Here is a 57,671-nt window from a genome sequence, read left to right as displayed (position 1 = left end):
GGCGGAGGCCTTTGGTATCCGTATCGACAACTTCGACGGCGTGATCACGGATGTGGGCACAATCTCGGCCACGTCTGGCAGTGGTGACGCCTATGCCATCTATCTGGAAAGTGGCAGCGGTACGTTGAATGTCGACACCGAGGACCGGGTGACCGGCACCATGCGGGTGGCGGGGCACGATGTGAACCTCGACGCGCGCGGCGGCAGCAGCGTGTTCTTCTTTGAGGACGCAGACACCGATGTAGGCACCTTTACGACGACAGTTTCAGATGACGGTTCCGCTTGGTTTGTTGGGGACGAAGGTGGCTCCAACCCGGTCTATGCAACCGTTGACTCTGCGGATGTGTTTATACCGGGAGACGTCATCGCGACCTACGGCGCGGTGGTCGGCAGCGCCGGTCAGGCACTGGGTTACAGCGCACCGGCGCAGGTCTCGCGTGGGTTTGCTTTCCGGGACAGCTTCGTGAATGCGTTCCGCCCCTACGCGATGGTCGACGCGCAAGCGAAACAGTTCGATCAACCCGGCGGGTCCGATACCGATGTCGACATCCTGAACGGCAGCTTTGGTTTCTCGGGCCAATTGGACAACGGGACGGCTCTGGCCTTTGGTATCGGGGTGTTCACTGCCGACGGGGACAGTGACACGACCTCATTCGATACCAACGCCGTTTATCTGAGTCTCGCCGCTGGACGCCAGTTCGGCGCCTATACGGTTGAGGCGGATCTGGGTGTGGGCTTCCTGTCGAATGACAAGACCCGAGAGATCACTGGCAGCCCGGATGCCAAAGGGGACTATGACTCGACCCTGTATACGTTGAGCATTGGCGTCGAACGATCTTTCGATTTGCAAAGTGACTTCGAGCTATTGGGCTTTGGTAACGTTCGCTACACACGGCAGGACGATGATGGCTACACCGAAACCGACTCATTCGCGAATGCGACGATCGGCGACGCGACCACCGAGGTTATCGAAGCCCGGCTTGGGATCGAGGCCGAGAAATCCGTGGGCAGAGGCGGTGCGTTAATCGGCCAAGTCAGCGGTGTCTTGCGGCGTGATCTGGGTCAGTCATCAGCTGATGTGACTGTGTTCTCGACGACGAACTCTCTGGTGTTCCCAAGCACGGACTTTACCGGCGGAAGTGTTCTGATTGGCTATGAAAGTCGTTTTGACTCTGGCTTGAAGCTGGAAGTGAACGCGGAGCAGGAAATCGGTAGCGATGCCCAGGGCCCGTTTGTCAAAGCCGGCCTGCAATGGTCCTTCTGAGAGCAGCATAAACACCATAAAAAACCCATCAGGCGTTTTTCCAGCCTGTTGCCGTCGGCTCCACTCACTCATGGAATGCCCTTTTGAACTTTTGTTTCCAAAAGGCAATGGTGCGGGCCGACGGCAGCTATCCAATTCAACTGTTTGACACTTTTGGCAGGAAGTGAGGACCGGATTGCACCGCTCTAGTTTCACCGGACGCTGATTGCTCGATTTTATGCGGTATCGCAAAAGGATAACGACATAATCTGTATTCGTGACCGCATAATTTGCGAGTGAATTGATCTCACAGGAATAGCTGTTTCTCCCCGACTGGGGACATTCAAACGCAACGCAGCATCATGGGAAATAAACCTGCGTCAACGTCGGGTTATCGTTTTGGGAGGGCATGGCGGATCAGAGGATCAGTCACGGGCACACCAAACTTACCTGCCATTCGTGCGCTTCGCCCCGCCTGGAACAAGGGTCGCACAGTTGGTCAGAAGCAGCCACTGAAACCAATGCACGTCTGGGCGATCAGAGTTCGGCTTGAACTGGCCGTGACCATCGGGACCTGGCACTCTTCAACATGGCTATCGGTAGCAAGCTTCGCGGTTGTGATCTGGTGAAGATGAAAGTCATCGACGTCACGGCATCCGCGCTTCGATTGAGAGGTGGATGGAAGACGAATTCATGGTCGGGTCAGAAAACCTGTGGCCAGGTTGATTTCATGAGCGGCCGCACATTTCGACCCGCCAATATGCGCGGATCGTTAGAGATTGGGTCACATCAATCGGTCTTGAAGCTAGTGCCCATGGCACACACTCGATGCGCCGCATAAAGGTAACGCAAATCTACAAGAAGACAGGCAATTTGCGTGCAGTCCAACTCTTGTCCGGCCATACTAGGAAGGATAGCACGGTTCGTTATTTGGGTGTTGAACTCGAAGACGCGTTGGCCATCGCAGAAGCCATCGAAATCTAGTCGCTAGGGGCCGACTTTGTGGACGGTTCAAAGCAGACGGGCGTCACATCACGTTACTCTGCAGTGCAGCGTGCCTTAAAGTCGAGGATGGAGGCCAGTTCAGGATCGTAGTTTTTTGCCTCCACCGCAGAAAAATTGCGAACCCATAGCTGTTATTGAACAGGTGCCTCAATGAGCTCATTTTATTTAAGTGAAACTCAGCCGACTCGAAGAATTCACATTTTGAACCGACAAAACTTTTGTTTTCAGGCGGTCTAGTCCCTACTGGTGACGTAGCAATTAGCAGGTAGGAGGCGGACCGATGGATAATATCACTGACCGAAAAAACTTTGCTGTCGCGACAGCCAAAGAAGCAGGTGCGCTGGCGCTAGAATACTTTACCAACAGAGACACCTTGGTCATTGATCAAAAAGGCACGCAGGACTGGGTTAGCGAGGCGGATCGCAACGTCGAGACGTTTATTCGCGAAAGGATCACTAATTCATTTCCCGATGATGGGATATACGGCGAAGAACACGAAGCAAAGGCTGGCTCTAGCGGATTTGACTGGGTGATCGATCCGATTGATGGAACAACGAACTTCGTAAACGGTATTCCGGCATGGACGATTGTCTTAGCGGGCGTTTCCAACCGTCAGACACAACTCGGTGTGATTTACGAGCCCAACGTTGATGAAACTTACGTTGCCGTGCGAGGCGAAGGTGTCACTCTGAACGGGCAATCCATTCAGGTTGCCTCGGATGTGGAACTAGCAAGTGGAACCGTCTCAGTTGGTTATTCAAACCGGGTTGAAGCATCTAATGTCATTCCGGTGATTGCAGCTCTTGTCGAAGGCGGAGCTCTCTATCATCGCAACGCAAGCGGTGCTCTATCGCTGGCTTATGTCGCAGCGGGACGTCTTCTGGGATACATTGAAGAGCACATGAACGCCTGGGACTGCCTTGCAGGGCAGTTGATGATTGCAGAAGCCGGTGGTGAGATTGAGGATCAAGACGCGGAAAGCATGATCCGAGACGGTGGTCGCGTGATCGCAGGGACTCCGGATGTTTTTGGCACGTTGAAATTGATCTGCGATGGCGCCTGGAATAATTGACGTCCTTCAGGCAATCGGTCGTCACTCGCATTCAGGTTGACGAGTTTCAATATCCGCACACCAGTAGTGGCCCTGACCGGGTTGATCAAACCGCCGTTCGATTTTGTTGCCCGCAAAGTGACACCAAAGAAGTGTCCCGACCGCGCCATGGGTGACTATCACGAGATCTCTGCCCTCATGGCTTTCGACGAGTGACAGGACTGCTCGAACGATACGCATTTGCGCGGCCTGCTTCACTCAATCGCCACTCGGTGATCAGGGTAGTAGGTTCAACGACAACCTCGGGATGGGTGACGATTATCAACGTCCCCACATTACCCTTCCGGCAACAGAACAGGGCCGCGTTCAGCAAAGGACATTTTGACTTCGGTGCCGGTCTCCAGCGGCTCGTCCACGTCATCCTGCACGGCAAATACCTGCCCGAAGGCACCGGTGAGCGTGTATTCCATCCGCACACCGACATAGGTTGCCTTGGCGACTTTTGCGGCGATGCCCGTGTCAGATCCGATCAAGATCCTCGACGGTCGCACGGCCAGCGTTGCGGGCCCGGGTGTCAGATCACGTGAGGGGAGCATGTGATGATACCCCTCAATCTCGATAGTGGCCAGATCACCTTCAATTGCAATAATTGTGCAATCAATCAGGTTTGCTTCGCCAATGAAATCGGCCACGAAGCGGTCAATCGGCGCATCATAAAGTTTCCGAGGCGTACCGATCTGAGCGATGGCGGCGTTTCGCATGACGACAATCTCATCCGAAACGGCAAGGGCCTCTTCCTGATCGTGAGTTACATAGACGACCGTCAGGCCCAGATCCTGCTGAATGGCGCGGATATCTTCGCGCACCTGACGGCGCAGTTTGGCGTCGAGATTCGAAAGCGGTTCGTCAAAAAGCAAGACCTGAGGCTCCAGAACCAAAGCACGGGCGACGGCGACACGCTGTTGCTGTCCCCCCGAAAGCTCACTTGGCAAGCGATTGTCAAAACCCTTGAGGCCAACAAGATCTAACCCATGCAACGCACGCGAACGCGCCTCGCGCTTATCGAAACCGGAAAAGGTCAGCCCATACATGACGTTTTCCAGCACGCTCATATGTGGAAACAGGGCGTAGGACTGAAACACCATCGACACGTCACGGTCGGTAGCGGGCAGTTTCGTCACGTCCCGGTCACCGATCAGAATTCTGCCCGAGGTCGCCATTTCCAGACCTGCAATCATGCGCAGCGTCGTTGTCTTACCGCAGCCGGATGGACCCAAAAGCGTCACCAGCTTACCCGCTTCGACGTGCAGGTTGATATTGTCGACGGCGACAACATCCTTGCCGAACACTTTCGAAACCCCCTCGAAACGAACCGGCGCGGCCTTGCTTGCAATTGTCGTTTCGCTCATGTCGTTTTCTCTGCTCCGAGTTGCGTGCGCCGCCCGATCTGAACCCGGCCCACGAGGAATTGCAAAAGCCCGACAGCCGCCAGCATCACGAAGATCAGCGTTGTGGAATATGCGATCGCAAGACCATAGTCGTTATTCTCGACCCGACCGATGATATAGCTGGTGGCCATGTCATACTCGGCCGAAACGAGGAAAATCACCGCCGAAATGGCCGTCATTGCCCGAACAAAACTGTAGACCAACGCAGCCAGGATGGCTGGGCGCAAAAGCGGAAGAATGACCCGCCTGAATGTCTGCCACGAGTTCGCACCAAGCGTTAGCGAGGACTCGTCGAGAGATTTGTCCAACTGCGACATCGACGCGATACCCGCGCGAACCCCAACCGGCATATTGCGGAAGATAAAGCTGACGACAAGGATAACGCCCGTGCCAGTGATCTCGATCGGGGGCACGTTGAATGCCAGGATATAGCTAACGCCAATAACGGTGCCGGGAATGGCGAAGGAAAGCATCGTGCCGAATTCAAACGCATTCTTGCCCGCAAAGTTTTGCCGTGTCAGCAGATAGGCTGTGACCAGCCCCACTGCTGCAGTCAATGGCGCGGCAATGGCGGCGATGGTGATCGTGGTCCAGAAACTGTCCCAGGCGGCTCCGGTCCAGCGAATGCCCTCTTCCTCGAAGCGGACAGAGAAGGCCGTGACGTAGTGCTTGAACGTCAACGAGTTATCGACGCCCCACAGTTCGACGACACTCCCGTAGATGATCATCCCGTAGACCACGGCGGTGAAAATCGCCCAGGCAATTGCGACGCCCAGAACCGGTATGGCAAGGCCGCGTGGCATCAACGGATGCACGCCCGCATCGCCTTTACCTGAAACGGTGGTATAGCTTTTTTTTCCCAACCACGCGCGCTGCGCATAAAACGCGGAAAGTGTGAAGAACAAGAGCACCATGGCCAGGACGGCGGCGCGGCCCTGATCGTATTGCGCGCCAACGATGGCGAAGAAAATCTCGGTCGACAGCACATCGAAATTCCCGCCCAAGACAAGTGGGTTGCCAAAGTCGGCCATGGACTCGATGAACCCCAGCAGAAAGGCATTGGCCAGGCCGGGGCGCATCAAAGGCAGTGATACGGTTTTGAAGGTTTGCCAACGGTTGGCCCGCAGGGTTTGGGCGGCCTCTTCCATCGAAGGGGACACCCCTTCGACCACCCCGATCAAAACCAGAAAGGCGATTGGCGTAAATGCTAGTGTCTGAGCAATCAGCACCCCGGGCATGCCGTATAGCCACCGCGTCGGCTGAACTCCAAAGATCTCGGCCACAAATCTGGTGACCGAGCCGGATAGCCCGAACAACAGGATCAGCGCGAGGCCGATCACGAAAGGCGGAGTGATAATCGGCAGGACCGTCAGCGCGCGCATCCCGCGTTTAAAGCGGAAACCTGACCGCGTGACGACAAGTGCGAAACAAAGGCCAAGCGCAGTCGTGATGAAGCCCACAAGAACTGCAAGAAACAGTGAGTTCCACGCGGCACCGCATTTTGCACCGGCAAAACAGCCCAGGCCCCAAAGTCGGTCATCAAAGAATTTCGAAGCAAAAACCGAAACTGAATAGGCACCATCCTCGGTAACGAAGGCGGCAAACAGCATCTTCGCAATCGGGAAAAAGACGAAAACCGTGACAATGGTGATTACGCCGCCAATCGCGCTGACGACGAAAACGTCGCCGTTAATGGCACCGCGCGCCGCAATGCCTTGGGTCAACAGAAACAGAAATGCGGTGGCGCAGATCATTGCGCCGTACCCCATGCCGAACTGGCGGATCTTTGGCTCTCCGAACAGCGCTTTCATCCAGTCGAAATTGAACCCGCGAATGCCAATTGAGAACCCTTGCGCAATTAGCCAGCCAAAACCCAGGGCCCCGGCCAATATCAGGATGCGTGCGTATTGTGGATCGGACTTCGGTTTACCGAGTATCAATAATGGCAAGGCAAGCGGGACCAATAGCGGCGCAAGCCAAAGCTTTTCGCCTTGCCCAATCAGGAAAGCGGCGGGTGCATAGTCTTCGTCGAACGGATATCCATCCATCAGCCATACGAATGACCATATGCCGTCCTCTAACATGAACCATGGCAACAGGCAGAAACCGACCCACCCGGCGATGATCCAAAAGATCAATACCGGATGGGTCGTTTTTGTTGTGGTGTCAGTCACTTACTGAGGCAGAACAGAGACCTCTTCGTCCCATTTCTGCAAAAGACGCTTACGTTCGTCTGACGAGCCGTACTTTTTGAAGTCATAGTCAATCAGCTTGATCTGGCTCATGTCAGGCGCGCTATCAGAGGTTTCCGCGTTTTTGTTGGACGGAACCTGAAAGGCGTTAACCTCAAGCGCGAGATTCTGGGCCTCGGGGCTGAGCGCCCAGTCATAGAACTTTTTGGCTTCCTCTTCGTTCCGAGCGCCTTCGATGATCGACATCGAGCCAATCTCATAGCCTGTACCCTCGCATGGGGCCACGACTTTTACAGGAAAACCGGACACCGCCTGTTTGACCGCATCATGCATGAAGACGATGCCAATGGTGTTCTCACCCCGCCCGGCGGCTTTGATAGGGGCTGAACCCGACTTGGTATATTGGTTGATATTGGAGTGCAGGCCCTTCATGAACTCAAAGCCTTCGTCCTCGCCAAAAATCTGGACCATCGAGGCCAGCGTCGTATAAGCGGTGCCCGAGGAATTCGGGTTCGCCATCTGTACGTGCCCTTTGTATTCCGGTTTGAGCAGATCTTTCCAACATGCGGGTTCCGGCAGGCCGTTTGCGGCCAAAAGGTCGGAATTGTAGCCATAGCCCAGTGCGCCGGAATAAATTCCGATGGTCTTGTTACCTGCACTTTCGGCCTGTGAAATAGCCCAGTCATGCAACTGGTCACGCATTGGTGACATGTACTCCATCGTCAGACCTTCTTCGGCAGCTTGCAAATGAGGATCACCGGTACCGCCCCACCATACATCACCTTTGGGGTTCGAACTTTCGGCGCGAATTTGCGCGAACGTTTCACCCGACGACTTGCGGGTCATGTTAACGTCGATCCCAGTAGCATCCTCGAAACTGCGGGCCATGAGTTGACACCAATCTTCCTGTGCCGAGCAATAAAATGTCAGCTTGTCAGCTTGGGCTGCACTAAGCGACGCCGCAAATGCGACCAGCGAACCTGCCAGTGTAATCTTCAGATTTTTCAAAGTCTTTCCTCCCCTGTGTCCCGAGCCGAGAATTTTGGCGGCAAACCGGTACTTCTATCATTAGAGGCAATCGCCAAATGGCTGCTTGGTCTTTTTTATGTCCGCCAGAACATATTCCGGCCTGTCCTCCCATGACTGAAGCGATCTCACCACCGTACTGCCGGTTCTGCAAGAAAAATCAACGAGCACAGGTTTCTGCCCCCACCAGAATTGAAAACCTGAAGTGATATACCGAGCCAAGTTAGATCAGAAAAACTAGTCTTGGTTCCGTACTGGTTGGAAAGCCATTTGCTGGACTGGTTACTCATGCCATCGCTGAGCGAGAACAACTCTATAGGTAGTTCTGTATTTTGCATGCATGTCAGGTTTCCGAACCACGGCAGCGAACTTCCGCTTTCCGCACCGTGTTTTCAAAACCACTTTGCCGGGAACCGTAGTAGTAGCTGATCAAGTTCATTGTTCTGCTCCGGTTCGAGGTCGGATTTAGTTCCGGCATCGAAGGTGTCCTGCCCCAACGCTTCTCGTGCACGCCTTTGATTGAAAACAGGTTCGTTCGGCGTTTTAGAATGGTCGCGATCAGCCCGTGGTTAATTCCTGAGCTTTCCGGTTGTGTTCACCTGTGGATCGACAGGGTTCCGAAGTGGTTCGGAAACACTGACTGCAGTACATAGAAGCAGACCTTCAAAGCCTCGTCTGGGTTGAAGATATCTGAGTGCAAATGGAAGTCAGTCCAGAGCCCTTCCAGCAAAGCGATCAACGCGTCTGTTGCAAGTTTGACGTCGACGTCTTCGTACTCACCTTCGCTCTTAATTTGCTACAACAAGTCCAGTATCACCGCTCGGAAACCTTTGTCTCGCGAGTCGATGAAAGGAAATATGAGTGGATTCGAGAGCGCTTCGGCCCGAAACGAAATCCAGATCGCAACGTCCCGCGCATTAAGAACCAACGGGTCAAAATCCGCCTTTATGATTGAGATCAGCTTGTCCACAGGGCTTGACGCGGTTTTTGCCGAACGTGAACCCTTACACGCTTCGCCCCGATCAGACGATCGATGACTTCCTGGACGAAAAAATTGCTGATCTGGAAAACATGATCCTGCAGACCGGAGCAGACAAGGTCGCTGCTTTCATAGCTGAACCGATCTTGTGCTTTGGTGGCGTCATTGTGCCTCCGCATGGGTATCATCAGCGCTGTCTGGAAATCTGCCGGAAATACGATGTCCTGTATATTTCGGACGAGGTCGTAACCGGATTTGGACGGCTTGGACATTGGTTTGCATCGGAAGATGTCTTTGGAATTCAACCTGATATCATAACTTGCGCCAAGGGCATGACGTCCGGGTATGTATCTATGGGGGCCTGTATCATCTCTGATCGGCTGATTGCAGATGTGAGCCGAGACAACGGGCAGAACGCCACTTTTTCAAACGGTTTCACGTATTCGGGCCATCCAGTGAGCGCAGCAGCAGGTTTGAAAACCATCGAAATCAAGGAACGCGACGGCGTTCTGGAACATGTCCGCGCGATCACGCCGCTGTTCAAAGAGCGCCTTCAGGCTCTGGCCGACTTTCCGCTGGTCGGCGATGCCCGTGGCATGGGTCTGGTTGGCTGCGTTGAATGCGTCGCGGATGCCGAAGCTGACAATTTATTGGATCTGGATAAGTCCGTTGGTGCGATGATTGATCACCATTGCCAAGAAAACGGGCTGATCTTGCGGCCAATCATCAACATGTGTGTGTTCTCCCCTCCGCTGATCATCACGGAGGGCGAATTAAACGAGATGTTCGACATCCTTGAAAAAGGAATCCGGCTGGCAACCGACGACCTGACGCGCCAAGGGGTTTTCAAGACTTAGGCACGACTGCGTAGCGGCTTCGCAAAGATAAGTGTTGCGAAGCCTGCCCTACGATCATCAGCGCTTATCCGGCGCGCATTGCCTCGGGCGGCAATTTGATCGGGAACTTGGACCGAACCTCTTCGTCCACCTTACTGCCAAAGTAGTTTGGGTAGTGATTGGACAGAATGTCATTCACAACAGATCGGCTCCGTTCGAACATGTCCTGACGACCGGCTTTCTCCCAGGTATCTGTCAGCTCTCGGTCCATCAGTGTCGGGTAGACAAACTCAGTTTCCATGTATTGCAAGGTTTGAGTGTTACCAAGGAAATGTCCGGGGTCGATTGCGCAGTCATGGATGACGTCGACCGAAAGCGTGTCATCGCTAACCTCGATCCCGCGAAGCGTTCGCGAGATCATGCCCGCAGCTTCGTTATCGATGACCATTGACTCAAAGCTACACCCCATCAAACTGCCAAGCATCCCACCAAACTCGCAGAGCCTGTTGGCCCCGGCATGAGCCGCCAACGCGAAGGTCAGCGCCTTCTCCAACCCATATTGCGCGTCGGGGATTTTGGAATCGGTCATGCCGCAACCGACGCTGGTCGGCAGGTTATAGAAATTGCCCATCTGAATAGCGGCGGCTGAAATCAACGCCTGTTCGCCGCTGCCACCCGTAAACGATCCAGTGCGCAGATCGGTAATAAACGGCCACGCGGCAAAGACCACCGGGGTACCCGGATTGATCAAATTGGCGATGGCCACACATGACAACGTCTCTGCCACCGCCTGCGCCAGCGTACCAGCCAATGGCGCAGGAGACGTAGCCCCAGCTTGTGGTGGGACGGCCAGGTCGCAGACAAGCCCCATTTTCGCTGTATCGATCAGGATTTCCAGATTTTCCCGCCCAAATCTGAGCGGTGAAACGATGGGGCACCCGCCAAAAATCACCGAGGGCTTTTCAAGGAACTTGCCCTCCCCGCCCGACGCCAGATCGAACAGATGGATTGCGTCTTTAATATGCTCGCGCGTACGGAACGTCAGGCAGGAAGGTTTCTCGCTGCCCGCCAGAATGGCGTAGAGCATACTCATGTCATGCTCATAATCCTGAGGAACATCCGTTGCCAAAACCGTATCACCAGTCATGTGGATGTTGTCGAGCCGGTCTACCAAACGGGTAAAGTCGTAAATATCTTTAAGCGTTGATGGTCGGTAACTGCGCGTTTCCGCATCAAACGTGGTCACAGCGGTGCCGGAGTTTGCGTAATACACCTTGTCCTTGGTGCAGTGCATGTCGTCCTTCCCGGCCCGCGATCCGCGTGCATGGACATAGAATTCGCTAGCCGCCTTGGCCAATAGGTCTTCCATCAAGGACCGAGGAAAGCACAGCCTGCCATGCTCGTTCACCGTTGCCCCCTTTGGCACCACGAGATCGAGAATTTCTTTCGTGGGGTCCCCGACCCCTGTGCGTTCCAGAATGCTGAGTGCGGCCTCGTGAATGCGCGACATGTCCGCGCCTGACAAGGGCTTGTATCGTCCACCGGGAATGCCCGGCCAGATCGCCTGCGAAGGGGCGTTACTGGCTCGTACTGCTGCGCGCGCCTCACGTCCGCCCCCGCGCCGCCTTGATCTGCGCTGCGTTAGTTCTGTCATGTTCTTTCTCCGAATTTTGCGCGTCTCAGATCATGCTGAAGTAGTTGCGATAGAAGCCTGGAATGCTCCATTCCATCTCGGACAGTGGTCCGGGGACGAAGTGGTGCGAGTTCACACCTTCCTGATTGTGCCGTATGATCCGTTCGTCATCGAGCGACGTGACATGCCACAGCCATGTCAGGGCATCCTTGTCATAGTCGCGCCCCTCTTCCGCATCTCCACGCACGTACCAGACGATCTGGATATCCGTGTCTTGCATGGCGCGCGGCACGAACCGGTACCCGACCACGTGATCTGCATAGACAAGGAAGTAGTTCAGCGTACCGATCCCTAGATCAGTGGCGCCGCCATCGTGGCCCTTCAGTTCACCCAAAGGCGGAGCCAGGGGCGCACCGTCCTTGCTGCCCGTCATGTAGCCGGGGAACAGTGGGTAGCGCCGCCAATACACATCTGCGCCCGGCGCAACAGCGTTTTCTCCGGTCAGGTCCAGCTCCTCAGCAGGTATTCCAGCCTCTTCCATCCGCTCATGAAGTGCCCCGCTGAACTCCAGAACCTGAGCGGGGTCTTTCAGGGAATGGCTGCGCGAATACTCCTGATGGGACGGGGCACAGTGATAGCATTCCAGATAGTTCTCCAAGGCCAGTTTCCAGTTCGCAGGAACCGGATACGAGGCTTCATGAGCGACCTTCAGGTTCTCAAAATCGAACGGCTTTGAAAGTGGAGCCAGCCTCTCTAAAGCAGCATCCAGCGGCGGAGCGTCTTCCGTTACGCAAACAAAAATTAAGCCCTGGAAAACTTTCACCTGCACCGGGAACAATCCGTACTGGCCTGGATCAAAATCCGCCCCCATTGACCGCCCGTTTCTGAGCTTGCCGTTCAGGTCAAATGTCCACGCGTGATAGGGGCAGATGAAATTGCGCGCCTTGCCTTTCTTTTCAACGCAAACCCGCGATCCCCGGTGGCGGCATACGTTCAGATGCGCGCGCACCTCGCCCTCGCGATCCCGAACGATAATCACGGACTCGGGCCCGTAGTCGAAGAGGAAGTAGTCACCGGGTTCAGCGATTTGGCTGACATGGCCGACCCAGATCCAGTTACGATTCCAGAACGTACTGATATCGTTCTCGTATACTGCCTGAGACGTATAGAAGTGACGCGGCAAGGCGAACCCTTCCCGTTGCGCTTCCATCAAGTCGCGCATTACTTGCAAGTCATCTTTTGGCATAGCGCACCTCATACAGATTCAAGGGAAACGATTTCTCGGCGGAAAAATTCGCGGTCGATATCGCCCGCGTCGCGTTCGAAATTTCGGGCAGCCATGTGGCCCGAATAAACAGCGTCCGCGATCAAGCCTGGGTTTGCGGCATCTCCGATCAATTCCAACGTATTCAGCGGACTCGCAGCCAAACCGCATAGCCCATCGTAAAGGGTGGTTTCTCGCATTCGCTGCGTCACGAGCACGACAGAACTGCATTCAACGGAATGCTCTCGTCCCGTGTAGACGCACTGCAATGTCGCCCGACCGGGCGCGATATTGACCAGTGTCTGGGACAGGTTCAGTTGAACGCCTTTTTCCAACAGACTGCGTTGCACTTTGGCCTGTTCCAACGTCAATTCGGTAAACGGCGATACTATTGAGGCCGGCGTCACAAAGACGACCTCTCGTCCGGACTGAGCCAAATGATCCGCCAAAACTCCTCCGAGATAAGCTTGGTCATCATCGTAGACCATGATCGGGCCATCCCCAGGCATTGTGCCCGACATAATGTCGTCCGGTGTCAACACTTGAGAGCTTGGATCTATCGAAACGCCCTGAAACGCAGATTTTCCGCGACCATCTCGCCGCCATGTCGTGCCGGTGGCCAGAAAGACATTTGGTATGCCCAACTCGACCACCTCGCTTGTTGACAAACAGCTGTCGGTGAACAGCTGGACATTCCCTCGTTGCTGAAGGTCATAAATTCTGTGATCTGTCACACGCTTCCAGGCGGATAGACCGGTCAGGCTGGATTCTTGCAACACACGTCCACCAAGCTCTTGCTTGGCTTCGGCCAACGTCACCTCATAGCCGCGACGCGCCAATTGCATGGCGCATTCAAGTCCGGCTGGTCCGCTGCCGACAACAAGCGCAGCTTCCTCTTTCTCCCGGCGCCCAATGATCTCAGGGTGCCATTTTCTCCGCCACTCTTCGCCCATCGTCGGGTTTTGGGTACAGCGGATTGGAACGCCCAACGTATCGGATGAAACACAGATATTGCAGCCGATGCATTCGCGGATTTCTTCGATGCGACCTTCATTGATTTTATTGGGAAGAAATGGATCAGCAATGGATGGTCGCGCCGCGCCAATAAAATCAAGAATGCCTTTCTTGACCAGTGACACCATCAAGTCCGGAGAGGTAAGGCGCCCGACGCCCACCACTGGCTTGGAGGTCACCTGTTTGACGAATTCGATATAGGAGGTTTGAAAGCCGTCCCGGGGTTCAAAGCGGGTCGTTGCAGAGTCGTTGCTCCAATCCGCGACGTTTACATCCCAAAGGTCTGGCAGTTCGGCCAGCAATTCGACAACGGCTCGGCCTTCTTCCTGCGCCTGCATCCCATCCGATCCGAGCATTTCATCGACCGCGAACCGCAGGGCAATGGCGCAATCGTCCCCAACCTCTTCCCGGGTTTCTTCCAGAAGCTCACGGGTAAGCCTCACCCGGTTTTCCAACGAGCCGCCGTATTCATCGGTCCGGTCATTGAATTGTGGCAACAGAAAGTGGTGCGGCAGGGTCATATGATGCCCGGCATAGACATACACGATGTCAAAGCCCGCTTCGCGTGAACGGCGCGCCGCTGCGCGGTGCCACTTGCGGAATTCGCGAATGTCCGCCTTATCCATCGCCCTGGCCTGCTTTGGGTACGCAGTTTGCAGGGCGAGTTCTGACGGGGCCAACAAAGGCGCCCGGCTCAGGTGGTTTTGCGCATGGTGGCCGTTGTGCGCCAATTCAATTGCCGCCAGTGACCCCTTGCTGTGCACAGCTTCTGTCATCAGACGCAGCGCCGGGATATCCCGTTCGTCCCATAGCCGGTTCTCGGCATAAGGGGACAGGTCAGACGTCGGATGAATTTCCGTCTCTTGATTGGACACAACGGCCCAACCGCCTTCGGCCTTCATTGCCCGCATCGCAGCTTCGGCCTGCGGTCGCAGGTGCCCCATACCGTTGCAATGGGGCACCTGATAGAAGCGGTTTCGGGCCGTCACTGGCCCTATCTGAACCGGTTCAAAGAGAACAGAATATCCGTCAGCGCCTGACATTGCTGCGCTTCCTCCAAAAAAATCGGAAATAGTTTCGAGGGAATGGAGGGGTTTCTAAGGTCCCGCCAATCCCGGTTGTGTTGTTAGATGGTCCTAAAAGCCGGCCTTGATGCGCTCGAACTCCTTCAACATCTTGGCTTCCAGCTCGGGATTAACCGCGTCAAAGAACAGGCTGCCTTCAAAGAAGCTATCCACGTCTGAGAACCCGTAGGTTTCGATCAGTGCCGGGTCTGCCTGCGCAAACGCGTCCTCGTTGGCATGGGCGTACCCCCAGCTTTCGATGATGTACTTGCCGCTGGCAGCCGAACTCAGGGCGTTGAGCATGTCATAGACCTGTTCATCCGACTGCTTGGCAGATTTCAGATGCACATAGCCGCAAACCCAGGTGGCGATGCCCTTGTCCACATCCCGCATCATGACCGCCGGAGTTTCGTTCCAGATCAGGTTCAGTTCCGATTGGTTCCAGCCCCAGCCCAGTGTCACCTCTCCACTGGCAATAGCCTGATCCAGCTGGCCAGCGTCAGACCAGTAAAAGCGCACATTCGGATGAATCGCGCGCAGGTAGTCCGCCGCTTTTTGGAATTCCTCGTCGCTCATATCGGTATAGCTGGAGGCGCCAGTTGCTAGTGCGGCCATGGCAAACGCACTGGACGCTGCGTCCGGAACCGCAACTTTGCCCTGATAGGCCGGATCTGCTAGCAGCTGCAGCGAAACATCATCCGCCGAAACCATATCGGTGCGGTAAATCAGGCCGGTGTTGCCCCATTCGAACGGCACCATATAGGTCTGCCCGTCGATCGTGATGCCATCGACCTCTTTGATCTTGGGCATCAGTTTATCCCAGTTCTCCAGCTTGCTGGTATCGATCGGCTTAAGCATGTCCGCGGCGACCCATTTTCTCAGGGCATCGGTGCAGGGATGAGCCAGATCGGCCTCAAACCCGGATTGAAGCTTGGTGAACGCCTCTTCCACGCTGCCGAAATAGGTGTAGCTGGGCGGGCCGCCGTACTTTTCGACATAGTCGCCGAAGAAACCCTGATCCTCATATCCGGACCAGTCAAAAACGGTCAGATCAGCTGCATTCGCGAGAGCTTGGCTGGCGGTAAAGGTGGCAACTACTGCTGCCGTAAGTGATGCTGTTTTTTTCATTTGTCTCCTCCCAAAGATTCACGTTTACCCAAATCGATCACCGAGGCGCTTTGAACGCCAAGCCAGACGGTATCGCTGCGGTTGTGATCGACTGTGTGAAAGTAGTTTGGCACTGCAACGGCGATGCTGTCTTTCAGACCATCGACGCGCACATAATAGTGGACGCTCTCACCATAGAAGGCGACGTCCGAAACTTCGCCCTGAACAAGGGCATCGTATCCATCCGGCTTTTCCGCACTGATTTCCAATTGCTCAGGCCGGACGCCGACAAGAAGTTCCTTGTCATGCACCTGAACGTTGGGGTTCACCCCGATTTTCATCTGCCCAAAGCCCTGAACGTTGACTTCCAGCGCTTCAGGGTTCTCTGCCGTTACCTCGGCATCGAGAAAGTTCATTCCACCGATGAAAGACGCCACTTCCCGATTACACGGTTGGGAATACAGGACCTCTGGTTTATCCACCTGCTTGAGCTGCCCCGCGAACATGACGCCGATGCGGTCGGACATGGTCATCGCCTCGTACTGGTCGTGCGTGACCATGACGAAAGTAATTCCAAGCTTCTGCTGAAGACGGCGCATTTCCAGTTGCATCGCTTCGCGCAGATTTTTGTCCAATGCGGATAAAGGCTCATCGAGCAACAACACTTTAGGCCGCATGACGAGTGCTCGGGCGAGCGCCACACGTTGCCGCTGACCGCCCGACAACTCATTGGCCTTACGGTCCTGCAAGCCGCCAAGCTCAACCATCTCAAGCGCCTCAGCAACCCGTTCTTTGATTTCCTTCCGCGAGAGCTTTGTCTTGCGCAATCCGAAGCCAACATTGTCACCGACATTCAGGTGCGGAAAGATCGCATAGCTTTGGAACACCATATTGGTGGGACGCTTGTTGGCCGGCACCCCACCCATCGTTAAGCCATCAATCCTGATCTCGCCTTCTTCGTGATCCTGAAAACCTGCAATGATGCGCAAAGCCGTTGTTTTTCCGCAGCCAGAGGGGCCAAGCAGTGAAAAGAACTCACCCTCTTTCAAGGTGAGGTTCAGGTCTGAGACAGCCACAAAAGATCCGAAGCGTTTTTCGACGCCCAGTATTTCGATGATGTTCTGTTCGCTCATCTTGTTCGCTTCCTTTGGCTTCAATCTGACGATTGGATGGAACGGCGGCGGAAATACTCGGCAATCAACAGCAGCAGGACCGAAGACAGCAAAAGCAGCGACCCAAGCGCCAGCGTGTTGGGCAATTTTGCCGGGAAGCGGATCTGGCTCCAGATATAGACCGGCAATGTCGGGCTGTTCCCGGATAGGAAAAAGGCCAGAACAAACTCGTCAAAAGACACGGTAAAGGTAACCAAAAGACTGGCGATGATGCCCGGTGCGACGATTGGCAATGTAACGCGCCGAAACGTTCCCACAACGCTTTCACCAAGGTCGAACGCGGCTTCCTCCAAGGACTGGTCGAAATCGTCAAAGGCAGATTTCATGATCGACACGGAAAAGGGCAGCGCCACGAACACATGCCCGAGGATCACAGTGGTCAGCGATGGTTTCAAGCCGATGCTGATGAACAGAACCAGCATCGAACTGGCAACGATGATACCGGGAATGACCAGCGGAAGCATGACCAGTCCCTCTGATAACTCGCGCCCTGCAAAACGATACCGAACATAGGCACGTGCTGCGAAAAGACCCAGCGATGTTGCCATCAGGGCGGTCACGCTGCCGACGATCAGCGAATTCACCATTGCCTGTAGCAACGTGTCCTGCTGCCCCAACTGCGCGTACCACTTCAACGTGAACCCTTTTAGTGGGAAGGCCACGATAGTTCCGTCGTTGAACGAAAACAGCGGCAATAGCAAAACCGGCAAGTAGAGAAACACCAGATAGGCGATCGCATAAACCAGCAACCATGAGATACGAAACGCCTTGGTCATCTGATCCTCCTTCCCAGCGCGGTGATGACCACTACGAAAAGGATTGCAACGCAGCCGACCGATAGCATGGCAAGCAGAGACAGGGTTGCACCCAACGGCCAGTTATTGGCGGCGCCGAACTGCACTTGGATCAAGTTCGCAACCATTTTACCCTGCGATCCGCCGACCAGAGCTGGGGTCACGTAATCTCCCACCGTAGGGATGAATATGATCAGGCAGGCAGCAATGATCCCCGGCACCGTCAGGGGCAGAGTCACCCGCACAAACCGTTCTATCTTACTGCAGCCAAGGTCGGTTGCGGCCTCCAGCAGGCTACGGTCAATCTTTTGGAGCGACACATAAATCGGCAGGATCGCAAATGGCGCCCATGCATGGGCTAGTGTGAGAACTACGGCGAATTCGTTGTAGAGCAGGAATGTCAGCGGCTCTTCTATCAGTCCCAGTGAAATCAGCGCCGAGTTCAACACCCCGTTGAAGCCAAGAATTAGTTTCCAGCTGAACACACGCAGAAGGTAGCTGCTCCAAAAGGGAATGGTGATCAACAACAGCCAGAGGGTTTTCTTCTGTGTCCGAAACGCGATGAAGTAGGCAATCGGATAGGCCAGACAGACCGTTGCCAATGTCACCGCACCCGCAATTGCGACTGAACGGATCATCAGGTGCCGAACCAAGGGGTCGGTAAATGCCTCTTGGTAGTTCGCCCATGTCAGGGTCCGGTCAATCTCGACATATGTCTGGGTCCAAAAACTGTAGGCGACAAGAATGCAAAGAGGCACGGCTACAAGCAGGCCGACGTAGAGCGTCGCAGGCGCGCTCAGCGCCAGGCCCCTGCCCGTTTCACTTCGTAGTACTCCGGCCATGCTTCCCTGCTGAACTTCGTATTTGGCTGCAAAACGATGTCGATCACAAAATGGACAATCGTCCATTTAAATCTGGAATTTTTGGGCTAGTTGTGTCAACTGATAATTTCGCAACCGGTGCTGGCAAATTTCACACTGGCCGTTAGAAGGCACCGCAAGAGACTGAAAACAAACAAAGCCGCCTGATCAAATGACTGGAAGACGACAAGAAATACGCGAACGAAATCGCCTTTCCCTGATTGAGGCAGTACTCGACTCGGTCGCAGAGAAAGGGATTTCCGAGACCTCAGTCAGCGAAATCATTCAACGCGCCGAGCTGTCCCGTGGCATGATTCACCTTCATTTTGGCGGCAAGGACAACTTGGTTGACGAAGCCGTCCGCTACTCGTCCGAACAATACTACGACGGCATCTATGCTTTGCTGGAAAAGACCGGACAAACGGGTCAAGAACATATTGAGATGATTGTTAGGGGCGACTTGAGTGAAGCCATTCTCAACAAGAAGAATGTTTCAATTTGGTACGCATTTCGCGGCGAGGCCCGAAACAGAGCGGCAATCGCTGCGTTTTCAGATACCCGCGATGCAAAGCTTCGTAATCTGGTTTTCAACGCATTCGCTCGAATTGCAAAAGAAGCCGGAACCGAACACCCCAACCAGGTTGCACGAGACGCTACGCACGGCACACTCGCAATGCTGGAAGGCATGTGGACCGATTATCTGCTCCACCCGGATTCATTTGATCGCGACGAGGCTATGAGAATTGTTTTTCGATTTCTGCGTGCAATGTTCCCGAAGCATTTCGACCTGAACGGCGCCTTGCTATTTGTGTAGAGTTTGCGACAGGTTTCCTATCTGGCCACTTTAGGTTCCAGACTCATTAATATACAACCAGAACAAGACGATAGCTGCGAGTACGATGGCCGAAAGGAAGACCTTGGGCGTCTGTCGTATCGGGTAGCGACACGACGCCAGTCCTTCATGCGCCCAAACATAACCGCGATCCTGTTACGGCGTTTGTAGCGGCGCTTGTCGTACCCGACAGGCCTGTCGCGTGATTTTCGGCCAGGGATGCAGGGCTTTGTGCCTTTCTCTATCAGAGCTTCGCGGAACCAGTCCGCGTCATAACCGCGATCACCAGTTGCCAATTGGCCGATGGCAGGCTGCTCGCCAGAGCCCTGGCTCCAGAGTAGTCGCTTACCTGGCCCGCAGAGATCAAGAGCCAAATAGGACGACCGACACTATCGGTGGCGGTGTGAAGTTTTGTGTTCATGCCGCCTTTCGTCCTTCCGATCAGTCCGCCACGCCCCCTTTTTTCGACCGCAGGCTGGAAGCCGTGCGGTGCGCATTGAGATAAGTTGTGTCATTCATGATGGTCGTATGATCAGTCGTCTGGGCAGCCAATCCTTCCATAATCCGAGTGAACACACCCATATCGCTCCACCGTTACCAACGGTTGCACCGTGTCTTTGGCGGCCCATATTCTCTCGGCGCATCAGACCACCACAACCCATTGCGGTTCATGAAAATAATCCCGCAAGCGAAATCACAGAAACCAAAATAATGGGACCTGAACCAAATTGCCGAGCGGAATTTTAGGGCATAACATATTGTTTTATCTTTATTTTTCAAAAGCCGATACATTTTTAGCGAATATGGAACGTCACAGACATTTGTCTCAATCGTCAACCAAAACCTCAACAAAACAGAGAGTCCCGTCACTCCATTCTGCCCCAAACGTCAAGCATTCTTGACCCAGAATGAAGAGCGGCCATTCATCGATGCTGCGGTCATGGCCTCAATGAGCCCTTACCCGTCATTTGACACACTTCCGCCTTTCGTGTGTGCAGCACGACGCTAACTGCGGAAAGCGGACGTTGGCTGGTGTAAAGCGATCAGATGGGCAGTAGGGTTCGTTCGTCCAGTCAATGCACGTCGTGAAAATGACCACTGCTAGCCCAATTCAGGCATTCGACACTTTGCAAGGGACGGCCACTGGAGATTCCTTGTTAGACTGTCAAAGGAAAGAACTATTTCTGTAGTGTTTCGTTTCGAATAGTTGAGTTTCTTTCGATCAGTTTTGCCTCTAGCATTTCAGCCTCCGGCCTCTCCTGAGTAGAAATCCACCGCGCCAACGCGATGGCTGCCCTTTCACCCATGCGGGAAACCGGAAGGTGAACTGTTGTTATTGATGGTACAGCAACGGCAGAGCTTGGTAGATCGTCCAAGCCCATTAGTGAGATTTCTTCCGGGACGCTTATCCCTTTCGACTGCAGGCCGAACAAGACCCCTAACGCCACGACGTCGGAAAGACACAGAATGGCGTCAGTCTTGGCCGAATTGCCGACGATGCGCACAGCCGCTTCCGCCCCACCGCGAAGACTGATGTCAGTCTCTACTGTCGTAAATTGACCCTCCCAGTGCACCGAGCGCAGCCCGGAAAGCCTGGCCAGCGTCCGGTCATTATTGTGAACCGGTCCGTGTACGACGGTGATCTGCCGATGCCCAAGTTCAATGAGGTGCTGCAAAGCCAATTGCGCGGCGGCTTTGTTGTCGTACCCGATCGTCGGCAAAGGATTGGTGCCATCAAAGTAGGATGTGATGATGGTAGGGATCATCGTACGTTCTATAAGACTGTGGAACTCATCGGAATGTGTCGCGCCAGTAACGATCAGACCTTCTGCTCCAATATCGACAAGCCCCTTCGCTTTGATGGCTTCAACGGCCGGTTCGGACTCAGTTGTGGAGACGATCAATGAAAGCCCATCTTCTGAGAGCTTTCGTTCCAACGCGGCAAGAAACCGAGCGAAAATGGCGTTGTCCAATGTCGGAACCAACGCGCCTACGAAACGCGTTCGGCCCGAGTTAATAGCCCTGGCAGCCGCACTGGGGACGAATCGAAGATCCGCAATTGCTTTCTGAACTTTCTCCAGAGTGTCCCTTTTCACTATACCGGGTTCGTTCAGGACACGGGACACCGTCGCGACTGACACGCCCGCAGCTTTTGCAACATCTCTGAGATTTGCGCGTTTTTTCAACGCCGGGTCTTTTTGTGTCACCTGATTTTGCATCCATTCTGCCGGCTTTCAACGAAAGTGTTGACATATGTAACTAGTTTCATCAACCTCTGTAACTAGTTTCATAACTGAGAATCTAACAACGACATGCAAGGTTCGGCCGTCTTACACGAGTTCTCGAATTCCGGGTTCGTTAGCCCGGGACGCAGATTTCCAGGATTTCCGAAGGCATCCGGTGTTCGAAAATATGTCTTGGGATCGCGCGAAGCGATCCGCGTGGAGATGGACACAGGTGACCTGCTATCTTTGGAAGCAACGTCGCAGTCTCATCCGCTGGACGTTGTTGCACTTTGCAACGGAAAGCCGACGCTCGCTCATCTGGGCTTAGAGGCAAACGGAACAGTTGATCGCAACGAGTTCAACAGCGAACCAATCACGGGTTGGATTGGTGCAAATGGCGGAAATCCGGCACAAGAAATTCCGCGCTCCAGGGTGATCACCTCTACAGAGCCGCTGGTCTTGCGCACTGACGAGCGGGTTACAGTTTGGCTGATCCGGCCAACTCCTGTTTTTGGATTGATTGAAGGAACCGGCGCTGGCTGTGTTGCAGTTTCTCATAAGATCGCAGCTTCAAGCGGACCTTTGCTGCCGCCGCTTTTGGGCGACACGCGGGACGAGTTCACTGTGCCGCGCGGGACGGGGATCGCATACGAGCTGAAAGCCGGTGAATTCGTTCAAATCATCGACGTGGAAGGGCAGCAGTGCTCTGACTTCATGGCGCTTCGTTCCGACGGGTTGGACCGCGGTGCCGAGTGGTCGATCGACTCGACTGCGACGCGGTCGATGGTGCGACGGGCCTATCCTGGGCCTGGGTTGCTGGACAAGTTCTACGATCGTGAGATGCGGCCACTTCTCAATGTGGTGCAGGATACCTGTGGTCGGCATGACACGTTCGGACTGGCCTGCACTGCCCGAGGTTATGAAGAGCGCGGCTTTCCCGGGCACGTGAACTGTTCCGACAACATGTCGAAGGCGCTGGCGCCTTACGGTGTCGCGCGTCGGGCGGCTTGGCCAGCGATCAATTTCTTCTGGAACACGTGGATCGATCCGGCGACGCATCACATCCTGACCGAAGAATCCTATTCCCGCCCCGGTGACTATGTTGCCATGCGCGCGATGGAGGATCTGGTCTGCGTTTCGACCGCCTGTCCGGACGACATTGACCCAATCAATGGCTGGAACCCGACGGATGTGCATGTTCGCATCTACCGCCCGGAAACGCCGATCCGGCGAGCGGTTGCCTATCGTGAAAAGGAAGATGCCCCGATGTCGATCAGTCAGGAATCCGCATTTCATGACCGGCTTTCCCCTTTGACCCAACAATTCGCGCCTGCACGTGATCTGTGGGCGCCGGTCAGCTTTCCCGCGCACGGCACGTTGGGTGAATACTGGGCATGTCGCGAAGCGGTGACGGTGCAGGACATGAGCGGGCTGCGTAAATTCGATATTGTTGGCCCGGATGCCGAGAAACTGCTGCAGCAGGCAACAACACGAAACGTCGCAAAACTGCCGGTCTGGCGCGGATCTTACACGTTGATGTGCGACGAAAGCGGGTCGGTCATTGATGACGGCACGCTTTTTCGGCTTGCGCCCGAGATTTTCCGCTGGTGCTGCGGTTCCGAGGAAAGCGGTCGCACGCTGCAAGCCTTGGCTACGGATCTGGACCTGCAGGTTCGAGTGCACGCAATGCAGAACGCTATGCCGAACCTCGCCATTCAGGGGCCGAAATCGCGGGACCTTCTACGCAAGATCGCCTTCACTCAACCACATGTTCCTTCGCTCGAGGACCTGAAGTGGTTTGGGGTGACGATTGCGCGGTTGAATGATCGGGATGGCGCGCCGTTCATGCTCTCGCGCTCGGGTTATACCGGAGAACTGGGTTACGAAATCTTCTGCTCGAAATCCGATGCGATTGCGATCTGGGACGCAGTTATGGAGGCGGGTGAAGAATTTGGGCTCACTCCTATGGGCTCGGCGGCGCTGGATATCATCCGGATCGAAGCCGGGTTGGCCGCGGCAAATGCCGAGTTTGCACCAGGTGTTGACGCGTTCGAGGCAGGGCTAGGCTTTGCGGTGGATCTCAACAAAACCAGTTTTACGGGCAAAGCCGCGCTTGAAAGAAACGCGCGAGAGCCGCGTCGCGCGCTCAAAGGGTTGTTGATCGGCTGTGATGATGTGCCTGCCCACGGCGCCCCTGTTTTTGCAGGCGAACGGCAGGTGGGCGTGGTCACTTCGGCCACCCGCTCACCGATGTTGGAACACGCGATCGCCATGGCGCGGTTGTCGGTCGAACACGCAGAGAACGGGACCCAACTGGAGGTTGGTCAACTCGACGGGCGAATGAAGCGCCTGGGGGCAACGGTATCGGACATTCCATTCATAGACCCGCAACGCACGCGGGCGCGCGCCTGATGGCGCAACCATCACAATGTAACGGGAGAATTTGGTATGAAGAAACTGACAACACTGACGGCAACATTGGCCCTCGCCTTAGGTTCTACTTCGGCGTTGGCACAAGACAAAGTCATGGTGGGCGAACCCAGCTGGCCGGGCGCCAAAATCATGAGCCGGGTCATCGGTCAGGTCATCGAAACACGCCTGGGCGGTGAAGTCGGGTATGCCCCGGGTGCCAACGCCGTGATTTTTGCCGCAATGGACGGCGGGCGCGGCGACATAGACGTGCACCCTGATGTCTGGTTGCCGAACCAATCCTCGTTCACCGACGAATATGTCGATCAGAAAGGCACCGTGGCGCTGTCTTCCGGCAACTATGAGGGCCGCGCAGGAATCTGTGTTCCGAACTACATGGTCGAAGATCACAACATCAAATCGATCTACGATTTGGCTACGCCAATGGCTCAGGAGTTGTTTGACTCGGATGGTGACGGAATGGGCGAAGTTTGGGTCGGCGCGTCGGGTTGGGCCTCAACCAACACCTTCAAGGTTCGCGTGCGCGACTACGGCATCGAAACTTTCCTGACGCCCACCACCGAGGATGAGACCGTCTTCTATTCGCGTCTCAAAGATCAGATCGACCAGAAAAAGGGTGCTGCTTTCTACTGCTACGCACCGCATTACGTGCACGCGCTCTATGACGTGACGATCCTGGAAGAGCCCGAGCATGATGCGGCGACATACAAGATGGTACAGCCAGACCAGGATGCGGATTGGTTTAACAAATCGCATGTCAGCACAGGCGAGCCTGTAAAAACTGTAACTGTTGCCCATTCCAAGTCTTTGGAGCAGCGCAACCCGGCCGCGGCTTCTTTCCTGAGCAACATCAACATGGATGCTGATCAACTCAGCGGCCTGACCTACGAAGTCGTGGTCAAGGGACGCGACACGGATGAGGTTGTCGCCGAGTGGATTGCCGCAAACGGCGATATGGTCGACGGCTGGCTTGGCCTGAAAACCAACTGACACCAATTGGCCCCCGGCCGGTTTCCGGGGGCACAATCTGCAAGCTAGACCAAAGTGGGGCCAGTATGACGGCAGATATTGCAATCGATGCACGTGGCGTTTGGAAGGTGTTCGGAGCACGAGCGCAGGACGCGCTGAAAGCCATTCACAGTGAAGGACTGAGCAAGGCCGACGTGCTGGAACAGTTCAACTGCGTTGTCGGAGTCGCTGATGCCAGCTTCGAGATTGAGCGCGGTGAGCTGTTTTGCGTCATGGGCCTGTCCGGGTCCGGTAAATCAACCCTTGTGCGCCACGTAAACCGTCTGCTGGAACCCACCGATGGCCATATCTACCTGGACGGCGATGATGTGATGGGTCTGAATGACGAAGGCCTTCGTGATCTGCGCAACCGCCGCGTTGCGATGGTGTTCCAGAACTTTGGCCTGATGCCCCACCGGACTGTGCGCGATAACGTTGCCATGCCCTTGGAAATTCGCGGCACCGGGAAGGCGCGTCGTTGGGAAGAGGCGGACCGCGTTCTTGAGTTGGTGGAGCTCAACGGCTGGGAAGACAAATACGCCCATGAGTTGTCCGGTGGCATGCAGCAGCGTGTCGGCCTTGCGCGGGCCATCGCTGCAGACCCGGAGATCCTGCTGATGGACGAGCCCTTCTCGGCCCTCGATCCGCTGATCCGCAAGCAATTGCAGGATCAGTTCATGGATCTCAGCCACAAGCTCAACAAGACTACGATGTTTATCACGCACGATCTCGATGAGGCGATCCGTATCGGTCACCGCATCGCGATCATGAAGGATGGCCGCATTGTTCAGATTGGTACACCCGAGGAAATCATACTGAACCCGGCCGATGATTACGTTGCCGATTTCGTCGCCGGGATCTCCAAGCTCAACATGATCTTCGCCCACTCGGTGATGAAGCCGGTTGACGAATTCGAGGCACGTCACGGCGAGGTTCCAGACGACGCCAAAGAGGCGCATCCGGATATGGACTTGTCCGATCTGATGAATCTCTGCGTCGAAGGGCACGGCGTGGTGGCGGTTACGCAAGATGGCAAAACCGTAGGGGTGATCAACCGTGCGGGGCTCATCCGCGCTATCCAAGACAGTCAGGCGTAAGGGGACGACGATGAAACACGTTGACGCACAGCAGGTCAAACCCGAAACCGCCGACCGTCTGGAAGGTTTGATCGGCGATTTTGTCGGCCAAAGCCAAGCCTATTATCAGAAAACCTTTGCCTACATGATGCAGGCGCCAGGTTATCGGTTCACCCTAAACAAGGCTGCGGCCATTCTCGGCCCGATCTGGTTCGGGGCACGTGGCCTCTGGTCGTGGTTCTTGGGCTTTCTGGTGCTTGAGACGCTCGCCTACATTCAAATCGGCTTGGGTTTGTTCGGCGATCTCGGGCGGGAGTTTCGTGAGCGGGCTGATCAGATCGAGCAAACATTGGCGCTGCGTAGACAGCAGATCGAGGCGGCGGAACAATCCGGCGCTGCTTCCTTAGACTCCCTTAAACGCGCAGCAGAGTCACTGGAGGGTGCCTTGGCTGGAGCGCAGGAAGCTGCCCAGAGCGCAGACTCCACCGGCATCGCGTACCTGGCGGTCGGGATCGTCTTGCTACTGGCGGTCAAGTTCCTTGCGGCATCGTTGGCCAACTGGACGCTGGAAGGTCAGTTTGCGCGTTGGCGTTCGGACTCCAGTGTGGCGCATGGATGGTCTGGGACCCGAATGGTCGTTGCCTCTGCTCTGACCCTAATAGTTGTCGTATTGTCGGCCATCAAGTTTGCTCAGCCAGATGCATTGGCTGTTCTGAAGACTTTCCCGACTAACCGGGATTGGAGGCTAAATGTCGGGGACGGCGTGCAGGCTGTCTTTGAATGGACCAAAACAGCCGGGCGCGGCTTTTTCGACGGGCTAACCTATGGAATGCGTACGCTGCTGGACTGGATCGAAGTCGTTCTGGTCGACACCCCCTGGCCGGTAGTGGCGCTGGTGATCATCATGCTGGCGTTCCTTTCCGCAGGACCACGCGTTGCGATCTTTACCGGTGCAGCACTGGCTTATCTCGGACTGCTGGACTTCTGGGAAAAGGCAATGACTACCATAGCGCTGCTCGGAGCGGCCGCGTTGATCTCGATTACGCTGGGAATACCACTTGGTATCTATTGTGCACGTCGTCCGCGCGCGTTTGCAATCGTGCGACCAATTCTAGACTTCATGCAATCGATGCCTTCCTTTGTCTACCTTATCCCGGTTGTTGCCTTCATTGGGTCTGGCAAACCGGCTGGGGTTGTGGCGACCATGATTTTTGGCAGCCCACCGGTAATCCGCTTTACCGTCCTTGGACTGCAACAAGTGCCTGAAACAGTGCGTGAGGCTGCACTCGCCTTTGGTGCCACGCCGCGTTACCTGCTGTGGCGGGTTGATCTGCCTTTGGCGCACAAAACGATCATGGCTGGAGTTAACCAGACCATTCTTATGTCGCTGGCAATGGTTGTTGTAGCGTCACTGATCGGCGCGAAAGGTCTGGGCGAGGATGTGTTGGAAGCGCTGCAATATGCTGCGGCAGGCCAAGGCATACTGGCAGGTCTGGCAATCCTGTTCTGCGCACTCATCCTTGACCGTATTGTGGCGGGAAAGAAATGAGTTCTGACCCGTGGATTGAACCAGACAGTCAGAGAAAAGCAACATGTCATCAACACGCTAAAGTCCTTGATGCAATACGGGAAATGGCATGTGGCCCTATCCTTTCGGGCATGCCTTTCCTCAAGGAGATGCTGAACCACGACGACCAACCTGCGCGCCGATTCTTCCCAATAGAATTTCCGCGCCTGAACCCGGTTGTGCAACGCAATGGGCTCAAAAAGGGGACGGTCGCTACTGCACGCAAAATTGCGGTCATCCTGACGCGGCATTGGCGAGATGGAACCAAGTTTGACCGGACAAAGGAGACTTTGCCTACATGATTTGAAACTCAGAGTTCCGCAAACTTCGGATTCTGGTCCCATCGGGACAAAGGCAGGATGACCTCGTGATGCAAAGTCGTGGCACCTTGCCGGGCGACTTCGCAGCAGACTTTTGGAAGGCATCCCATCACCGACGCAATCATGGCGCGGCGCGTTCGATCCTGGAGAGAACCATGAGCCTGATACGACCTGAGTCCGATATTGAAATCGAAGTCGCAGATAGAGAACTTTGCTAAATGCCCTGCGAATTGTTCGGAACGGACGCTCGGCGGAATATTCTTTTTGGGGTTTCACGCATATAACTGCCGCACGCATAGCGACTGCCGATTACCATTTTGGCAGCGTTGACCAACAGGTTTATTTAAACAAACATCGAAGTGGACAGGAAACCCGCCGGGCAAGGATGGTCAACTGACACGCTCCTTCTATATCGCGTTAGCGGTGACAATTCTGAACACGATGCCGATTTGGCTGGCTGAACTGGCCGCCAAAAGCGGGAGTTCCGAAGTTGTGGTCGGCCTGCTGGCCAGCGTTGTCCTGCTGACCGCCGCGATTGGATGTGTGATTGGTACTGTCGCCGGGCATGTTTTGCCGCGGGTCGCCGGGGCAGTTGCGTGCATCGGAATTGCCGCTGCTGCGATAGAGCAGACCATTTCGACAGCGATACTGTTTGTCGGTGCAGCTATCGTCGGTTCGTCGCTGGGCATGGTTTTGGCTGTGCCTCTGTCGCGCAGTTCCGGCGTAGACAGTGTATTGCGAATGATCAGCAATGGAATGGCGATCGGCTGTGTCGCTTCATTCGCTCTGTTGGCCGGTATCCATGCAACCGGGATATCATTGCTGCTTCCGTTGGCCCTTCTTGCGGCGATACAGGCCATCCTGCTTCTGCTGCATCTGCCCCCTCCAGGCAAACGCAATGTTCGGCACTTCAACTGGAAACAGGATCTTAGTCTGATGCCGTTCTTTATCTGCATGGGCGCCTACTGGGCTTTTCTGGAAGTGTTTTCGATAGAGCAAGACCTTGGCAGCCTCAGCGCCTGGCTGGCGGCGAGCCTGTGGCTTTCTGCGCTGGGGTCGTTTATTGCCGGTATCATCCTAGACCGACTGAGGCTTCACGCCCAGATAGTTGGCCTGTTACTGGCCGCCTTTGCAGGTGGGCTGACCTATCTTTCAAGTTCCGAACTGCTGATGGGCGCGACGATCCTTGTCAACGCATTCGGCCTGTTTCTGTTTTTCCCGCTTTATCTGGACCGAACTGACGCCCCGGCATCGGGCATGGCACGTTACCTATTGGGGTTTGCGATGGGTGGCGGAATGGGGAGTCTGGCGATTGCCATGGGCGGCTATCCGGCCTTGGCCAGCGCGGTTGTCATTTCGGGCTTGATCGCTTTACCTGCCCTGATGCGCGTGCGACCTAAGTCGGATATTCCGGGATTCTAAGCCCCGCCTTGCGCCATCCTCGAACAGCCATCTCTCCGTGTTCCGGGGTGATGCCGGTCATCGCAAGCTCTTCATAGACGACGTCTTCGAAGATCGGAAACATTTCCCGCATGACTGCAGCTGCTGCTTGGGCTTTTTCTGTGTTGCCCAATTCGCCATGAAGCCATGCCAGATGTGCCTGATACCAGAAGAAATCCGGCATCGGCACTTTCTCGATCTCAATCAGTGCAGCCTCGGTAAACCCCTGCGATGCATAGAGCCAGCACCGCGCATAGTGATACCAGCCCGGATGGACGGGGCTCAGATCAATCGCCCGGTCCAGTAGTTCGACCGCACGATCATATTCGCCCAGAAACAGGTGACAGGAGCCGATCTCGGCCAGAACGTCGCAATGGCCGGAATTCAGCTGGAGCGCCCGATCCGCAGCAGCCCTGAACCTCGCAATATCCATCTGGTAGAAAATGGTCAGCGCCAGGGTCATTTGCGCAAAGGCGTTCAAACCGTCACACTCGACCGCCCTTCCAGCTGCCTCGGTTGCGAGCGCCAAGGCATCGACATCTGGTCGCTGGTTGATGTGATAGCGGTACTCTTCCAACAACAGCATGGCATAAGCAGCCCACCCATCTGAAGAATGGGTGTCTTTTTCCAGCGCGACCTTTAGCCTGTCCCGGATATCGGCATGTATCGAATGATCATAGGACCTGTAATACTCGTAAAACTGCGCGACGAGAAAATAGGTCTCCCAGAAATGCGTGCGCCCGACAGGCAGTGATCTGGCGACCTGTTTTGCCATCAATCCGTGGCGGCTGCCAAGACGGCCAGCAATGAGCGCGGCGATGTCTTCCTGAATCTCAAACAAATTCTCGGGCCCGCCGCCGCGATCGAATTGTTCGGTCGCAACCAGCCTGCCGCCGCTGGCTTCGGTTACTTGCACAGTCACGCGCAACTGGTTTTGCGACCTTCTGATGCTGCCTTCGACCACGTGGGTGATGGCATATCGTTCCGACATTTCCGCGTTCGAAACCTTTTCTGCAGCCAGCTGTGCTGTTGTGCGGTGCGACAGCAGCGTAAGTTCGCGAAACCGGGACAGGTTCGTGATCGCGTCTTCTGTCAGACCTTCGGCCAAAAAAGCGTCGTTGGTGTTTGTGCCCAAACTTTTGAATGGAAGAACCGCGAGGACAATACCATCAGACGGCGGCGCATTTCGCGTGTGGGCAACGGGCATTTCGATTTCCGCGACAAAGCGGAACCCTGCGCCGTGTACAGTTCGGATTGTGTGCTGATCCCGCCCTGTGTCGCCAACCGCCTGCCGAGCTTCTTTCATCGCGGTCGACAAGGTCGCGTCAGTGATGAACCGGCCCTGCCACACCTGCTCGACCAGTTCATCTTTCAAAACCACCCGATCCCGGTTTGAAATGAGATATTCAAGAATTTGCAGGGTTTGCGGCGTCAGGCTTCCAGCGACACCGCCACGCGATATCTGAAAAAGATCGGTATCAATCGTGCAATCATTGAACTCGTACTTCATTTCCCAAAAACCGGTCGCGTTTCGAACAATTCCCGTTTGCCTCAAGCCTAACCCTCATACTTTCTCAGGAAAAGCTCAGATGCGGCTCGAGGTTCAAAACCGAGGCGCTGCTATTCCCGTTTCATCCTAAGCGGCCCGCAAAGGGGCCCAGAAACAGGAGGATGGCAATGAAATATCGAAACGCTCTGCCCCAGTTGAACGGCACCCAGATGCTGGCCGATGGCGGGCTGGAAACTACCCTGGTCTTTCACGACGGGATCGATCTGCCGCTCTTTGCAGCGTTCAAAGCACTGGACAGCCAGGTCGGCATTGACGCTATCGACCGGTACATGCGCGGGTTTGCACAACTGGCGGTAAATAACCGTCGCGGCTTTGTCATGGATACACCGACATGGCGCGCCAGCCCCCGGTGGGCTGCCGAACTGGGCGTGGACCACGATCAGCTCAAGGAGGTTCATCGCGAGGTCATCGCCACGCTTGTAAAGATGCGTGAAGAACATGAGAAACCGGAATCCCCCTTTGTGATCAATGGGGTGATCGGGCCGCACAGCGACGGCTACGCCCCGACCGAGATCCTGGGCGATTCCGAAGCTGAAACCTACCATCGGACGCAAGTGGAATGGTTCGCCGAGATGGGCGCAGACATGGTTTCGGCCATAACGATGACATACGCTGACGAAGCCATTGGCATCGTACGCGCCGCACAGGCGGCCGGCATTCCCGTGGTGATCTCATTCACCGTCGAAACCGATGGCCGCCTGCCTTCGGGTCAGGGGCTGCGCGCTGCCATTGAACAGGTCGACGCCGCCACTCAGAGCGCCGCGGCCTATTTCATGATCAATTGCGCGCATCCTGACCATTTCCGCTCGGTTCTTGAGCAGGGCGGCGACTGGACAAACCGTATCATGGGTTTGCGGGCCAATGCGTCGCGCCTTTCACATGCCGAGCTTGATGCTGCGGATGAACTGGATGACGGAAATCCGCGGGAATTCGGTGAGCTCCATCAGGAACTCGCAAAGATTCTGCCCAATCTGACCGTTATCGGCGGGTGCTGCGGCACCGACCACCGTCATGTCGAGCATGTTTGCAAAGCAGCCCGGCAACCTACGACCGAAACCGTCTGACCGGCGTTTCGGATCACACAAATCCCGGGCCGCTGTGGCCAGTTGTCCCTCGCTGAATTGCGATGATCTGGCAGAAGTCGACAGCACAGTGGTCCGGGCGAAATTGGCGCAAACGTACCAAATTCAGGAGACCAAAATGACAATAGATCGTAGTTCTATTTCCCAACCGCAGGGCGTGTTGTTTCGACCTGAGGGAAGAGCAAGCTCGCCGGTTAAGAAACTGTACAGTCTGTTTTCCCGCCTGGGCAGTGCCGTAATCCGCGAACACCGCATTCGCCGCGATATTCGACATGTCTCGCAGTTTGACAAACGCCTGTTGAAAGACATCGGCCTTGAGCCGGATCAGCACATCGACGTCCTGCGTTACGGGCGTGACGCATTTTGGAGGGTATAAGGCTGTACGCGCCAAGAAAGGTGCCAAAGAACCTCTGGCCTAGGATCTTCGGGGCGTGCTCAACAAGTCCAGAGCACGCCCCAAATTCAAAATGATGACAAACTCGGTGACACAGTTGTGTCAGTCTGAAGTGGGGCGTGGCTAAACATCCGGAGTATTCTGCGAATAGAAACCCGCTTTGTGCCCGGATTTCAATTGAGTTGGATTCTCGTCACTTCCAGCGGTAATCTGGTGGCGATAGGAGGTCGTCTTGGAACGCCGACTTGCCGCCATTCTAGTTGCCGATGTGGTCGGCTACACGCGCCTTATGGGGCAGGATGAAGCCAGCACTCTCGAGTGTTTGAACGCTGTTCGCAGCGAAGTTATCGAACCACTTATTTCCCAATACCATGGTCGAATTTTCAAGCTTGTCGGTGATGGGATGTTGGTGGAGTTCGCCAGCATCGTCGACGCCATCGACTGTGCGATCCAATGGCAAAAGGTCCTAATTCAGGAAAGGAGACCAGGTGAAGAACACAGACGTCTTAGTTTTCGCATCGGGCTTAACCTTGGCGACGTCATTGTGGACGGTGAAGACCTTTTGGGAGACGGCGTTAACATAGCCGCTCGACTTGAAGCCCAGGCTGATCCAGACGGTATCTGCCTGTCCGAAGACGCCTATCGTCAGGCCAACGGAAAAATCAATGCCGAGTTCAAGGACTTAGGCAAACTCGAACTCAAAAATGTAGATCAACCCATTCGCGCTTATAGCATAGCGTTGAGCGGTGCCGATCCACCAGGGGATGTTTCGCCAACGCCGATTGCGGCTACGAAGAAACCCTCCATCGCCGTTCTGCCCTTCCACAACCTGAGCGGTGAAACTGATCAGGAGTATTTCGCCGACGGTGTGTCGGAAGACATCATTTCCGCACTGTCCCGTAACCGATGGCTGATGGTCATCGCCCGCAACTCAAGTTTCGCTTACAAAGATGAAGCGACAGACCTGAAGAAAATCGGCGGACAACTCGGGGTACGCTATGTGCTCGATGGAAGTGTTCGCAAAGGAGGAAACCGGGTCCGGATTGCTGCTCAATTGATCGATGCGGCATCTGGAAAGCAAATCTGGGCCGAGCGCTATGACCGCGTCCTTGAGGATATTTTTGCAGTCCAGGATGAAGTAACCGCCGCCATTGTAGGGGCCATTGCGCCAGAATTGGACAAAGCAGAACAGCAACGGGCGACATCCAAGAAGTCCGGTAACCTGAACGCATGGGATGTCTATCAACGCGGCATGTGGCATCTTTACAAGCGGACCAAAGAAGACCTGATGGAGGCGCGTTCGCGGTTTGAGGCAGCTCTTTCACAAGATCCCAACCTGTCGCCGGCATTTTCCGGTTTGGTGGATGCTTACTACTATGAAGTGGTGCTTGGTCTGGCGGATTCCCCCGCAGAGAATTGCGAACGTGCACTGCAAGCGGCCCGGATGGCGGTAGAACTGGATCCCGATGACGCCGCCGCGCACTGCGCTATGGGAAAGGCCCGGATCGTTGGTCGCGAACACGAAAATGCTATTCCGGACCTCAAGCTGGCCATTGAACTCAATCCCAGTCTTGCTTGGGCTCATTACGGTCTCGGCGCTGCCGCAGTGTTTTTGGGAAATGCCGATCAGGCTATTCCACATTTGGAAGATGCCATTCGCCTCAGCCCCCGCGACCAGCATATGGGATCATATATGGTGAGGTTGGCAGAGGCCCACTTGCTGAAACGCGACTACAGGCTGGCGATTGAATGGGGAAGGAGAGCGCTTCAACAACAAGGATTTCAGTGGTCCCGCTACTCTGTCGTTCTCGCCGGCCTGGGCTACTCAGGCAAAACTGAGGAAGCTGCGCGATTAATCACCGAGTGTTCAGCCCACCGACCTGACTTTTCCGTTTCAATGGTCCGGCGGTGCCATCTCTACACACACGCCCCAGCGCTCGAACACTATCTGCAAGGTTTGCGAAAGGCCGGGTTGCCGGAATGACCTATTTTGCTCAGCAACCGACTATGAAAGCCCATTTTTGAGCAATAGCTTTGTTGCGCTATCCGTGAGTTCGCGACCGTAAACAATTTGCAGCCGCGGCGAATGTCTGAAATGCGGGCGGCAAGCGCAGCATACGAGGACTGTGTTGGATGTTGGCTATGGGCCGCCTATACTTGATTACAAATCCCGTTCCACTCAATGAATGGTTCGGCATTCCGGTCAATCGCTCTGCAATCGGGTCGTGATTTCGGACAGTCGTGACCAGGACTGCAAGGTTACCGGCAAGGTAAGCGCCGCTTCAGCAAACTCCCACGAATAGCTGACAATCGAAAAGATCATTCCAGGTGTCGCATCCAGGTTTTGCGTCGCGAACCACAGGTTGAACAGGATCAAACCTATCAGCAGAGCGAAGATCACGCCGTACAGTATGGCTTCGGTATCCGAGAGCTTTACTTCGGACCGACGCAGTTTTTCCAAGTGGACAAGAACCGGACGTTCGCGGCGTTGCTCCAGAACGTTGACCTGATGCTCCATTTGCTCATTCAGCGCACGGTTCCATTGCCAAAATGTCGAATGAAACAGAGCGTAGACGGACATCATTCCGACAAGAACCCCGCAGGCTGACAGAGCCAGAGCCGGCGAGAAGTAAAACAACAAGATTGCTGACACGACGAATTGCACGATCCCTGAGATTGCCGAAGGCAGGATCTCCTCCAGGAAGTCGGCCAGTTCACGCCCCATTCCGATCCGGGCGTTCAGCGATGAAATTGGCAGGTTCGAAAACCGCGCAGCAATCGCCTTGCCCAGTTCGACACGGATCGTTCCGTACACACGCGTGTCGTAAATCCGCCGGATCACGCCGATCAACGTAAGGGCGACCATGAGAGTGCCTAAATGCACAAAGGGCTGAAACTTTCCGCTCAGCAATCCATCGATAGCGAAGCCTATGAAAAGCGGGACCAACACAGTTAGCGCCGTTTCCGCCAGGATCAGAAACCAGGTAAGCCCTACGCGCCAACGAAACACACTCAGAAGCGTGCCGATTGTCAGTATTCGATCTGTCAGCATGGCGCACTACTGATCATAGTGAATGCGAACACGGACATCGCCGGGCCAGACCGAGGCGGCCTTGAAATCAGGCTCGTCCTCGGGGTTTGGGGCACCTGTTGATCCCAGACCCTCCAACAGTTTCGTCGCGGTCATGTTCAAATTTTCGTCCTTGTTTCCATCATGAAACAACAGCACAGCATATGGGCCTGCATTCAGGTTAGCGAACGCATGACTGACACTGCCTTTGCGGGACGGAATCTGGGCGTAGCCAATCGCGCTCCAGACGTCCAAACTGTCAAAGGCGCGCGCGTCATCAAACACAAGGATCACGATGTTTCCTTTGGCGTTGCGGATGCCATCCACGGTTACATTCAGACCATCAGCAGCGGCAGGCGTCGCCAGCAGCGCCATCACGGCGAATGCAGAGGGCAGAAGGTTCTTTGTCATGGCTTTGTCCTTTCTTCAGAAGGCTGCGGAAGGGGTGGCCTGAAAACTGCAAGGACATCTTCGGTGATGGCGATCAGCACCGGCACCAGCAGCAGCATCAGGGCGGTGCCGAAGAGTTCCCCAAAAGTCAGAGAGATTGCCGCAGGGATCAGATACTGCGCTTGCTCAGAGGTTTCGGTCAGCAAGGGCAACAGTCCAATCACCGTGGTTGCGGTGGTCAGAAAGATCGCCTTGAAACGCCCTATGCCTGCGCTCTTCAGCGCCAGGTTCACGGATTGACCTTCCTCGCGCGCCTGATTGTATCGGGTGATCATGACCAGACTGTCGTTCACGATCACGCCGGTCAGCGCCAGCATGCCGAAGAATGAAAACAGCGACAGAGAGACACCCATAATCAGATGCCCGACGGCAGCCGCGATAAAGCCAAAAGGCACAATGGCCAGAATGACAAAAGGCTGCCAATAGCTTTTCAATGGCACGGCCATCAGCACATAGATCAAAACAGCCGCCAGCAGCAGCGCACGTTTAAGGCCATCGCTGATATCGGCCATCTCTTCCAGTTCACCGGCAGGCAGGACTGTTACGCTGGGATATTTGGCGCGGAGTTTCGGGACCAGTTGCTCGAACACCGCCTGACCAACCTCCTCGGGGGCGACACGATCACGATCGATGGACGCGGCCACGATGTTCATACGCTTTCCGTCACGGCGGTCGATGGTACCAGAGGTGTAGGCGCCTTCGATTTCGGCAACTGTTTCAAGCGGCACCCAGGCGCCGGATGCGCTGCGCAACTGGGTCTGCATCAGATCAGCCAGAGTATCGCGGTTTTCCCGCGCGTTCTGTACGACCACGCGGACTTCGGACCCATCGCGCCTGACCTTGGTCACCTCTGCCCCGCCAAACCCATAGCCAATCTGTCTGGCCAAGGCTTCGGCGTTGAAACCAAGGTGTCGTGCGTCCGGGCGCAGGCGGATTTTCAGTTCAGGCTGACCGCCCGCCAACCCATCCCGAACATTCGCCACGCCTTCGATATTCGACAGAAAGTCCTTCATCTCAGCGCTGGCTTGCTCCAGCAGGTCTTCGTCTTTTGACGCCAACCGGATGCGAAACCCTCCGGCAAGTGCTTCCGATCCGGTGAACTCCAGCTCGGTTGCGCCTTCGACCGAACCAACCCGGTCACGCCATTCGCGGACGACGGTCAGGATCGGAACATCAGGGCGCTCGATCACTGGGATCATTTCAGCGTATATTTGCGCATTTCCTGCGCTGTTGATGATGGTGAACACCGTCTGAATGGGCGGCGTGGCCATACCGGCGTCTTCGGCAAGTTCGGCGTTCAGGTCATTCAGGACCGCTTCAGTCCGATCCACGTTTGCGCGGGTCAGCGCAAAGGGCGCGCGGGCGTCCATTTCCAGATTCATCGTGATGATCTGACCGGGCACTTCCGGGAAGAATACTGTTCTGACCTTGCCCTTGTACATCAGGCCAAGCCCCAGCGTTGCAGCGGCAATGAACAGGATCAGCACGGCGTAACGCTGTCGCACCGCCGCAACGAGCAGAGGCTGGTAAATGCGATCCCGAACCCAGTTTAATCCGCCTTGCGCAGCATCCTGTACCCGGCCCCACAGGCGGGTCAGCAGATAGCGGCGCTCTTGCCCCATCGAGACCTGCGCCAAGTGGGCTGGCAGGATGAATTTGCTTTCGATGAGCGAGAAGATCAGCGTCAGGATCACGATGCCTGCAAACCCGGCCAGCACTTTGCCCAGCGGGTTGTCGATCAACAGCATCGGGAAAAAGGCCGCGATTGTGGTCAGCACGCCAAAGACGGTCGCAACCGCGACCCGATGCACGCCTCGTTCAGTATCCCTGATCGGGTCGTTGCCCTTCCGACGTTCCTCAAAAACGCTTTCACCGACCACAACGGCGTCATCGACCAGGATACCCAAGGCGATGATTAGGCCAAAAGTCGTGACATCATTCAGCGAGTAATCCACCCATTTCGAGCCAGAGACCGCAATCGCCCCCATGACCGAAACGGGAATGCCCATGGCGACCCAGAAGGCCAACCGCACGTTCAGGAACACCGACAGCATCAAGGTCACAAGGATCAAACCCTGCACACCGTTGGACCGCAACAGCGCCAGACGGTCCGAGATATAGCCAGCACTATCGCCCCAGACTTCGACCTGAACCTGCGACGGTAGCTGGCGGCCGAACTCATCCAGCGTGCGGCGCACAACGTCACTGATTTCCAGCAGGTTCTCTTTCTGCCCGACCAGAACCTCCATCCCCACGGTTGGTTTGCCGTTCAGCCGGAACAGGTACTCGCCGTCCTGAAACCCGTCTTCGATTTTGGCAATATCGCCCAAAGGCACAAAGGACCCGTCGTCACGTTCAATGATTGGCAGGGCCGCGTATTCCGGCGCGTATTTTGCCCTGTTATCCGCTCGCAGATAGATCGTGCCGCCCTCGGTCCGCAGACGACCTGCCTGAAAGGCCAGCGAGTTACCTTCGATGGCGCGCGTTACATCCGATACGGTCAGGCCATAATGGCGCAACAATGCCGGGTCGATTTCGATGCGTAATTCCCGGGGGATCAAGCCCCAGATTTGCAGCCGGGACAATTCCGGTTGCGCCAGCAGCTCTTCCTTCAGGCGTTGCGCCAAGCTCTGCAATGTGGCCGGGTCTGTGTCGCCAAACAGGTTCAGATACAGCGCCGGAAAATCGAAACCCGACGCTTCGATCACGGGTCGACGCGCGGTATCGGGCAAATCGGTCAACCCGTCGATCCGAATACGGACACGATCCAAAACGGCTTGCAGTTTCTGGCCACCTGCGCGGCGGACGGTCACTACACTTAGATCATTTTGGGATTGCGAGGTCACACTTCGCACGCCCTCCAACCCTTCGAGCGCCTGCTCAACTTTCTGGGTCACCAATTCATCGACCTGTTCGGCCGTGGCGTCCGGAAACTCGATCGCGATTGTGACGCTTTCCGCCGGAATGCGCGGGAATCCTTCGATCCTGATATTCAGCAGCGTTTGCACCCCGAGGAACAGGATCAGAGCCATCATCAGGTTGGCCGCGACCGGATTGCGAATAAACCAGGATGTCAGCGTGTGCATGGTTTAGCCCCCATCCGATTGCGGCGTTACCCGCTGACCCGGCAGAAACGAGGCCAGAGGTGTTCTGGCCACGCGCCATGGGCCAGTTCCTTCGGGGGCCAATATTGTGACCGCGCCTTCGCTGCGAAACAGGATATTCGCGCTGAGCCTCTGCAGGTGGTCCTCATCGTCCACAAACCAAAAATACCCCGCACGAGTCAGGGCGCTTTCCGGTAGGGTCACGGTGTCTGGAATCCGGCGTCCAGGAATGTGAACCTGCAGGAAGTCTCCGGCGAGTATGCGTTCATCGGGATTTGTGACGTCCAAGAAAACGCGCACTTGTCGCGTGTTTTGATCCAGAAACCCGCCTCCACGCCGAACTTGAGCTTGCCCCAAAGATCCGCCCGAGCGCTGTGTCAGATCAGTTGTGGCACCAGAGATCGGATGGTCCAAAAGTGCCCAATCCGACTGGCTGAACTCGGCGACCAGTTCGAATTGCCGGTTGTCCGAGAGGTGTATCAGGACATCGCCCGGGCTAACCGTCTGACCGAGGCTGGCAAAGCGATGGGTGACATAGCCCGAAAACGGGGCGACAACTTCTGCGTCCTTCAGCTCATTTCGCGCCGCATTCAGGCGTGCCTGAGCCGCCGCAACGGTTTTTTCGGCAATGCGCAATTGTGGCAGGTTCACGGCCAGTTCGTTTGGCGGTTCTGTTTCATCCCGGTCAAACTGGCGTTGCGCAACGGTTACGTTGTTCTGGGCGCGCAATAACGCCAGTTCCGCTTGCTCAAGCTCCATCTCGGCCGCAGCAACGGCACTTTGATAAGGTGCATTTTCGATTGAAAACAGCCGGTCGCCCTGTTCCACCTGCGCACCAGCCAAAGCGGCAGAATGCACTGCGGTGATGCGCCCGGACACGGCAGATCGCAGCTCAGCATCCCACCTAGGCCGTACTTCGGCAAAGGCCGAAACCCGGGCCTGCACGGTTTCCGGGGCAACGCTGACGACAGAGACGGTCGGTGGCGGACGTGAGGTGTTTGTTGCCTGAACATCAATTGTATCTTCTGTGTCAAACAGCAGCATGACGATCGCGACAAACAGCGCCAGCGAAAGTCCAATCCAGAGCCATTGTCGGGTTGGTCTTTGCTGAGTTTCCAAGGTTTGGTCTGTCATAGTCCTGTTTTTCCTGTGCCGCCGAATCCATTGCACCTTGTGGCATGAGGTAAATTGTCATATACTATGAACGATCGTTCGTTCAATAGCTAAACGTAAAAATGACCGAAAACACGAAAAAGCCGGGTTCAACCCGGGAAAAGGCAACAGCCAAGCGTCGCAACCAGATTTTGGAGGCCGCGGTTATGTGTTTCCTTGAACGCGGCTACCATCAGACCGGTGTCCGCGATATTGCAGCGCGGGCGGGCGTCAGCCTTGGAAACCTCTACAACCATTTTCGCGGTAAACATGATGTGCTTGTGGAAATCGCAATGCTCGAGCGCCGCGAGATGGAGCCGTTTTTGAAAATCCTGACCTCAAAAGCACCCGCGCCTAAAATCCTAAAAAGGTTCATCGCAGCCTACGCCAAGTATCTGGCAGTGCCGGAAAACGTTATTCTCACGCTGGAGATTTCAAGTGAAGCCATCCGCCAACCGGACATCGCACAGCTGTTTGTCGAGAACCGTGCCAGGCTGACCGAGGCGCTTGAAGCGGTTGTAAGGAGTGGAGTAGACGCAGGTGACCTGCGCGCTGTTCCGGATCCTCTTCAGGCTTCGCAATTGATGATAGAGGTTCTGGAGGGCAGCGCGTATCGCAGTGTGTTGTCAGAATTACCCATGAACAAGATCATTGGAAGCGTGGAAGACTTTGTTCTGAGCTCGCTGCTGGCACGTCGATAATACGAGTGATGCGTGTCGACTTGGAACTCATGAAAATCTGCTAAGGAGACGCCGCACTGCGGCCTTGGTGCAGACAGCCAATTTCGGCTTTGGGCCATCTTTGTCGGCGCCGGATGTTTCCTCTGAATTGGATACTGCAACGCCACCGAAGTCCGGAAAGAGCCCTTTCTGGACTCCGCCAGCACTATTGATTTTGCTAGCGAAGCACGTCGTGAACCGCGGAAACCGGACGTTTAGAACCAGGTGCAATTGGCAGGTGAACGGACAAAGGGTGAATTCGCTGCGTTTGCACCAAGGTCTGCAATATCGAATAACCGGACGCATATGCGCGGCCGGTCTTTTGATTTTACCGATTTTCAGGTCGGCTCCGCTTCTCCAGTGGGTTGGAATGTTCAGCCGGTCTCACCGAAACCTTTCGGCACTGGCAGATCAGGCAAGGTTGCCGCACGCTTCTGCAAGGCCCGTCCGATGACCACGCGGCTGATTTCCGTCGTCCCGTCCACGATCCGCAGCATTTGTGCAAGACGTGACAAGCGATCCAGACCATAAGGCTGCAACAGCCCCATGCCGCCCAGCACTTGCGTACATGTATTTGCGGCCTTCACTGCGGCATCTGGCACAAACCGTTTGGCATGGGCGGCCATCAGTGGGCCTTCGGGAGTGCCAAGGGCCTCTGCCGCCTTGCGGTACAGCAGTTTCGAGGCTTCAAGATCGGTCGCAACTTCGCCCAGCATCCACTGGATCCCGTCCAGATCAAGGTTCTTGCCACCAAACATCTTGCGGTTCTTGGAATAGGACAGCGCCGTATCCAAGGCAGCTTGCATCAATCCACAGCATCCTGACGCAATCGACACACGAGCGATATCGATTGCCATGAGTGAGCCTTGCAAGCCCTGACCGATCGGCAGGATGATGTTGTCTTCACGCACCACTACTTGGTCCATGTACATCTCGGCAAGAGGCAGGAAGTTGTAGGACGGGGTGTCGTAGAGCGGACCAAAGCTGAGCCCCGGAGCATCAGCGGGAATGGCGATCATCGCCATATCCTTGTGGCCGGGTGCGTCACTGGTTTTGACCACGGTGAAATAGATATCAGCCTCGGTCGCCAGGCTGACCCATGCCTTCGCACCGCTGATCGTCCATGTGCCGTCGTCATTGATCACGGCTCGCGAATACATGTTTGTTGCGTCCGACCCCGATTGCGGTTCGGTCAGTGCAAAGTTCGCCAGTTTGCGGCCAGAGGTCAGATCCCGTGCCCATTTTTCCTTGAAGGCATCTGTGCCATAGCCGCAGCCCGCGAAGGTACAGATGTTATGCATCGACAGGGCAAAGGCATAAGCGCCGTCCCCCAGCCCCAGTTGTTCATAGACCTGAATGCCTTCTGCCAGCGGCAATCCTTGGCCGCCAAACTCTTCGGGGGCGTAGAGCCCGGTCAGGCCAGCGGCCCCGGCCTTGTCCGACGCATCACGGGGCCATTTCTTTGCGGCGTTCCAAGCATCCACATTGGGCAGGATGACCTGCTCGGCATGGTCGCGTGCGGCTTGGAGTATGGCGGCGAGTTTGTCTGACATTGGGGGGTCCTTTCAAAGGCGATCATTCTCATATGACGCCACAGCCGAGCAGCTGGGGTATGCCGGGCTGGTGAGCTATCAACGCGAAGCTTCAGCTGAAAACGCTTCTCTGCAGCAAGATCTAGCAAGTCGGCCCGCTGAGAACCATCTCGTGCGATGACAGATCATTGTTCAAAAATGACAAATTGGACTGCTTTACCTTTGCGTCCTGCGATACGAGCTTGGGGTGCTGCCGGTCCAGCGTTGAAAGGCTCGGTGAAAATTGGCAGCCGAGGAAAAGCCGACATCATGTGCGATGGCCTCAACGCTTTTGCGCCCCGCCTGCAGGTCGCGGATCGCGATGTCGCGGCGCAGGGCATCCTTGATCGCCTGAAACGACGTCCCATCCGCCTGCAACCTGCGGATCAGGGTGCGCGGGGTCATGTGCATTGCGGATGCGGCCCGGGTCAGGGTCGCCGCCTCCCATCCCGCCTGCCCCAGGTAAGTGCGCACCCGCAGCGATTGGGTGTGCTCCCGCGAACTGGTAAAGATCCAGTCCCGGGGCGCGTTTTGCAAAAACCGGTCAAGATCAGATGTGCTGCGCGTTTGTACTGGCCCCAGTGCATTCGGGTCGAACGAGATCGCGGTGGCAGGTTGGCCAAACTGAAAGGGTGCGGGAAAGATAATCGCGTAATCCTGATCAAAGTCCGGGCGATCAAACGCGAAATCAACGGCCTTAACCGGAACCTCATGTCCTGCCAGCCAAGACATGAGCCCGTGGGCAAGTTTGAGGATCAGCATATGCCCAAACCGCTGAAGCGGCACTTCGCCTTGTGGTGTCAGTGTAAGCACCAACGCACCTTCGGCGTCATCGAGATCAAACTGATAGTCATCGAGCAGCAAATTCCAGAAGGTCGAAAACCGGTAGAGTGCAGATGGCAAGGTTGTTGCTTCGCGCACTGTCGTCAGAAGATGTTGTAGGGCCCTCGGTCTGACAGGTCTGCTCCAAAGCCCCATCATCTCATCACCAGTCTCAACTGCGGCAAGTTGATAGAGACATACGATCTGATCCAGCGTAATGCGACCATTCGGCGAGCGCGTATCCGCGTTCAGACCGGACCGGCTAAGCAGCGACGCCATCTGCGCCTCTGGACACAGGGCGCGCAGCGCCACCAGCCAGTCATCGACAAACTGGCTGGAAACGGTGGAAAGGATAGTTGGCGTGACATTGGTCATAACACCTCAGGAGGTATCACCAATTCCGGACGATATGAAATGCGGCACATGCAGATGTGCGACCTTCGCAGATGACAGAATGTCAATGTCTCAACCACATAACGCTCTGCTTGACCTCATTTCAGTGGGGTCAGGCGACTTCGAACAGCGCTGCGGCCCCCATGCCTCCGCCAATACACATGGACGTAACTACGTATTTTACACCACGACGCCTCCCCTCAAGCAGAGCGTGCCCGACTTGTCTCGCACCTGTCATACCATAGGGGTGGCCTATCGATATCGAGGCAGCCCGCGACAGGGTATCCATGACCGGATGCAGCGAACTGTTGGTGTGGTGAGCACTGATAGTGGCGGACATTGGGTTGGCATGCGGCGCGCGCTCTGGAGAGGAATTCCTCGATCAGCCGGCTCTTGCCGATGCCGGGCTCGCCACACACGAAAACCGCTTTTCCGTCGCCCTCGCGGGCACAGATCCAGCGAGACCAAATCATCTCAAGCTCGGCATCACGGCCGACATAGGACGTGAGCCCGCCGACAGCTACCGCTCCAAAACGCGAGATCGCGAGCGATCCGACGACCTTGTACAGGGTAACAAGATCAGAAATTCCCTTTAGTTGCCGCCGCGCCAACTGTTCGAGCTGGGATCGCCCACCTGCCAATCGCTGCGTTTTCTCACTTATGACGACGACATTCGGACCTGCTTCTCCCTGCAACCGAGCCGCCAAATTCGGTGTGTCATCCGAGACCGCCCGAGATTCAGAAACTCCTTCGCCGACGAGATCGCCGGCGACGACGAGGCCGGTAGCGATCCCGATGCGACCTGGAGTTCATGTGCACAATCATTCCGGTTCAATCGTTCGACCGAACCTATCGTACGAAGCGCTGCTCTGATGGCTCGTTCCGCATCGTCTTCATGGGCATGCGGGCATCCGAAATAGACCAGCAAGCCGTCGCCCATATAGCTTGCGATATACCCACCGAACTCATTGAGCGCCCGCGAAGCCGCTGAGCGATAGTCGGTCAGCAGCTCTCTGAATTGCTCCGGGTCCACCGATTCCGAAAGGGCAGTGGAACCGACCAAATCGCAGAACATGACGGTAAGCTGGCGGCGTTCGGCGTTGGAGGCGGTGGGTTGGGCTGTAGCAGTGGTCGGGATTGGGGATGCGACGCTTTCGCGGACCGCGGCCTAAAAACGTCTTCGATCTCCGCGATTTAGTCCAAGGTCCTTGAGATCGTCTTCGGACAACTTGGCGACCAGATCCAAGCGGATTCCATTTTCCTTGAACGATCTGGCATGCTCATGGAACTCATGATCACGGAGCCATTAGACGATGCTATCCATGTCGTTGGAGAGCCGCCGTTGCCATGGTCCCCGCAGACGGCGCTTTAGTCCGGGAATTGTGATTTCGAGTGCCGTTCGGCACGAACTAAAGAAATTCCGGTCCTAGCGCTTCGCGATCCTTTAGATAGGGAAGCCGTTCTTGCGCGGTTGAAACGTTGTCTAGCCGCAATGTGCCGTAGATAATCTCAGTATCCGCTCCCGCGCGGACGAGTTCCTGCCCGTCTGGTGTCGCGATAACGCTTTGACCCAAAAAGGTCATGCCGTTTTCGATGCCAGCGCTGTTGGCATAAGCGAGATATACGCCGTTTTCGTATGCTCGGGTCGGGATCATGCGCTGAGCGACCCACTCCCACTGAGCGCCAAGTGCAGTAGGTACCAGTACGAGCTCTGCTCCCATTGAGGCCACATGCCGCGCAGTTTCCGGGAATTCAGCGTCATAGCAAATCAGCGTCGCAATTCTCACGCCGCGGTAAGAGAAAAGTGTGCAACCTCGACCGGGTGTGAAATGATCCCCTTCGAACCCCGGCGGAATGGCCAGTTTACGGTGACCGCCCAAACGCGTACCGCCCGGCCCGATGCACTGCGCCGAGTTATAGATTACTTCCCGGTCAGCCTCGGCAAATCCGTAATGGATAGCGACGCCATAAGCCTTGGCAAGCACCGCGATAGCTTTTGCAATGGGACCGTCGGCCGGTTCAGCCCTATCCGCGATCAGATCGCCAATGTTGTAGCCGGTGGCAAACAGCTCGGGCAGCACCAGAAGGTCAACATGCTCAGCGGCAACCGCAGGCATCGCTTCGGACAGCCAATTCAATCGCTCTTGTGTCGTGGCCAGCTCGGCAGGAGATTGCCCGACTGCAAGTCGAAATGTGCGGCTCATTTTTAGTTGTCCGTAACAAGCAATGTGCGGGGGTATTCCGTGATGTAGTCAATTCCCGTTTCCGTCACGACGACAGAGTCTCCAATGCGGCCTGCGGTGACCCCATCGATGGAAATACCCCCATCCACCGCAAACGTCATGCCGGGTTGCAGGATAGTGGTGTCGCCGGTTTTCAGTTCTGGTGCTTCAAGGTAGGCCACACCAATCGACCGCCCAGTGCGATAGCCTGTCTCATACCCGCGTTCGGCATATACGTCATTGGCGGCTGCAGCCACTTCCTGCGCTTGGATGCCGGGACGAATGGCGGCGATTGCCGCCTGTTGGGCGTCAATTGCAGCCTGCTGCACGCGAGCGGCATCATCGCGCACCTCACCGATGTGAAACATCCGGTCAAATCCCAATTTGTATTGTTTGAACTGCGCCATATTGCAAAAGCAGAAATAGACTGGATCGGCGCGCTGATACTGGCGCACCGAAGCCCGGCGATGCACCATGGATGTATCCTTGCCACTTTGCAGGATTTGTAGGTTGTGGATCATCGGTGAGACGAACCTGTCCCAGCCTTTATCTGTGAGGAATGAAGCCGCTTTGCGCGATCCGGCTTCGATCACCGCCAGCGCGCTTTCATATTCCTGAGCACCTTCCCGCAGGCTAACATGGGCGGCCTTCATCATCGCGCCGGCGATTTGCCCCGCTTCCTTCATCACCTGAATCTCAAACGGGGTTTTGATCATCCGCATGGCCCCCAGGATAGGTGAGAAATCCTTGATCGGCACACCCGGATAGGTCTCGTCCAAATGGTTGCGTACAAGGGCTGGGATGCTGCTGCGTTCCACCCAGATCTCACCCGGTTTGTCACCCAAGGCGCCAGCAAGGGCCCGGCCCCATGTGCGTTGTCCCATGTCTTCCCAAGTGCGCACATCTTCGACCCAAGTCATTGCGCCCACCATTTCACTTTCCATCAGAGGCGTAATCACGATGGGCGCCTCATCGACGCTGACCACCAACATGGTCGGACGGCCAAACTCGATACCCAAGTAACCCCAGAATCCTGCAAGATAAGCGATGGAGCTTTCATCCGTAATGACAGCACGCTGGATACCCAAGTCCTGCATGCGGGCTTGAAGGGCAAGAGTGCGGGTTTTGGCTTCGTCGAGCATGTTTGCTTCCTCAATTGATGAGTCGAGAAACTTTCAATATGCGTAAGCTGCATACACCTAAGGAGTCAAACCTAATAATTGTGCAGGTTCTTGCCCCACGGTTACCATTGGTGTATACATCTGTCTGTATGGAGATTTATTTGCCACCCTCTCAGAAAGCCCCGGCGACTGAACTCAGAAACTCGGTCGAGGCCATTCAGACCGAGATTATCCAAAGAATCTGTTTTCTGGATTACAATCAGGGCGATCAACTGAAAGAGGCTGAACTTGCTGCTGAATATGGCGTCAGTCGCACCCCGGTACGTGATGCAATCAGCCGGATCAGTCATCTGGGGCTGGTAGAAACCCGTAATGGGGTGGGCACGGTCGTTGTCGCATTGTCCGCCGCGCAAATCCGCCATGTCTATGATATGCGTCTGGAACTCGCGGCGCTGATCGGCACGATGTCACCCCGCACTATCACCCAAACCGACTGCGAGGCTGGACGGACTTTGCTGCATGAGGCGAAAGCGCTTCGCAGTGCCTTTAATTCGCGGCGATACATTGAGATCAATCACCGCCTGCACATTTTGATAGCCAGCCTTATCGGCAATGGTGTGCTGCAGTCATTCTGGTGGCAAACCTATTATCAGGCGGCCAGTACGTGGTACCGACTCAGCAACCAAAGAGGCCCCGAAATGGCACAGGCGCTGGTGGCGGAACTCAGTGATATCAACACGGCATTAGAGCATGGCGATGTCGCTGCGATCGGATATATCCAGCGCACCCACATCGGATATGGCTACCAGAGGATCAAATCCCACCTGCTATCAACCGGGGCGGAGTAACGAGACCCTAAGGTAGTGACAATGTCATGACGCGGCAGCCGGAAGACGGAATGGCCGGCTTCCCGACGCATAGCCGCCGTCCGATTGAGGCGCAGCACTTCGTACTTTGGGCTCGACGCTGCCATTCTCTGCCGCGGGTATTGATGGGAGGTAAGCGCCCTAAGCCGCCGTTGCTGTCGGACTAGGATGCCGTCAGAGCATTTTGCAGCTGCAGCCCACGGGCGTCCTTCGGGCTTGAATTACTGCGATCCGGGCAATCCAAGGGTTTTAAAAACTTCTGCGCAGGCTGGGGTTGTCAGAGCTCGGAACCGATCAATTTCCAGCTCTAGAAAGCAAGCTTCGACAATGGCTTTCGCGAACTCTTCTTGTTGATTTTCGAGAACACTGGCCGCTCGCTCCGCCATATGTGCTTGGGCGCCTAGCAGTTCTTGTGAATAAAAGCGTCGGCCCCCGAACTCGAAATCCAAACCATAAGCGGATTGAAGGCACGAAGATCCTCTATCCTGACTTTCAGGCCCAAGGTTGAATCCGCTTCGACCGAGTAGCTCTTCAGCCATCGTCTCAACAGCCACTCGATCATCTCTTTCGATAGCATCAAGGCATTGGTCAATCAGGTCGGAGTGACGGAGTTCGGAATACTCAGTTGCAAACCCTTGACCTGTGGAAAGAACAATAAGCAATACGCACTGAGCGCCAATAAATCTGAACATCAACAATCCTTCCAATCTGGCTGAACGCTAGGTTGGTGTGGTTTCACACGCAAGGAGCATCAAAATGGTCGACTTGGCGACCCTAAGCACGGGGCTGTTTAAGTCAGTAGACTGACGAAGTCAGGATAACACCTCGTCCGATTTTTTGCAGGGCGAGGCGTTTTGTTAGAGCGCGGCGAATGGCTTCTAGGTCCGCATTGCGCCGTTCGCGACCTGCTGCATGCGCGAAACTCCAGACGACAGTGAAGGTCTGGTATGGGCTCATCTGCTTGTCCGAACTCGCCGCAGAGAAAGTCGGTAGTGAGCCCAAAGATACAGCGGTTATAGGCCGTTAATTTGAGCTTTGGTTAGATCTCGCGCGTGCTTTCAATCATCCACTCAAGATATTCACCGTTGGCTTGGTCAACATCAATCGAGAGAATACTGGGCGTCTCATAAGGGTGCATCCTGCGGATCGCTTCAACGACTACGCCAAAAAGCTCTTTTCGGGTCTTCAGCAGAAGTGGGACCTCCCGCGCGGTTACGATTTTTCCCTTCCAGAGATATTTACTGCTAGTCGCAGTGTAGCGGTTCGATGAGGAAACCAAACGCTCTTCAAGAAGACTGTCCGCGATCTGGTCAGCGACTTTCTCGGATGGGCAGTTGACCCAAATTTTGACTATCATCTGCAATCTCACAAACGCTAAACCTGAGTTCTTAGTCTAACACGGGACCATTCCGACGCCATTGTTGCTCCTACAACGTATCGCCACCTGGTCGTGCCGTTTCTGCAGCGGTTCGCGGCCGAAGTCGCGATTGGTATTGCAGATCTTTGCGGCGAAGGCTCCTTAAAGTTCATCAATCCATCTCGAACCCGCGATTGCGGTCGAGACCACGCGTGACCTCTGAGGCGAGATCGTCGTGACGCTTGGCTTTGGACCGCTTGCGTGACACCTTTGATGAACCACTCTTTGTGCGCGTCGACTCAAGCAGCTCAAAATCTCACGCTGAATCCGAGCTAGTGCAGCACAGCTATTTTGCGGCCACAGCAGGTTTCGCCTGAGCGGCCGTTCACGCCGCGCGCTATTCTATTGCCACCTGAGTGCCTGTTCTCACCGAGAAAGTGTGCGCTTGGTTGAGTAAGCCGCCATTGGCACAGACGCAGCAAAAGAGCACTTCGTCCGAGTCACCGCCATCTGCGTACCACTCAGAGAATGTCCGGTTTACGTGGTTCGCGACCTGCCGCATGAGCGAAAGACCGAGGTGTGATCAAGGTCCGGTAAGGGCTCAAACCGGCCATTCTCTGCGTGTCACACGAAGGGCTGCTTACCAATTGTTCAGCTGGAAGTTCTCGAATTCAAGTGTCTCAGAAAATAGAAACTCTAGGCTCAGGCCTCATAGCCAGTAAATGACCATCGCTGCGAGTGCGACGGCCGACAGAAAGACTTTTGGGCAGCGGTCGAAGCGCGTTGCCACATGTCGCCAATCCTTCAATCTGCCGAACATAATCTCGATACGGTTGCGGCGTTTGTAACGACGCTTGTCGTATCGGGCGGCATTCGCATTGTGCTCGAACCAATGGCGCACCATGGCTCAGCTGTCGCAGATGGCATGCAGATTGGTGTTCATGCCACCCTTAGTTCACCCCCTCTCGGCAAAGATGCCCTTATCGCTCCAGCGCTTCCAACGATTGCAGAGTGTCTTGAGCAGCCCGTATTCCTTAGGCGCATCCCGCCACCGCAACCCATTGCGATGGATGAAGACAATGCCACTCAAGACCCGCCGATCATCGATGCGGGGTTTACCGTGGGATTCAGGAAAGACGGGCGCAAGACGCAGCATCTGCGCATCCGCCAGCCGGAAAAGATCAGGCATGCTCACCGATCGGCTTTCGAACCGTGAATCACCCGGCCTGCCGGAAATCAATGGGTCCTGAGGTAGGCGATCGTGTTTCTCCGTGTTCAATGCTCCTCGCGCGCACTGTGTACCAGTTGTCCCACAGGAAAACCCAAAGGCAGCTTCGTCGTCATTCAGCAGAAATAAGAACAGCGCATAGCTTTTCGGCGTTCAGCGGCGTGGCAGATATTGAATGGGTTATGTCAGATGGCCTCTGAAGCGGACACCAGGCCCGAACACCGGTCTGGAATGTCCGCGCGCGGATTGGCTTTATTGCGCAGATGCTGACTGGCCCCCCTTGTGAACATCCGCACAATGCACAGGATGAAAACGGCGGGTGGCGTAACCTCAGCTACATTGGCTTCAAGGCCACGCGGTTGTGTTGCAAGTATTGGCCCGAAATTGACGGAACCGCGTTCCTTGGTGTTTGTTGCCTTCAAATCAACCGTGAGCAGGTTTCAGCATGATCTGGATTGTCGTGTTGTTGGCTCAAAACACTCATGAAAAGTTTGGTGATGCGTGTTGGCGCGGGTTGCCTTCGGGTCACAGCCGCAAATCGTGTGCGATACTGAGTTTCGCTGGGCAAAACCTTCTTCATCAATTTCTGGTCAACAAATTGCCGGGCAAGGTGGTCCGGCAGATACCCTAGATACCGGCCGGATAGAATCAAAACGGCTAGAGCCTGTTCGCTCTGTACCTTTGCCGCGCGCTTAAAGCCCAATTGCTGACCAACAATGAGATTTGGGGAATTCACGCTGAGGCCCGCATAGTTGAACTTGCGCAGCTCGTCCATGTTCAGATCGGCATCTGAACGATCAAACAAAGGGTGTTCATTGCCGCAATACAGAAACATGTCTTCTCCATAGAGCGGGACATAATCAAGACTGGCTGAGGGACGGTGCAACGCAATGATCCCGATATCCAGATGCCCGGAAATAACCATGGTTTCGATCACGTTGGGGGGCTCCACCGAAAGCTCGATTTGAACGGCGGGCGCTGCCTCGTTGAACTTGTGGATCGAGCGGGCCAGCCGCGCCTCCGGGTTTGAGGTGCATTGATCGAACAACGCCACCCGAATAATTCCCGCCAGTTGCTCCTTGATTTCGTTCACTTCCGTTCGAAACTGCGAGACGGAAATCAGCAGGTCTTCGGCGGCGCGCAGCACCTTTTCCCCGTCTTCTGTCAGTGAGAAACCGGCAGGCCCGCGATTGCAGAGTTTCAGGTCCAGACGCAGCTCAAGGTCCGAGATGTGTTTGGAGATTGTCGATTTGCCGATGTTCAACTCAACCTCGGCTGCCGAAAGCCCGCCGCTTTCAACAACGGTTTTGAACACCCGCAACAGCCGGATATCGGCATCGCCTATTCGTGTGGACAGTGTGTCGAGCTTCATTCTGCAAGTTCGATATATGTGAAACCTATCGCGCAAAGTTTAGCAACGAAGAAACACTTTGCGCAAGCTAGGTTTTCCGCGCCGAGGCAGAATCGGACTGGCCAACTCTCCCCTGGTCAGCGCGCACCTCGAAACCTGACAAATGGGAGGAAATCCATGTCAATCATCAACAAGCTTGGCACCTTTACCGCTGCCGTATCCGTGGCGGCGCTGATGGTCGCAGGCGCGGCTGACGCGAAAAACTTCAAGATCGCGGTCGGCGACAGCGCAGGCAGCCCGCAGGAAGCGACCGGTAAGTTCTTTGTCGAAGCACTGGAGGCGAAGTCGGGCGGCGAACACACCGCAACGTTGTTCCTGAACGGTCAGCTGGGCTCGGAACAGGACACCGTGAACGAAGCGGCCATCGGCACGCTGGACATGTCGCTGCTGGCGATCAACAACGTCACCCCGTTCTCGCCTTCGGTGGGCGTGTTCACTCTGCCCTACGTCATCCTCAGCCTGGAAGACGCCGAAACCCTGACCCAGGGCCCGATCGGCCAGGAGCTGACGGAAAACACAATTCGTGACGCAGGCGTACGCATCATCGCGTGGACCTATACCGGCTTCCGCCGCCTGACCAACTCGAAGAAACCTGTAACTTCGGTTGCCGACCTGCAGGATCTGATCATCCGCGTTCCCAAGAACGAGATCATGATCGAAACCTACAAGGCCTGGGGCATCAACCCGACCCCGATGGCCTGGTCGGAAACCTTCACCGGTCTGCAGACCAAAGTGGTCGACGGTCAGGACAACCCGTACATGACCATCAACGCGATGAAGTTTTACGAGGTCCAGGACCACGTGACCAACCTGCGTTACATCTTCTCGATCGAACCGCTGATCATTTCCGAGGCCGTGTTTCAGAGCCTGAGCGAAGAAGAGCAGCAGATGATCCTGGAAGCAGGTCAGGAAGCAACCCAGAAATCCGCTCAGTTCCTGCGCGACTCGGAAGCCGCTATCAAAGAAGAGCTGGTCGCCAAGGGCATGGAAATTGTTGATCCCGAAAACGACGAGGCCGAGTTCATCGAACTGGCGACCGGTGCCGTTTGGCCGCAGTTCTACGAGTCCATCGGTGGCGTCGAAAAGCTGAACGCCGTTCTCGAAGCCATCGGCCGCGATCCGGTCCAGCAATAATCGCCGCAGAGCGATACAGGGAAGAGCGCCGCGGCGCTCTTCTCATCTCAGGGAGGAGGGAAACCACATGTTCTGGAAATTTCTGGACAATATAGAAAGCGTCATATGCCGGATTTTGTTATCCGGTTTCGTCTGCCTTTTGTTCGTACAGATCGTCGCGCGCGAAGTCTTCGGCTTTTCGATCAGCTGGATCGAGGAACTCTCGGTCTACATGTTCGTCTGGTTCGTCTATTTCGGCGCCAGTTACGCCGCCTTGAAGGGCGCGCATAACCGCGTGACGTTCCAATTCAAATTCCTGCCCGACGGCGCGATCAAGTATATCGAAGCCTTTGCCGATCTCTTCTGGCTCTTCTTCAATGTCTACTTCCTCTATCTGGCGACGGATTTTGTTTTCAACAAGATGAACAAGTTCTGGAAGTCCCAGACGTTGGGCATCGAGATGAAGTACATCTACATGGTGCTGCCCATCGCCTTTGCGCTGATGACCTTCCGCATCCTTCAGGTGAATTACCGCCGCCTGATCAAGGGCGAGGAAATTCACGACCCCGATCAGATCGACCTCGACGAAATCAAAGCTGCGACCGAAGCAGCGAAGAACGACTAAAGGCAGGGAGGACACGTCATGGAATCCGAAATCGTTACAATTCTGTTTGGCTCATTCCTACTTTTGCTGCTGATCGGTGCACCGATCACTGTGGCTCTGGGTGTGGCCTCGCTGTTTTCGTTCCTGTATCTGGGCGAAAACCCCATCAAATTCGTGCAGATCGCCTTTACTTCGGTGGGAGCCTTCCCGCTGATGGCGCTGCCCGCCTTTATCCTGGCTGGAGCCCTGATGGAGGCCGCCGGGATATCAAAACGGCTTATCAATGTTGCTGAAAGCCTGGCCGGCCCCTTCACCGGCGGCATTTCGGCGGCAACTGTCATGGCCTGTCTGTTTTTTGGCGCCATCTCGGGTTCAGGCCCGGCAACAACCGCGGCGGTGGGGATGCTGATGATCCCTGCCATGATCAACCGCGGATATGAGCGCGGCTATGCCTCGGCGATCACGGCGTCCTCTGGCGGCCTCGGGATTATCATTCCTCCCTCCATCCCGATGGTGATCTTCGGCATTGCCGCGCTCGGCATGGCGCCACCGCCCGAAGCGGTCGAGAAATTCGGCACCTTCCAATCGGTCTCAATCTCGAAACTTTTCATCGCAGGTTTTGTTCCGGCCTTCCTGATCGCCACCAGCCTGCTGATCCTGAATTTTTTCATGTCCAAAAAGCGCGGCTACAAGGGCTCGGCCGAAGGCTGGTCCATCCGTAACGTGTTCTGCGAAATGTATCGCGGGTTCTGGTCGCTGATGGCACCGCTGGTGATCCTGGGCGGTATCTACACCGGCTTCTTCACCCCGACCGAGGCCGCAATTGTCGCGATCTTCTACACGCTGGTCGTAGGTGTGGTCATCTACCGCGAACTGACCTGGCAATCGCTGTTCCAGTCGCTTGAGGCCACGACGTGGCTGACTGGGCGGGTGCTGCTGATCCTGTTCACCGCAACCGTGTTTGGCCGTCTGCTGGTAGAAAACCAGATCCCGGCGATCATCGCCGACTCGATGCTCAGCTTTACCGACAACCTTTATTTGATCTGGGCGCTGATCATCTTCTTCCTGCTGTTCGTCGGCATGTTCATGGAGACGCTGGCCACCATCCTGATCCTGGTTCCGGTGATGCTGCCGGTGGCCTATTCGGTGGGTATTGATCCGATCCACTTTGGCGTGGTGATGGTCTGTACACTGGGCATCGGCTTCCAGACTCCACCGCTGGGTGAGAACCTGTTCATCGCTTCGGGGATTTCAAACATCTCGATCGAACAGATCTCGCTGCGGGCGCTGCCGTTTGCCGCCGCCAATACCGCCGCGATCTTCATCATCGCCTTCTTCCCTGAACTGTCGCTGTGGCTGCCACGGCTGCTGGGCTACTGACCCGGAAAGGTTGACGACATGAAACAACTGGTCACCAACATCCTGTTTGCCACCGACTTGTCGGCGAACTCACCCCACGCCCTGCGCCATGCCGCCAGCATCGCGCAGGCGACCGGAGCGCAGATCCACGTCCTACACGTCAACGAGCCGCTTTCAGATGACGTCAAAATCACGATGGAAATGTTCATCCTGAACGAGGAAACCCGCAAAACCGCGCAGTCGCGCCGCCACGAAATGGTGCGCCAGGTGTTGGCCGAACGGCAGGCCAAGTTCTGGGCCCGTTTCGAAGGCGATGATGCCAAGATTCGCGATCAGGTCACCTCGGTCGAGGTCACCGATGGCCACCCGGCCGAAGTGATCCTGCGCCGTTCGGTTGAGATGGGCTGTGATCTGATCGTGCTGGGCGCGCATGACCACGGCTTCTCGCACACCTTCCTGGGTACCGTCGCCAAGCGCGTTTTGCGGCGGTCCAAGATCCCGACACTGATCGTTCCGAACCCGGACGAAACGTAACACCCCCTCTGAAAAGGAAACACAATATGAGCAAAACCCTGACGGCGCAGGACCTGGCCGACACGTTCGACGCTTTCAACCGTCACGACATCAACGGTGTGATGACCCATTTCGCCGATGATTGCGTGTTCTACACCGTGGCCGGCGATGAGAAATACGGCAACAAAGTCGAAGGTGCCGAAGCCATCGCCGCCGCCTTCTCGGGCGTGTGGGCCGGCATGAAAGACGCCCATTGGGATCACCACAGCCACTTCGTGCATGGTGACCGGGCCGTATCGGAATGGACCTTTTCCGGCACTGACGCCAACGGCATGCGGATCGAGGCCGAAGGCGCCGATCTGTTCACCGTGCGTGACGGAAAAATCATCGTGAAACAGGCGCTTCGAAAAACGCGCCCAATGTTCAAAGCCTGATCCGCCGCCCTGCGCGCAGCTTCGGAGAAAAACAAGAATGGTGGACAACAGCATCCCGCGTCACTGGCCCAAGGCCAGCTATGATCCCAAGTATGACCCCATCATAGATGCGGGCCCGGGTCACAATCGCGACCACGCGCCAACCTATTGGATTGGCACCGCCGGCACGCCGCCTGCGGATGACGGCCCGGTACCCAGTGACACGGACGCCGATGTCGTTGTAATCGGCTCGGGCTATACCGGCCTGTCGACCGCCATTCATCTGGCCAAGGAACATGGCATTCAGGCCGTGGTTCTGGAGGCAAACACCGTGGCCTGGGGCTGTTCGACCCGCAATGGCGGGCAGGCCCAGATTTCATCCGGGCGGCTGAAACGCTCGCAGTGGATCGAGCGGTGGGGCATTGATGTCGCCAAAGGCATGCACGCAGAGGTGACCGAAGCCTTTGAGCTGTTCAATGATCTGATCGCTTCGGATGATATCAACTGCGATCCGCAGCCGGGGGGGCATTACTATATTGCTCACCGGGACAAAGTGATGCCGTCGCTCAAGAAAGAGAGCAAACTGCTGAACGATGTGTTCGGCTATGGCTCGCGCATCATCTATCGCGATGAACTGCACGAAAGCCACGTCCGGGACATGGAGGCAGTAGGCGCCATGTGGGAGCCTGATGGCACCTGCATCCATGCCGGAAAGCTGGCCTTTGGTTATGTCAACATGGCTCGTCGGTTGGGTGTGAAAATCCACACCGGCAGCCCGGTGATGGGGTGGGAGACCAAGAGCGGCGTTCATCATCTGCGCACACCGGGGGGCATTGTCCGGGCAAAGACCGTGGCTCTGGCGACCGCCGGTTACACCCCACCCGGCTTGAACAATCGGACGAAACACCGCCTGATGCCGATCCTGTCGAATTCGATGGTCACCCGGCCGTTAACCCAGTCCGAGCTGGACGAGTGCGGCATTCAGACCAAGTCACCCCTGACCGATACCCGCACGTTGCGGCACTACTATCGCCTGTTGCCAGACAACCGGATGCAGATCGGCAGCCGCAGTGCGGTGACAGGGCGGGACGCTGAAAACAACAAGCATTTGGAACTGCTGAAAAAAGGTCTCGCCCGCAAGTTCCCGGCGCTGGAAGACATCAACCTCGACTACTCGTGGTGGGGGTGGGTCGATGTCAGCCACGACATGATGCCCCGCATCTTCCAGCCAGACCCTGATCAAAGCGTGTTCTACGCGATGGGGTATGGCGGTAACGGCGTGATGTATTCAGCACAGGCCGGGCGACGCATGGCGCAGTTGGTTGCCGGTGAAAAGGACAAGGCATTTGACCTGCCAATCTTCACGTCGCCTTTGCCAAGCCACGGCATCCTCACACCTTTCCGACGATTGGGCCAGCGCATGGCTTATGTCGGCTACTACCTCAGGGACGAAATTCTCTAACTCACCAACGCTTTGACGTCTCAAACAAGGACAGACTCAGATGAAAATGACGACGGAAGAGGCCTTTGTTAAGGTTCTGCAGCTTCACG

General features: G+C 55.7%; 46 protein-coding genes and 7 pseudogenes (1 of these 53 running past the window's edge). 21 read left to right on the top strand and 32 right to left on the bottom strand.

The genetic code is table 11. From position 1 onward, the window contains the following. The 3 genes and pseudogenes from GOX88_RS20820 to GOX88_RS20810 form a co-directional block, all read left to right on the top strand. Positions 1-1,264 carry the final stretch of a beta strand repeat-containing protein gene (locus GOX88_RS20820; protein ID WP_170406518.1) on the top strand. 3,110 nt of this gene lie to the left of the window's left edge, so the window shows 1,264 of its 4,374 coding nt (coding positions 3,111-4,374); its start codon lies off the left edge, out of view; the stop codon is at positions 1,262-1,264. Between the two features lie 395 nt (positions 1,265-1,659). After that, a pseudogene (locus GOX88_RS20815) lies at positions 1,660-2,227 on the top strand (tyrosine-type recombinase/integrase). 301 nt (positions 2,228-2,528) lie between these two features. Beyond that, a complete protein-coding gene (locus GOX88_RS20810) occupies positions 2,529-3,320 on the top strand; it encodes an inositol monophosphatase family protein (protein ID WP_170406515.1) in 792 nt (263 codons plus the stop codon). A gap of 21 nt (positions 3,321-3,341) precedes the next feature. Here the strand turns inward: GOX88_RS20810 and GOX88_RS23810 are convergent, their stop codons facing one another. The 5 genes from GOX88_RS23810 to GOX88_RS23805 form a co-directional block, all read right to left on the bottom strand. Further along, a complete protein-coding gene (locus GOX88_RS23810; RefSeq protein WP_217354275.1) occupies positions 3,342-3,539 on the bottom strand; it encodes a histidine phosphatase family protein in 198 nt (65 codons plus the stop codon). A 95-nt stretch (positions 3,540-3,634) separates the two neighbouring features. Further along, positions 3,635-4,708 (bottom strand): ABC transporter ATP-binding protein, encoded by a 1,074-nt coding sequence (locus GOX88_RS20800; protein WP_170406508.1) that lies wholly within the window; start codon positions 4,706-4,708, stop codon positions 3,635-3,637. Beyond that, positions 4,705-6,921 carry an ABC transporter permease gene (locus tag GOX88_RS20795; protein ID WP_170406506.1) on the bottom strand — a complete coding sequence of 739 codons (2,217 nt, stop codon included), beginning with the start codon at positions 6,919-6,921 and terminating at the stop codon, positions 4,705-4,707. The genes GOX88_RS20800 and GOX88_RS20795 overlap by 4 nt, the downstream gene beginning before the upstream one ends. Continuing rightward, complete coding sequence (locus GOX88_RS20790; RefSeq protein ID WP_170406503.1) at positions 6,922-7,947, bottom strand: ABC transporter substrate-binding protein; 1,026 nt, start codon at positions 7,945-7,947, stop codon at positions 6,922-6,924. Positions 7,948-8,560: 613 nt separating this feature from the next. Continuing rightward, the gene (locus GOX88_RS23805; protein ID WP_170406678.1) at positions 8,561-8,758 is read right to left on the bottom strand and encodes a TetR family transcriptional regulator C-terminal domain-containing protein; all 198 of its coding nucleotides are present in this window, start codon (positions 8,756-8,758) and stop codon (positions 8,561-8,563) included. Positions 8,759-8,940: 182 nt separating this feature from the next. On the opposite strand from GOX88_RS23805, the pseudogene GOX88_RS20780 reads away from it, so the two are divergent. Further along, positions 8,941-9,801, top strand: a pseudogene (locus GOX88_RS20780) (aminotransferase class III-fold pyridoxal phosphate-dependent enzyme); the annotation flags it as partial. Between the two features lie 64 nt (positions 9,802-9,865). On the opposite strand, the gene GOX88_RS20775 reads toward GOX88_RS20780, so the two are convergent. From GOX88_RS20775 to GOX88_RS20745, 7 genes are all read right to left on the bottom strand, one after another. Beyond that, entirely contained in the window at positions 9,866-11,434 is a 1,569-nt protein-coding gene (locus GOX88_RS20775; protein ID WP_170406500.1) for a trimethylamine methyltransferase family protein, read from the bottom strand. Between the two features lie 25 nt (positions 11,435-11,459). Next, the gene (locus tag GOX88_RS20770; protein ID WP_170406497.1) at positions 11,460-12,659 is read right to left on the bottom strand and encodes an aromatic ring-hydroxylating oxygenase subunit alpha; all 1,200 of its coding nucleotides are present in this window, start codon (positions 12,657-12,659) and stop codon (positions 11,460-11,462) included. Positions 12,660-12,667: 8 nt separating this feature from the next. After that, a complete protein-coding gene (locus GOX88_RS20765) occupies positions 12,668-14,734 on the bottom strand; it encodes an FAD-dependent oxidoreductase (RefSeq protein WP_170406494.1) in 2,067 nt (688 codons plus the stop codon). Positions 14,735-14,827: 93 nt separating this feature from the next. After that, positions 14,828-15,883, bottom strand: coding sequence for an ABC transporter substrate-binding protein (locus GOX88_RS20760; RefSeq protein WP_170406491.1), 1,056 nt, complete (start codon positions 15,881-15,883; stop codon positions 14,828-14,830). Next, positions 15,880-16,995, bottom strand: a complete 1,116-nt coding sequence (locus GOX88_RS20755; protein WP_170406488.1) for an ABC transporter ATP-binding protein — start codon at positions 16,993-16,995, stop codon at positions 15,880-15,882. The genes GOX88_RS20760 and GOX88_RS20755 overlap by 4 nt, the downstream gene beginning before the upstream one ends. Positions 16,996-17,015: 20 nt before the next feature. Continuing rightward, a complete protein-coding gene (locus tag GOX88_RS20750; RefSeq protein ID WP_170406485.1) occupies positions 17,016-17,810 on the bottom strand; it encodes an ABC transporter permease in 795 nt (264 codons plus the stop codon). After that, positions 17,807-18,670, bottom strand: coding sequence for an ABC transporter permease (locus GOX88_RS20745; RefSeq protein ID WP_170406482.1), 864 nt, complete (start codon positions 18,668-18,670; stop codon positions 17,807-17,809). Before GOX88_RS20745 ends, GOX88_RS20750 begins: the two co-directional genes overlap by 4 nt. 190 nt (positions 18,671-18,860) lie before the next feature. On the opposite strand from GOX88_RS20745, the gene GOX88_RS20740 reads away from it, so the two are divergent. Continuing rightward, complete coding sequence (locus tag GOX88_RS20740; RefSeq protein WP_170406479.1) at positions 18,861-19,502, top strand: TetR family transcriptional regulator C-terminal domain-containing protein; 642 nt, start codon at positions 18,861-18,863, stop codon at positions 19,500-19,502. Between the two features lie 30 nt (positions 19,503-19,532). Here the strand turns inward: GOX88_RS20740 and GOX88_RS20735 are convergent. Next, a pseudogene (locus GOX88_RS20735) lies at positions 19,533-20,204 on the bottom strand (IS5 family transposase); the annotation flags it as partial. A gap of 494 nt (positions 20,205-20,698) precedes the next feature. Further along, positions 20,699-21,739: a LacI family DNA-binding transcriptional regulator gene (locus GOX88_RS20730; RefSeq protein ID WP_170406477.1), complete on the bottom strand. Its 1,041-nt coding sequence runs from the start codon at positions 21,737-21,739 to the stop codon at positions 20,699-20,701. 198 nt (positions 21,740-21,937) lie between these two features. On the opposite strand from GOX88_RS20730, the gene GOX88_RS20725 reads away from it, so the two are divergent. The 5 genes from GOX88_RS20725 (at position 21,938) to GOX88_RS20700 (ending at position 29,568) form a co-directional block, all read left to right on the top strand. After that, on the top strand, positions 21,938-24,157 hold the full coding sequence (locus tag GOX88_RS20725) for a DUF1989 domain-containing protein (RefSeq protein WP_254443388.1): 2,220 nt from the start codon (positions 21,938-21,940) through the stop codon (positions 24,155-24,157). Positions 24,158-24,193: 36 nt separating this feature from the next. Further along, positions 24,194-25,165, top strand: coding sequence for an ABC transporter substrate-binding protein (locus GOX88_RS20720; protein WP_170406466.1), 972 nt, complete (start codon positions 24,194-24,196; stop codon positions 25,163-25,165). A 65-nt stretch (positions 25,166-25,230) separates the two neighbouring features. After that, positions 25,231-26,280 carry a quaternary amine ABC transporter ATP-binding protein gene (locus tag GOX88_RS20715; RefSeq protein ID WP_170406463.1) on the top strand — a complete coding sequence of 350 codons (1,050 nt, stop codon included), beginning with the start codon at positions 25,231-25,233 and terminating at the stop codon, positions 26,278-26,280. A 10-nt stretch (positions 26,281-26,290) separates the two neighbouring features. Beyond that, entirely contained in the window at positions 26,291-27,808 is a 1,518-nt protein-coding gene (locus GOX88_RS20710; RefSeq protein WP_170406460.1) for an ABC transporter permease subunit, read from the top strand. A gap of 761 nt (positions 27,809-28,569) precedes the next feature. Beyond that, positions 28,570-29,568: a hypothetical protein gene (locus GOX88_RS20700; protein ID WP_170406455.1), complete on the top strand. Its 999-nt coding sequence runs from the start codon at positions 28,570-28,572 to the stop codon at positions 29,566-29,568. Here GOX88_RS20700 and GOX88_RS20695 read toward each other — a convergent pair. Continuing rightward, positions 29,543-31,096, bottom strand: a complete 1,554-nt coding sequence (locus GOX88_RS20695; RefSeq protein WP_170406452.1) for a winged helix-turn-helix domain-containing tetratricopeptide repeat protein — start codon at positions 31,094-31,096, stop codon at positions 29,543-29,545. The genes GOX88_RS20700 and GOX88_RS20695 overlap by 26 nt on opposite strands. Before the next feature lie 167 nt (positions 31,097-31,263). Between GOX88_RS20695 and GOX88_RS20690 the strand changes: the two genes are divergently transcribed. The 3 genes from GOX88_RS20690 to GOX88_RS20680 all read left to right on the top strand — a co-directional run bounded on the left by GOX88_RS20690 (position 31,264) and on the right by GOX88_RS20680 (position 34,616). Continuing rightward, entirely contained in the window at positions 31,264-32,220 is a 957-nt protein-coding gene (locus GOX88_RS20690; protein ID WP_170406450.1) for a homocysteine S-methyltransferase family protein, read from the top strand. A 136-nt stretch (positions 32,221-32,356) separates the two neighbouring features. Then, positions 32,357-32,614 (top strand): DUF1127 domain-containing protein, encoded by a 258-nt coding sequence (locus tag GOX88_RS20685; protein ID WP_170406445.1) that lies wholly within the window; start codon positions 32,357-32,359, stop codon positions 32,612-32,614. A 250-nt stretch (positions 32,615-32,864) separates the two neighbouring features. Beyond that, entirely contained in the window at positions 32,865-34,616 is a 1,752-nt protein-coding gene (locus tag GOX88_RS20680; protein ID WP_170406442.1) for an adenylate/guanylate cyclase domain-containing protein, read from the top strand. A 219-nt stretch (positions 34,617-34,835) separates the two neighbouring features. Here the strand turns inward: GOX88_RS20680 and GOX88_RS20675 are convergent, their stop codons facing one another. From GOX88_RS20675 to GOX88_RS20660, 4 genes are read right to left on the bottom strand one after another with little or no spacing between them, the layout of a single operon-like run. After that, entirely contained in the window at positions 34,836-35,684 is an 849-nt protein-coding gene (locus tag GOX88_RS20675; RefSeq protein WP_170406439.1) for an ABC transporter six-transmembrane domain-containing protein, read from the bottom strand. Between the two features lie 6 nt (positions 35,685-35,690). Next, positions 35,691-36,113: a DUF2141 domain-containing protein gene (locus GOX88_RS20670; RefSeq protein ID WP_170406436.1), complete on the bottom strand. Its 423-nt coding sequence runs from the start codon at positions 36,111-36,113 to the stop codon at positions 35,691-35,693. Then, positions 36,110-39,238 (bottom strand): efflux RND transporter permease subunit, encoded by a 3,129-nt coding sequence (locus GOX88_RS20665; protein ID WP_170406432.1) that lies wholly within the window; start codon positions 39,236-39,238, stop codon positions 36,110-36,112. The genes GOX88_RS20670 and GOX88_RS20665 overlap by 4 nt, the downstream gene beginning before the upstream one ends. A gap of 3 nt (positions 39,239-39,241) precedes the next feature. Then, positions 39,242-40,390 (bottom strand): efflux RND transporter periplasmic adaptor subunit, encoded by a 1,149-nt coding sequence (locus tag GOX88_RS20660; protein ID WP_170406428.1) that lies wholly within the window; start codon positions 40,388-40,390, stop codon positions 39,242-39,244. 101 nt (positions 40,391-40,491) lie between these two features. Here GOX88_RS20660 and GOX88_RS20655 point away from each other — a divergent pair, with 101 nt between their 5' ends. Next, positions 40,492-41,109, top strand: coding sequence for a TetR/AcrR family transcriptional regulator (locus tag GOX88_RS20655; RefSeq protein WP_170406425.1), 618 nt, complete (start codon positions 40,492-40,494; stop codon positions 41,107-41,109). A 392-nt stretch (positions 41,110-41,501) separates the two neighbouring features. Here GOX88_RS20655 and GOX88_RS20650 read toward each other — a convergent pair whose 3' ends face one another. The 8 genes and pseudogenes from GOX88_RS20650 to GOX88_RS20615 all read right to left on the bottom strand — a co-directional run bounded on the left by GOX88_RS20650 (position 41,502) and on the right by GOX88_RS20615 (position 47,277). Beyond that, positions 41,502-42,680: an acyl-CoA dehydrogenase family protein gene (locus tag GOX88_RS20650; RefSeq protein WP_170406422.1), complete on the bottom strand. Its 1,179-nt coding sequence runs from the start codon at positions 42,678-42,680 to the stop codon at positions 41,502-41,504. Between the two features lie 195 nt (positions 42,681-42,875). Beyond that, positions 42,876-43,895 carry an AraC family transcriptional regulator gene (locus tag GOX88_RS20645; RefSeq protein ID WP_170406419.1) on the bottom strand — a complete coding sequence of 340 codons (1,020 nt, stop codon included), beginning with the start codon at positions 43,893-43,895 and terminating at the stop codon, positions 42,876-42,878. A 130-nt stretch (positions 43,896-44,025) separates the two neighbouring features. Then, positions 44,026-44,178 (bottom strand): annotated as a pseudogene (locus GOX88_RS20640) (acetyl-CoA C-acyltransferase); the annotation flags it as partial. Then, positions 44,114-44,386 (bottom strand): hypothetical protein, encoded by a 273-nt coding sequence (locus GOX88_RS23800; RefSeq protein ID WP_437436443.1) that lies wholly within the window; start codon positions 44,384-44,386, stop codon positions 44,114-44,116. The pseudogene GOX88_RS20640 and the gene GOX88_RS23800, both read right to left, overlap by 65 nt. 185 nt (positions 44,387-44,571) lie before the next feature. Next, on the bottom strand, positions 44,572-45,051 hold the full coding sequence (locus GOX88_RS23795; protein ID WP_437436442.1) for an adenylate/guanylate cyclase domain-containing protein: 480 nt from the start codon (positions 45,049-45,051) through the stop codon (positions 44,572-44,574). A 30-nt stretch (positions 45,052-45,081) separates the two neighbouring features. Then, positions 45,082-45,207 (bottom strand): annotated as a pseudogene (locus GOX88_RS23790) (SAM domain-containing protein); the annotation flags it as partial. A 115-nt stretch (positions 45,208-45,322) separates the two neighbouring features. Next, positions 45,323-46,117 (bottom strand): carbon-nitrogen hydrolase family protein, encoded by a 795-nt coding sequence (locus tag GOX88_RS20620; protein ID WP_170406410.1) that lies wholly within the window; start codon positions 46,115-46,117, stop codon positions 45,323-45,325. 2 nt (positions 46,118-46,119) lie between these two features. Then, the gene (locus GOX88_RS20615) at positions 46,120-47,277 is read right to left on the bottom strand and encodes a M24 family metallopeptidase (RefSeq protein ID WP_170406407.1); all 1,158 of its coding nucleotides are present in this window, start codon (positions 47,275-47,277) and stop codon (positions 46,120-46,122) included. A 140-nt stretch (positions 47,278-47,417) separates the two neighbouring features. Between GOX88_RS20615 and GOX88_RS20610 the strand changes: the two genes are divergently transcribed. Then, positions 47,418-48,104 (top strand): GntR family transcriptional regulator, encoded by a 687-nt coding sequence (locus GOX88_RS20610; protein WP_254443386.1) that lies wholly within the window; start codon positions 47,418-47,420, stop codon positions 48,102-48,104. A gap of 239 nt (positions 48,105-48,343) precedes the next feature. Here GOX88_RS20610 and GOX88_RS20605 read toward each other — a convergent pair whose 3' ends face one another. The 5 genes and pseudogenes from GOX88_RS20605 to GOX88_RS23530 all read right to left on the bottom strand — a co-directional run. Then, positions 48,344-48,814, bottom strand: coding sequence for a hypothetical protein (locus GOX88_RS20605; protein WP_170406405.1), 471 nt, complete (start codon positions 48,812-48,814; stop codon positions 48,344-48,346). A 347-nt stretch (positions 48,815-49,161) separates the two neighbouring features. After that, positions 49,162-49,479, bottom strand: coding sequence for a divalent-cation tolerance protein CutA (gene cutA / locus GOX88_RS20600; protein WP_170406402.1), 318 nt, complete (start codon positions 49,477-49,479; stop codon positions 49,162-49,164). A 709-nt stretch (positions 49,480-50,188) separates the two neighbouring features. After that, positions 50,189-50,668, bottom strand: a pseudogene (locus GOX88_RS23865) (transposase). A 457-nt stretch (positions 50,669-51,125) separates the two neighbouring features. Further along, entirely contained in the window at positions 51,126-51,854 is a 729-nt protein-coding gene (locus tag GOX88_RS20590; RefSeq protein ID WP_367647849.1) for a substrate-binding domain-containing protein, read from the bottom strand. Positions 51,855-51,869: 15 nt separating this feature from the next. Continuing rightward, positions 51,870-52,079 (bottom strand): annotated as a pseudogene (locus GOX88_RS23530) (LysR family transcriptional regulator); the annotation flags it as partial. Between the two features lie 156 nt (positions 52,080-52,235). On the opposite strand from GOX88_RS23530, the gene GOX88_RS20585 reads away from it, so the two are divergent. The 6 genes from GOX88_RS20585 (at position 52,236) to GOX88_RS20560 (ending at position 57,582) form a co-directional block, all read left to right on the top strand. After that, the gene (locus GOX88_RS20585) at positions 52,236-53,252 is read left to right on the top strand and encodes a TRAP transporter substrate-binding protein (protein ID WP_170406396.1); all 1,017 of its coding nucleotides are present in this window, start codon (positions 52,236-52,238) and stop codon (positions 53,250-53,252) included. Between the two features lie 67 nt (positions 53,253-53,319). Continuing rightward, positions 53,320-53,856, top strand: a complete 537-nt coding sequence (locus GOX88_RS20580) for a TRAP transporter small permease (RefSeq protein ID WP_170406393.1) — start codon at positions 53,320-53,322, stop codon at positions 53,854-53,856. An 18-nt stretch (positions 53,857-53,874) separates the two neighbouring features. Beyond that, on the top strand, positions 53,875-55,215 hold the full coding sequence (locus GOX88_RS20575; protein ID WP_170329028.1) for a TRAP transporter large permease: 1,341 nt from the start codon (positions 53,875-53,877) through the stop codon (positions 55,213-55,215). Between the two features lie 18 nt (positions 55,216-55,233). Next, positions 55,234-55,728: a universal stress protein gene (locus tag GOX88_RS20570; protein WP_170406390.1), complete on the top strand. Its 495-nt coding sequence runs from the start codon at positions 55,234-55,236 to the stop codon at positions 55,726-55,728. A gap of 26 nt (positions 55,729-55,754) precedes the next feature. Continuing rightward, on the top strand, positions 55,755-56,141 hold the full coding sequence (locus GOX88_RS20565) for a nuclear transport factor 2 family protein (RefSeq protein WP_170406387.1): 387 nt from the start codon (positions 55,755-55,757) through the stop codon (positions 56,139-56,141). 37 nt (positions 56,142-56,178) lie between these two features. Further along, entirely contained in the window at positions 56,179-57,582 is a 1,404-nt protein-coding gene (locus tag GOX88_RS20560; RefSeq protein WP_170406384.1) for an NAD(P)/FAD-dependent oxidoreductase, read from the top strand. The last annotated feature ends 89 nt before the right edge of the window (positions 57,583-57,671 follow it).

The organism is Ruegeria arenilitoris, assembly GCF_013030985.1.
Classification (GTDB): domain Bacteria; phylum Pseudomonadota; class Alphaproteobacteria; order Rhodobacterales; family Rhodobacteraceae; genus Ruegeria; species Ruegeria arenilitoris_B.
The sequence above is the reverse complement of the archived record's forward strand: the minus strand, read 5'-3'. Positions and strand labels throughout refer to the sequence as shown.

What these genes read in the sequence shown, in the direction of transcription:
- GOX88_RS20560 (WP_170406384.1), top strand. Translation starts at nt 56,179, where the DNA reads ATGGTGGACAACAGCATCCCGCGTCACTGGCCCAAGGCCAGCTATGAT.
- cutA (WP_170406402.1), bottom strand. Translation starts at nt 49,479, where the DNA reads ATGATAGTCAAAATTTGGGTCAACTGCCCATCCGAGAAAGTCGCTGAC.
- GOX88_RS20730 (WP_170406477.1), bottom strand. Translation starts at nt 21,739, where the DNA reads ATGCAAAATCAGGTGACACAAAAAGACCCGGCGTTGAAAAAACGCGCA.
- GOX88_RS20760 (WP_170406491.1), bottom strand. Translation starts at nt 15,883, where the DNA reads ATGAAAAAAACAGCATCACTTACGGCAGCAGTAGTTGCCACCTTTACC.
- GOX88_RS20575 (WP_170329028.1), top strand. Translation starts at nt 53,875, where the DNA reads ATGGAATCCGAAATCGTTACAATTCTGTTTGGCTCATTCCTACTTTTG.
- GOX88_RS20695 (WP_170406452.1), bottom strand. Translation starts at nt 31,096, where the DNA reads ATGAAGTACGAGTTCAATGATTGCACGATTGATACCGATCTTTTTCAG.
- GOX88_RS20810 (WP_170406515.1), top strand. Translation starts at nt 2,529, where the DNA reads ATGGATAATATCACTGACCGAAAAAACTTTGCTGTCGCGACAGCCAAA.
- GOX88_RS20710 (WP_170406460.1), top strand. Translation starts at nt 26,291, where the DNA reads ATGAAACACGTTGACGCACAGCAGGTCAAACCCGAAACCGCCGACCGT.
- GOX88_RS20660 (WP_170406428.1), bottom strand. Translation starts at nt 40,390, where the DNA reads ATGACAGACCAAACCTTGGAAACTCAGCAAAGACCAACCCGACAATGG.
- GOX88_RS20605 (WP_170406405.1), bottom strand. Translation starts at nt 48,814, where the DNA reads ATGTTCAGATTTATTGGCGCTCAGTGCGTATTGCTTATTGTTCTTTCC.
- GOX88_RS20720 (WP_170406466.1), top strand. Translation starts at nt 24,194, where the DNA reads ATGAAGAAACTGACAACACTGACGGCAACATTGGCCCTCGCCTTAGGT.
- GOX88_RS20565 (WP_170406387.1), top strand. Translation starts at nt 55,755, where the DNA reads ATGAGCAAAACCCTGACGGCGCAGGACCTGGCCGACACGTTCGACGCT.
- GOX88_RS20750 (WP_170406485.1), bottom strand. Translation starts at nt 17,810, where the DNA reads ATGACCAAGGCGTTTCGTATCTCATGGTTGCTGGTTTATGCGATCGCC.
- GOX88_RS20675 (WP_170406439.1), bottom strand. Translation starts at nt 35,684, where the DNA reads ATGCTGACAGATCGAATACTGACAATCGGCACGCTTCTGAGTGTGTTT.
- GOX88_RS20765 (WP_170406494.1), bottom strand. Translation starts at nt 14,734, where the DNA reads ATGTCAGGCGCTGACGGATATTCTGTTCTCTTTGAACCGGTTCAGATA.
- GOX88_RS20620 (WP_170406410.1), bottom strand. Translation starts at nt 46,117, where the DNA reads ATGAGCCGCACATTTCGACTTGCAGTCGGGCAATCTCCTGCCGAGCTG.
- GOX88_RS23800 (WP_437436443.1), bottom strand. Translation starts at nt 44,386, where the DNA reads ATGATTTGGTCTCGCTGGATCTGTGCCCGCGAGGGCGACGGAAAAGCG.
- GOX88_RS20775 (WP_170406500.1), bottom strand. Translation starts at nt 11,434, where the DNA reads ATGACAGAACTAACGCAGCGCAGATCAAGGCGGCGCGGGGGCGGACGT.
- GOX88_RS20665 (WP_170406432.1), bottom strand. Translation starts at nt 39,238, where the DNA reads ATGCACACGCTGACATCCTGGTTTATTCGCAATCCGGTCGCGGCCAAC.
- GOX88_RS20685 (WP_170406445.1), top strand. Translation starts at nt 32,357, where the DNA reads ATGACAATAGATCGTAGTTCTATTTCCCAACCGCAGGGCGTGTTGTTT.
- GOX88_RS20580 (WP_170406393.1), top strand. Translation starts at nt 53,320, where the DNA reads ATGTTCTGGAAATTTCTGGACAATATAGAAAGCGTCATATGCCGGATT.
- GOX88_RS23810 (WP_217354275.1), bottom strand. Translation starts at nt 3,539, where the DNA reads ATGCGTATCGTTCGAGCAGTCCTGTCACTCGTCGAAAGCCATGAGGGC.
- GOX88_RS20740 (WP_170406479.1), top strand. Translation starts at nt 18,861, where the DNA reads ATGACTGGAAGACGACAAGAAATACGCGAACGAAATCGCCTTTCCCTG.
- GOX88_RS20690 (WP_170406450.1), top strand. Translation starts at nt 31,264, where the DNA reads ATGAAATATCGAAACGCTCTGCCCCAGTTGAACGGCACCCAGATGCTG.
- GOX88_RS20650 (WP_170406422.1), bottom strand. Translation starts at nt 42,680, where the DNA reads ATGTCAGACAAACTCGCCGCCATACTCCAAGCCGCACGCGACCATGCC.
- GOX88_RS20770 (WP_170406497.1), bottom strand. Translation starts at nt 12,659, where the DNA reads ATGCCAAAAGATGACTTGCAAGTAATGCGCGACTTGATGGAAGCGCAA.
- GOX88_RS20645 (WP_170406419.1), bottom strand. Translation starts at nt 43,895, where the DNA reads ATGACCAATGTCACGCCAACTATCCTTTCCACCGTTTCCAGCCAGTTT.
- GOX88_RS20745 (WP_170406482.1), bottom strand. Translation starts at nt 18,670, where the DNA reads ATGGCCGGAGTACTACGAAGTGAAACGGGCAGGGGCCTGGCGCTGAGC.
- GOX88_RS20615 (WP_170406407.1), bottom strand. Translation starts at nt 47,277, where the DNA reads ATGCTCGACGAAGCCAAAACCCGCACTCTTGCCCTTCAAGCCCGCATG.
- GOX88_RS20715 (WP_170406463.1), top strand. Translation starts at nt 25,231, where the DNA reads ATGACGGCAGATATTGCAATCGATGCACGTGGCGTTTGGAAGGTGTTC.
- GOX88_RS20655 (WP_170406425.1), top strand. Translation starts at nt 40,492, where the DNA reads ATGACCGAAAACACGAAAAAGCCGGGTTCAACCCGGGAAAAGGCAACA.
- GOX88_RS20800 (WP_170406508.1), bottom strand. Translation starts at nt 4,708, where the DNA reads ATGAGCGAAACGACAATTGCAAGCAAGGCCGCGCCGGTTCGTTTCGAG.
- GOX88_RS20755 (WP_170406488.1), bottom strand. Translation starts at nt 16,995, where the DNA reads ATGAGCGAACAGAACATCATCGAAATACTGGGCGTCGAAAAACGCTTC.
- GOX88_RS20585 (WP_170406396.1), top strand. Translation starts at nt 52,236, where the DNA reads ATGTCAATCATCAACAAGCTTGGCACCTTTACCGCTGCCGTATCCGTG.
- GOX88_RS20670 (WP_170406436.1), bottom strand. Translation starts at nt 36,113, where the DNA reads ATGACAAAGAACCTTCTGCCCTCTGCATTCGCCGTGATGGCGCTGCTG.
- GOX88_RS20570 (WP_170406390.1), top strand. Translation starts at nt 55,234, where the DNA reads ATGAAACAACTGGTCACCAACATCCTGTTTGCCACCGACTTGTCGGCG.